A 57,671-nucleotide genomic window follows, 5' to 3' on the forward strand; every position below is an offset into this window, starting at 1 on the left:
AATACAGAGACATCCCAACAACACTCCAAACCATCATTTCCATTGGTAACCTTCGTCTGCGAATAGTCGTAATTCCTGTATCTTCCAAACACTGGGAAATGAGTTCTGGAGAAAGCAGATCAGATAAACCCGAAAGTTGCTCTGCAGAGAATTGATGAACTTGGTTAAGAGCCTGTCTTAAAAACATAAAAAAAATCCGAGTGCATTGAATACACTCGGATTTTGACACTTTGAATGGATCGTTCAACCGATCATTTAGTTGTTAACTGATCGGCATTATCCCAATAGGGAGCATTTTTTTTGACTGGTTAAATAGGGAGTTACTTCAGTTTTTCTAAATCAGCCTCTATTTCGGCAATCTTGCTTGATACGACTTTTTCTAGGTGGCGAAGGTCGGAAAGGATCTTCTGTTTAACATCGACTTCTGTCGCTTCAATTGGCTTGGTAAGACGATTCAGTTCATCAATAACCAGTGTCAGGTTGCGATTGATTTCAGTGACTTGCTTGTAGTTTTGACTACTACTGTCAGTACGGACGTTTTTGACTTGCCTTGGATATTTGAACTTAACACTTTTCGCAAAGAGCTCGCCCTTCTGCTTACGAAAATAGATTTTTAACACATCTTTATGCGCTTCTTGGCGTAGGGAGTAACGCTCTATTTGTTTAGGATCTTGAATGCCTAAACCAATGAGGTTTGGATACATAGATGACCTCTTAGGTTGTGTGTTTCTTCTACAACTGTAGCAGGCAATGATTAGGGTAGATAGTTGATTAAAGTGCGGTTTACAGAGAAATGTGGAGGAGATCGCCTAAATGGCGATCTCCTTTGTGTGAAGTTACTGGTGAGTGAACTTTAACCAGTTACATGGGCTGGCTACACTGCCTTAACTAGTGATTTGCTCTGAAATGTTCTCTTGGAGCTTTTGCTTCAAAATCGCTTGCTCTTCATCAGTAAGACGTGAGCCATTCTCGCCGGTTAAGATAAATAAATCTTCTGCTCGCTCACCGATGGTGGTGATTTTTGCCCCGTGAAGGCTCAGATTTAACTGGGCAAAGGTCGCACCGACTTTAGCCAGCAAGCCCGGAGCATCGAGCGCCACAAGCTCCATTAAGGTACGCTTCTTACCTTTAGTTGGTAAAAAGTCGACTTTGGTTTTTACGTTAAAGTGTTTGAGGTTTCTTGGTGCGCGGCGCGTTTTGATCTTGGTTGGTCTACCATCCTCTAGCACATGGATGAGATGTTTGATGACCGCCGAATGACGGCTGCATTCAATGGCATCACCATGCTGATCAAGCACCATAAAAGTATCAAGCACAAAACCATCTTTACTGGTCATGATTTGTGCGTCATGGACGTTAAAGTTACGTCTATCGAGCTCTGCGACTACGGTCGCAAACAGAGCTGGTTGGTCTTTGCTGTAGACAAAGACTTCTGTACCACCTCGAGTGGCGTTTTTACTCATCAAAACTAACGGTTTGGATGGATCTTCAAGCTTGAGGATATGTTCGCTGTGCCATGCGATCTGCTTATGCGTATGACGCAGGAAGTAATCCGCCTTAAAGCGCTGCCATAGAACTTCTATTTCACGGGCAACAAAATTCTGTTTGCGAAGTAGGGCGGAAGCCAACTGCTGATTGTGACGAATACGATCCCGCACATCGACAGGGTTTTCCAACCCTCGGCGCAACACGCGTTGAGTAGAGTAGAAAAGCTCCGCCAATAAGGTGCGCTTCCAACTGTTCCAAAGTTCAGGGTTGGTAGCGCTGATATCAGCGACAGTTAAGCAAAGTAAATACTCGAGGTATTCTTCATCGCGGACTTTTTTAGCGAATTCTATGATGACATCGGGATCGTAAATGTCGCGGCGCTGAGCGGTCACTGACATCAGCAAGTGATTTTGTACCAGCCAAGAAACGAGCTTTGCTTCTGGTTTTGATAAGCCGTGCTGCATGCAGAAGTCATACGCTTCTACTGCGCCAATCTCAGAGTGGTCACCGCCGCGTCCTTTGCCGATATCATGGAAAATCGCCGCTAATATCAGCTGCTCTTTCTTGTGCATCCTTGGGTAGATTTCACAGCAGATAGGATGTTTGCTATAGCTCTCTTCAAGGCTATAGGTATGGATATGATTGAGAAGACGTACACTGTGCTCATCGACGGTGTAAACGTGGAACAGGTCAAATTGCATCTGGCCAACGATTTGGCTCCACTGTGGAAGGTAAGCCGCCAGCACGCCAAGCTTGTGCATCAATCGAAATGCGCGGTGAAGGGCGTTCGGATGGCGAACCAAGTCCATAAACTTTTCCCTTGCTTCAGGGATAGTGTGTAAGAACTTATTCAATCTGCGTCTTGCGGTGCGCAGCTGCCTTAGCGTTGCGGGGCTGACACCTTCAATACTGGAGTCGTTGGCGATATGTATAAACATATCGAGTATGGTCTCTGGGCGTGCTTGAAATAGCGCGGGCTTTCTGGCCTCAATCAGCTTGCCTCGACGTTGAAAGTCGTCATCGAGGATCTCGGCTTGCTGGATCTGACCTTTGTTTACGATGGCTTGATCGAACAGTTTGAGGAGCATCTTGTTGAGCTCAGCAACCCGTCTTAACGTGCGGTAGAACTCTTTCATCATGGTCTCTACAGCGACGTTGCCTTCACCGACAAACCCTAAGTTTTCTGCCACTTGTGCTTGGTGGGCGAACATCAGACGGTTGTCGTAACGTCTAAGCTCAATATGCAGAGCAAAACGCACTCGCCATAGGAAGTTCTGACACTCGACTAGCTCGCGGTACTCAGCATCAGTGAGAAAACCGAAGCGGCTCATCTCATAGAGCGACGTAGCACCAAAGTGGCTGCGTGCCACCCAGCTTAGTGTGTGGATGTCACGTAGGCCGCCGGGAGTGGACTTAATGTCGGGCTCAAGGTTGTACGTTGTGTCGTGATATTTAGCGTGACGTGCGCGCTGCTCTTCGATTTTTGCGTTATAGAACGTTTCTGAAGGCCAAAAGTTGTCGGAATCTATTTGTGCTTTTAATTGAGAAAAGGTGTCTTCGCTGCCGCACAGAAGTCTGGCTTCTTGTAAGTTGGTGGCAACGGTTAAATCGGATTGACCGATTTCAATGCATTCATCGACGGTGCGCACTGCATGACCGACTTCTAGTTTGAGATCCCAGAGTAAGGTGATGAACTCGCTGATAGTACTTTCTAAAGAGGTGGGTATCTTTTTACGTGATACCAGTAAAATATCGATATCAGAAAGCGGGTGAAGCTCACCACGACCATAACCCCCGACCGCCACTAGTGACAGATAGGTTTGGTTAGACAGTTCAGAGGCTGACCAAAGGCGACGTAATAGCTGGTCGATGTAGTCCGAACGGCCGAGCACCAGGTCGGTTATTGGGTGGTGATTGAGGAACTCTTGTTTTTGATGTTCGGCAAAGGTTTCGAGTTGAGCTTTGAGCTCTTGAATATTGAGTTGCTCATCACTGAGCGATGTTGGGCTTTGAAAAGTCATATGTGCAATCCGTGCAAGCAAAAAAATGTCACTAACAAGGGTTATACCAAAATAGGCCGGATAAAAAAATATCCCCAGCGAATGGGGATATTTTTACCAACGTGATAAGCGAAGCTTATAGGTTGTTCATGTGGCGAGGAATGCTTTCATCGCTACGCAGCGTGAGTACTTCACAACCTGTCTTAGTTACGACAATAGTGTGCTCCCACTGTGCGGAGTTTTTGCCATCGCCTGTGTACACCGTCCAGTCGTCTTCTGCGTCAATGCTGCAACCAAACTTACCAGCATTGATCATTGGCTCGATAGTAAACACCATGCCTTCTTTTAGAACGCGGCGGTCGTTATTCTTGTAGTGAACCACTTGTGGTTCTTCATGGAACTCAGAGCCGATACCGTGGCCACAGAAATCTTTAACAATAGAGAACTTGTTGCGCGGGTTCTTTTTGTTGTTCGCTTTAATAAACTTCTCAATTTCAGTACCGATATCGCCAACTGTTGAGCCCGGTTTAACGGTTTTCATGCCAAGGTATAGCGCTTCTTGTGCAACCATAGCTAGACGCTTGTCTGCAGGAGACACGTCACCTACTAGGAACATTTTAGATGTGTCACCGTGGTAGCCTTCAGGGCGAGTATCCAGCGATGCGTTTTCATCGTTAGGGATAATCACCGTCACGTCGACGTTTACAATGTCGCCGTTTTTAAGAACGGCTGGCTTGAGTTTACCTGTCGTGCCCATCTCGTCTTGTTGTGCCGGGATGCCGTGACAAACGATGTGGTTGATAGATGTACAGATCGATTTTGGATAACCGTGGTAATCGAGTGGCGCAGAATACGCCCCTTTTTCACGAGTATATTCAGCACAAATTCTATCTAGCTCCTCAGTCGTGACTCCCTCTTTTACATGAGGTTCGATCATTTCTAAAAGCTCTGCTGCAAGCTTACCTGCGATTCGCATTCTTTCGATTTCAGCTTCAGTTTTGATTTTGATAGACATCTGTGTTCTCTGTGTTTTAAATTGACGCGTTATTCTATCAGTGGCGAGATTAAGCGCAACAAGAATAACTCTCACTTCCCTGTTGATACGTAACTCAGTGTAGTTTGGGTTTGCTAAGAGTTCATCTATTGAATCGCTGTCACTTTGTACATTTATTGCGATTTTTCTGGAAATAGACCCCTTAAATATGGTATAAAGCGCGCCGATGACAGGACTTATTCTCTTCACTCTCTGCAGGATAGTGGCGAGTTGGGTTGTGCATCAACATACTTTAATTTAAATCCACACACATTTCGTCACATGTTCCGGGGTGCTTGAGTAATCATTCATACCAAGTCGGAACCATGGGAAATGTGGAGGCCTAACCCCATAGAGGAATTTAAAATGGCAACTGTATCAATGCGCGATATGCTAAAAGCTGGTGTTCACTTCGGTCACCAGACTCGTTACTGGAACCCAAAAATGAAGCCATTCATCTTTGGTGCTCGTAACCGCGTACACATCATCAACCTAGAAAAAACTGTACCAATGTTCAACGATGCACTAGCTGAGCTAGCTAAAATCGGTGAGAAGAAAGGTAAAGTTCTTTTCGTTGGTACTAAGCGCGCTGCATCTGAAGCTGTTAAAGAAGCTGCAATCAACGCTGACCAGTTCTACGTGAACAACCGTTGGTTGGGCGGTATGCTAACGAACTACAAAACTGTTCGTCAGTCTATCAAGCGTCTAAAAGATTTCGAAGCACAAGCTCAAGACGGTACTTTCGAGAAACTAACTAAGAAAGAAGCTCTAATGCGCACTCGCGAAATGGAGAAGCTAGAGAAGTCTCTTGGTGGTATCAAGAACATGGGCGGCCTACCAGACGCTCTATTCGTAATCGACGCTGATCACGAGCACATCGCTGTTAAAGAAGCAAACAACCTAGGTATCCCAGTTTACGCTGTTGTTGATACTAACTCTAACCCAGACGGCGTTGATTTCGTTATCCCAGGTAACGACGATGCTATCCGTGCAGTACAGCTTTACCTAAACGCTGCTGCAGACGCGGTTAAAGAAGGTCGCAACCAAGACGTTGCTGCTGTAGCTGATAAAGACGGTTTCGTAGAAGAAGCTGAATAATAGCGGCTCAAGCCTAACTTAGTTTTGTCGACATGACTGTCGTCATATAGACTGAGTTATAGTTAGCATCAGGGGCCGAATGTGTGCCCCTGATTTTTACCTTAATTGGAATCAACTGAGGATTTAAGAATGGCAACTGTAACTGCTGCTCTTGTAAAAGAACTTCGCGAGCGCACTGGCGCTGGCATGATGGAATGTAAAAAAGCACTTGTTGAAGCAAATGCTGATATCGAACTAGCAATTGAAAACATGCGTAAAAGCGGTGCTGCTAAGGCTGCTAAAAAAGCAGGTAACGTTGCTGCTGAAGGTACTATTATCATTAAAGAAGACGCTGGCGTTGCTGCTCTTCTTGAAGTTAACTGCCAAACAGACTTCGTTGCTAAAGATTCGAGCTTCCTAGCATTTGCTAACGAAGTTGCTGATGCTGCACTAGCTGAGAAGCTTAACGTTGCTGAGCTTCAAGCTAAGTTTGAAGAAGCGCGTATCGCTCTAGTTGCTAAAATCGGTGAGAACATCAGCATCCGTCGTGTTGAGTTCATCGAAGGCGCTAAAGTTGGTTCTTACCGTCACGGCGACCGCATCGGTGTTGTTGTTGCTGGTGAAGCAGACGAAGAAACGATCAAGCACGTTGCTATGCACGTTGCTGCTTCTAAGCCTGAGTTCGTTAACCCAGAAGACGTACCAGCTGACGTAGTAGAGAAAGAAAAAGCAGTTCAAGTTGAAATCGCTATGAACGAAGGCAAACCTGCTGAAATCGCAGAGAAAATGGTTGTTGGCCGTATGAAGAAATTCACGGGCGAAATCTCTCTAACAGGTCAAGCTTTCATCATGGAACCTAAGAAAACTGTTGGCGAAATCTTGAAAGAGAAAGGCGCTACAGTATCTAACTTCGTTCGTCTAGAAGTTGGTGAGGGTATCGAGAAAGCAGCTGAAATGAGCTTTGCTGAAGAAGTTGCGGCGGTACAGAAAGGTTAATCCTTTCATGTTTTGCTGAATTCAAGACCGTAGCCAAGGCTGCGGTCTTTTTACGACTAGGCTAGTCGTTATTTTTTAGCCGTCATGAGTTGGGATTTAATCCGAGTCTCTACCCATGACCGTTAATCGATAACTCTTTGGAAGGTATACTCCATGACAACGAACCCAAAACCTGCTTATCAACGTATTCTGTTAAAACTTAGTGGCGAGGCTCTACAAGGCGAAGAAGGCTTTGGTATTGATCCTAAAGTCCTAGACCGTATGGCTCAGGAAGTAAAAGAGCTAGTAGAACTGGGTGTTCAAGTTGGTGTCGTAATTGGTGGTGGTAACCTATTCCGTGGTGCAGGTCTTGCGGAAGCAGGTATGAACCGTGTTGTTGGTGATCACATGGGTATGCTAGCGACTGTGATGAATGGTCTAGCAATGCGTGATGCTCTACACCGTGCTTACGTAAATGCGCGCGTAATGTCTGCTATCCCACTTAAAGGTGTATGTGACGATTACAACTGGGCTGATGCGATTCGCGAACTTCGTCAAGGTCGCGTTGTTATCTTCTCAGCAGGTACAGGTAACCCATTCTTCACAACTGACTCTGCTGCGTGTCTACGTGGCATCGAAATCGAAGCTGACGTTGTTCTTAAAGCAACCAAAGTAGATGGTGTATTTACTGCCGATCCAGTGGCTAACCCAGATGCAGTATTATGTGATAAGCTTTCTTACAACTCAGTTTTAGACAAAGAACTGAAAGTAATGGACTTGGCTGCATTCACATTGGCACGTGATCACAAGATGCCAATTCGTGTATTCAACATGAACAAGCCAGGTGCACTTCGCCGAGTTGTGATGGGTGAAGCAGAAGGCACGCTTATCAGCGACGCAGAATAAGAGTACACTCTTAACCAGAATTATCGAAGGACATAGCCTGAAAGCATAGTGGCTTTCAGGTTACTATTATTTAAGGTGATATTGTGATTAACGAAATCCAACAAGACGCTCAAGAGCGCATGGCAAAAAGTGTAGAAGCACTAAAAAACAACCTAACTAAAATCCGTACAGGTCGTGCACACCCAAGCCTTCTTCAAGGTCTATCTGTTGAGTACTACGGTGCGCCAACGCCTCTGAACCAAGTTGCTAACGTTATTGCTGAAGATGCACGTACTCTAGCAATCACGGTATTCGACAAAGAGCTAGCGCCTAAAGTTGAAAAAGCGATCATGATGTCTGACCTAGGTCTAAACCCAATGTCAGCGGGTACGGTTATCCGTGTTCCACTTCCACCACTTACAGAAGAGCGTCGTAAAGACCTCGTTAAGATTGTTCGTGGCGAAGCAGAAGGTGGCCGCGTTGCTATCCGTAACATCCGTCGTGATGCTAACGGCGAACTAAAAGCGCTACTTAAAGACAAAGAGATCTCTGAAGACGAAGATCGTAAAGCGCAGGACGAAATCCAGAAGATCACTGACGCAGCCGTTAAGAACGTTGACGAGTTGCTAGCAGCGAAAGAAAAAGAGTTGATGGAAGTCTAATTTTTCATCGATTGACTCTTGTGAAGACGCTGTGCTGACAGCACAGCGTTTTTTTATGCTACTCTGTTCGTCCCAATTATAACTACACTCTTTTATGCAGAACTCAGACACCTTCAACGAAGCCCTTCCTAAACATATCGCGATTATCATGGATGGCAACGGCCGTTGGGCAAAGTCCAAAGGCAAGCCTCGCGTATTCGGGCACAAAAAAGGCGTTTCCGCGGTTCGTAAAACGATTTCAGCGGCGGCTAAGCTAAATATTCAAGCCGTGACCTTGTTTGCGTTTAGCAGCGAGAATTGGCGTCGTCCTGAGGACGAAGTTGGCTTATTGATGGAACTCTTTATCACCGTTCTATCAAGTGAAATTAAAAAACTCCATAAGAACAATCTAAGGCTGCGCATTATCGGCGATAAGTCGCGCTTTAACGACAGACTGCAACGCAAAATCGCGGAAGCGGAAGCGCTGACCGAAAACAACACCGGTACGGTGGTCAATGTTGCAGCAAACTATGGCGGCAAGTGGGATATCTTGCAGGCGACAAAAACCTTGGCCGCGATGGTCGAGAAAGGCGAGTTGAATGCATCGGATATTACCGAAGACATGATCAGCCAAAATGTCACCATGTCAGACTTGCCAGACGTTGACCTACTTATCCGCACCAGTGGTGAGTGTCGCATCAGCAACTTCATGCTTTGGCAGATGGCCTATGCTGAAATGTACTTTATGGATGAGTACTGGCCAGAGTTTAACGAAGATACTCTCGTTAAAGCGATTACCTGGTTTATTAACCGCGAGCGACGCTTCGGGTGTACCGGAGAACAAGTCAAAGCGTTAATGGAAGCCAATTAAGGACGATTTGATTTGAAACAACGAATTATTACCGCCCTGATCCTAGCACCGCTGGTGGTCTGGGGGATCTTTTCTTTGCCACTTTTGTGGTTTTTAGGCCTTGTTTCCGCAATTACTATGATTGGCGTTTGGGAATGGGCACAGTTTACTAAAACTCCGTCTCGCTTACTTGCGATGTTGCCGACAGCAGGTGCACTGGTTGCCTCATTGGCTTTGGTTCCGTTTGATGTAGTGTCTCTCAATGGTGTTGCTCCTGCGCACATCGCGATTCTCGGTGTCGGGTTTGGTTGGTGGTTGCTCGCAAGTGGACTCGCGATGACATACCCTAGGTCTTCGGTACTTTGGGAGCGTTCTAACTTTCTTCGGCATCTGTTTGGCATTTTGACGCTCGTTCCATTCTTGTGGAGTATCGTTATTCTTCGCGGTCAGCACTATAACCTTGATCCTTACTATGGCTCTAAGCTAGTGCTCTTTGTGTGCCTGATTGTTTGGGCAGCCGACAGTGGTGCTTACTTTGCTGGTAAAAGCATGGGTAAGCGCAAAATGGCGCCAAATGTTAGTCCTAACAAAACCATTGAAGGTTTATTGGGAGGCATTGCGGCGGCGCTTATTGTGGCTTGGGGTAGCTCAACGATCTTTGATATCCAATTTGCCAGCTTCACCAGTATGGCTATCATTACTTTAGCGACAGTAGTGATTTCCGTATTAGGTGATTTGGTAGAAAGTATGTTTAAGCGTGTTTCGAAAATTAAAGACAGCAGTAACATCATACCTGGCCATGGAGGGGTGCTTGATCGCGTTGATAGTCTGACAGCAGCTTTCCCAGTCTTTGCCCTCCTATATCTCGTGTTTTAATGTTCTAAAGAGAGAGTGAATTCGTCACTCTCTCTTTGGTTTAACAGTGGTTGTAATTCGCATGCAAAATCTCACCATTTTAGGTGCTACTGGCTCTATTGGCGCTAGCACTTTAAAAGTTGTCTCGGAAAACCCATCAGCTTTCAATATCTACGCGCTCGTTGGCGGCAGAAATGTCACCAAAATGGCAGAGCTTTGTGCTGCATGGCAGCCTGAGTATGCGGTGTTGAGCGAAGAAGCGGATGCTAAGCAGCTCAAATCACTGCTTGTACCTGGTGCACGCACACAAGTGCTTTTTGGCGAGCAAGCCATGTGTGATGTTTCCAGCGCGAGTGAAGTGGATATGGTGATGGCTGCGATTGTTGGTGCTGCGGGTCTGATGCCAACACTTGCTGCGGTTAAAGCCGGTAAGCGTGTGCTGCTCGCCAACAAAGAAGCGTTGGTGATGTCAGGGCAATTGTTTATCGATGCTGTGCGAGAGCATGGAGCGTCATTACTGCCTGTTGACAGTGAACACAATGCGATCTTCCAATGTTTGCCAGCCCATATTCAAACTAATCTTGGCCATTGCCAGCTCAGTGACGCTGGGGTCAATCATATCCTTCTTACTGGTTCGGGTGGTCCTTTCCGCTACACTGATGTGGTCGAGTTGCCAAATAAAACCCCAGCTGAAGCCATTGCGCACCCCAACTGGTCTATGGGGCCTAAAATTTCCGTCGACTCAGCGACGATGATGAACAAGGGTCTTGAGTTTATTGAAGCACGTTGGCTGTTCAACACGTCCAAAGATCAACTGAAAGTGATAATCCACCCGCAGTCTGTTATTCACTCTATGGTTCAATACAGTGATGGTTCGGTATTAGCGCAGATGGGGGAGCCTGATATGGCCACACCAATTGCTTACTCTATGTCATATCCAGATCGTATTTCAGCCGGCGTTAAGCCGCTAGACTTCACTAAGGTCGGTGAGCTGACATTCCTTGAGCCAGACTATTCTCGTTATCCATGCTTGGCGTTGGCGATGGAGGCATGTTTCGAAGGTCAGCATGCGACAACGGCTATTAACGCTGCCAATGAAGTTGCGGTGGAAGCATTCTTAGCAGGAAGCATTCGATTTACCGATATAAGCTCAATAAATGAACGTGTTATGTCGAAAGTCTGCGCATCAAATGAATTTAAACAATTGGATAACTTGGAAACTATTCTTGAGCTAGATAGAATGGCTCGCAGTTATGCACGTGAGATAGCGCGCTCGTTTTAATTGAAACCTGTTTATCCTAGAACGGTATAATTTAAAGACCGGTTTTAGTAAGAGACCCTGTTATGACTGAACTTTTGTGGAATCTGGCGTCCTTTATCGTCGCACTTGGCATTTTAGTTGCCGTGCACGAATATGGGCACTTCTGGGTGGCGCGCCGCTGTGGCGTGTATGTCGAGAAGTTCTCGATTGGTTTCGGTAAGTCAATCTGGTCTAAAGTGGGCAAAGATGGCACGGAATACAGCATTTCTCTTATTCCTCTCGGTGGTTATGTCAAGATGCTCGACAGCCGCGTGGATGAAGTCTCTGAAGTAGATCACAAGTATGCTTTTGATAAAAAGCCTCTATGGAAAAGAACCGCTATTGTAGGGGCGGGGCCAGCATTTAACTTCTTTTTTGCGGTTTTCGCTTATTGGTTAGTGTTCCTTATTGGTGTGCCAGCGGTGAAGCCAGTCGTTGGTCAAGTCACGCCAAGCTCGATTGCTGCGCAAGCTGGCATTGAGTCTGGCATGCAAATATTATCGGTTGATGGTAAGCAGACTCTCGATTGGGAATCGGTCAATCTCGGCTTGGTGTCACATATTGGTGATAACCAGATGACGATCACAGTGTCATCAGACAACCAAATAGGAATGGACAAAAAGTTAACACTTGATCTGCAATCGTGGAACTTTAACCCAGAAACAGAGTCTGCTATGGGGACGCTTGGTTTTACGCCGTTCACCCCTGAGATCAAGATGACCCTTGTCAATGTGAGTGCGGATGGCGCTGGCGCGACTGCAGGCTTGCAAGCAGGAGATACCATTACGGCGGTTGATGGTGCACAGGTAAGCGAATGGCAGCAGGTGGTCGTGGCAATTCAGGGAAGCGCAAACACGCCATTGCCTTTGACGGTTGAAAGACAAGGCGAAGCCATTGATTTGACCTTGGTGCCAGGTTCAAGAGAGCTGGCAGACGGTTCACAGATTGGTTTTGCAGGCATCGCTCCAGATGTAGGGGAGTGGCCGGAAAGCTATCGCTTTGATCTACAATACGGTCCTATTGAAGCGGTGGGTAAAGCCGTCGTTAAGACCGGACAAATTATAGAGCTCACCATCACTATGCTGAAGAAGCTTATTGTCGGTGATGTGGGGCTAAACAATCTGAGTGGACCTATCTCAATTGCCAAAGGCGCAGGTACCACAGCAGATTATGGACTGGTTTATTTCTTAGGTTTTTTGGCGCTAATTAGTGTCAACCTAGGGATCATCAATTTAGTGCCGCTACCAATGTTAGATGGTGGGCATTTGATGTTTTTTGCCATTGAGGCAGTGATTAGACGACCAGTACCAGAAAAAGTACAAGAAATAGGGTATCGAGTGGGAGGCGCGATTATCTTCTCATTGATGCTCATCGCGATTTTTAACGATTTTACACGCCTTTGATATCAGAATTCGGGCAGCAGTATTAGCAAGGAATAATTAGAGCAGGTATGGCGATTAAGCATATTCTATTCGCATCTCTACTGGCGACGAGCGTGTCGGCGAATGGGGCTGAGGATTTTGTTGTACAGGACATTCGTATTGAGGGTTTACAGAGGGTTGCACTGGGTGCGGCGCTACTAAAAATGCCTGTGCGTATTGGTGATTCTATCGATGGCAAAGACATTTCAGAAATCATCAATGCTCTCTACCAGTCCGGTAACTTTGAAGACATTAAAGTATTGCGCGACAATGACGCGCTGGTCGTTCGCGTTAAAGAGCGACCGACGGTAGCTAGCATCTCGTTCTCTGGCAACAAAGCCATCAAAGAAGAACAGTTGCAACAAAACTTGGATGCATCGGGTGTGGTTGTCGGTGAGGCTTTGGATCGTACGACCCTGAGCAACATAGAGAAAGGTCTAGAAGACTTTTACTACAGTGTGGGTAAATACAACGCAAAAGTTCAAGCGGTCGTGACACCTCTGCCACGTAACCGTGCGGACTTGAAGTTTGTGTTTACTGAAGGTGTCTCTGCTAAGATCAAACAGATCAACTTCATTGGTAACACGGTATTCCCAGACGAAGAGCTATTGTCTCGATTCAACTTGAATGTGGATGTGGCTTGGTGGAACTTCTTGTCTGACGATAAGTATCAGAAACAGGTACTGGCCGGCGATATCGAAGCGCTCAAGTCTTACTATCTTGATCGCGGTTATCTGAAATTCAAAGTCGATACAACACAAGTATCTATTTCACCAGATAAAAAAGGCGTATACATCACGCTGGGTATCGATGAAGGCGAAGCGTATCGAATTAAAGATGTGAACTTCCGTGGCCAGTTGATCGGTAAGCAAGCCGAGTTTGAGGGTATGGTACCGTTTGCTGACGGTGACACTTACAACGGCTCAAGCGTGACGGCACTGGAAGAGAACATTAAGCGTGTGCTTGGTGAGTCTGGTTATGCGTATCCACAAGTAAGAACCATTCCAGAGTTCAATGATGAGACCAATGAAGTATCGTTGGTGATCAACGTTGAAGCGGGCAACCGAATCTACGTACGAGATATCCGATTCACAGGTAATAACTCAACTAAAGATGAAGTATTGCGCCGTGAAATGCGTCAGATGGAGTCTAGCTGGTTGAACTCGAAATCGATTGAAACGGGTAAAAACCGCCTGAATCGATTAGGTTTCTTTGAAACCGTTGACGTCCAAACGGTACGAGTCCCAGGTTCTGAAGACCAAGTTGATTTGGTTTACGATGTCAAAGAAGCAAACTCAGGCAGCGTGAACTTTGGTGTTGGCTATGGTACAGAATCGGGTATCAGCTTCCAGGTTGGTTTGCAGCAGGATAACTTTGCTGGTACCGGTGATCGAGTTGGTATCAGTGCGATGACCAACAAATACCAGAAGAACATTACTCTTGATTACCGCGACCCATACTGGAACCTCGATGGAGTAAGTTTGGGTGGTCAGATCTTCTACAACGAATTTGAAGCATCGAAAGCAGGTATTATTGACTATACCGACCAAAGCTACGGCGGTACGTTGACTTGGGGTTTCCCGGTTGATGAACTTAACTACTTAGAGTTTGGTGGTGGCTACACTCATAGCCGTCTTGGTAATATTAAAGAGTACGTGCAGATTGAGAAATTCCTACAAGCACAAGAGAAGAACCGCGACGCTGAAGGTAACTTGATTACCGACGATTTCCACCTGACAGCAGCTTGGACACGTAACAATCTAAACCGTGGTCGTTTCCCTACAGCGGGCAACCATCAAAAACTTTACGGAAAAGTGACCGTACCTGGTTCGGATGTTCAATACTTCAAGGCACAATATGATGTCAGACAGTATTTTCCGATTACCCAAAGCCACAGCTTTACGTTATTGTTGAAAGGTCGTCTAGGCTACGGCAATGGCTATGGTCAAACGAACGGCAATGACAACTTGCTACCGTTCTACGAAAACTTCTATGTGGGTGGTTTCTCTACTCTACGTGGTTTCCGTCAGAACTCGGTAGGCCCTAAAGCGGTCTATAACGATCCAAATGGCGGTGGTTGTGGTAACGTTGGCGGTAACAACCCATGTTACTCTGCAACCGAGCAGTCAGTGGGTGGTAACGCCGTTGCATTGGCCAGTCTTGAGTTGATTGTACCAACACCGTTTGCGTCGGATGAATTCCGTAACCAGATCCGTACGAGTCTGTTTTTTGATGCAGCAAGTCTTTGGGATACTGAGTTTAGCTACCTAGCACCGGATCCAAATATGCCAGGCAAGCAATACTATTATGATTACTCCGATCCATCGAACTATCGTGCATCGGTTGGTGTGGCAGTTCAGTGGATGTCTCCGATGGGACCTCTGGTGTTTTCACTAGCGACTCCAGTTAAGAAGTTTGAAGGTGATAAAACAGAAGCGTTCACCTTCACGATTGGTAACACATTCTAATTCTGTGGCATTCACTCCCACAGCGTAAGCAACTACAAGTTTTTTAAACAGAGGAATCGACCTTGAAAAATATGATGAAAGCGGCTGGTCTTGGCCTAGTTATCCTTACCTCTTCAATGTTTGCTACAGCAGCAGAAGCGGCTCAGAAAATTGGCTACGTGAACACGCTACAAGTTTTCCAAGCGCTTCCACAACGTGAAGCAACGCTTCAAAAGCTACAAAACGAGTTCAAAGACAAAGCGGCTGAGCTACAAGCAATCCAAGCGGAAGCTACCAAGAAAATGGAAAAGCTACAGCGTGATGGTGAGCTTCTAGGTTCTGAAGAAGTAGAAAAACTGCGTATCGAAATTGGTCAGCTTGATAGCAAGTACAAGATCAAAGGCCAAGCTCTAGAGAAAGATAGCCAACGTCGCGAAGCTGAAGAAAAGCAAAAGCTATTCAAAACTATCCAAGAAGCTGTTGAAAAAGTCGCAGAGAAAGAAGGCTACGACATGATCATCGACATTCAAGCGGTAGGCTACGCGAAAGAAGAGTTTAATATCTCAAGCAAAGTTATCGACTCTCTTAAGTAATTAGTTAGCTAGTAGGAATAACATGACAGCATTGACGTTAGCACAGCTTGCTGAAATCACAGGTGGTGAATTACATGGTGAAGGGGATGTTCAGATCCACACCGTTGCCCCTATGGATCGAGCCTGCGAAGGCGAAATTACGTTTTTAACCAACGTTAAGTACGCAAAGCATCTTGGCGAATGCCGCGCATCGGCGATTATGGTAAAAGCTTCAGAACTAGAACATTGCAAAACCAATGCTCTTGTTGTTGCAGACCCGTATGTTGCTTACGCAAAAGTCGCTCAAGCGCTTGATAGTACGCCAAGCCCAGCTTCTGAAGGCATTGCAGCTAGCGCTGTAGTGTCCCCAGACGCCGTCTTGGGTAACAACGTTGCTATTGGCGCGAATGCTGTTGTAGAAGCGGGTGCAGAGCTTGGTGACAATGTGGTTATCGGTGCAGGTTGTTTCATTGGTAAAGGTGCAAAACTTGGTGCCAATACCAAGCTTTGGGCTAACGTTGCCATCTATCATGATGTCGTGATGGGGTCGGATTGCCTAGTGCAATCAAGTACCGTTATTGGCTCTGATGGTTTTGGTTATGCCAACGAAAAAGGTGAGTGGATTAAGATCCCTCAGCTTGGCACGGTGAGAATCGGTAATCGCGTTGAAATCGGTGCTTGTACTACGATTGACCGCGGCGCTCTGGATGACACTATTATCGAAGATAACGTGATCATCGATAACCAGATACAGATTGCCCATAATGTGCACATCGGATATGGCACAGCGATGGCGGGTGGTACTATTGTTGCTGGTAGTACTAAGATTGGCAAATATTGCCAAATCGGCGGAGCAAGTGTGGTTAATGGTCACATTGAGATCGCCGATGGTGTTATCGTCACGGGTATGGGCATGGTTATGCGCAGCTTGCCAGAAAAGGGCATCTATTCGTCCGGTATTCCTCTTCAGACTAACAAAGAGTGGCGAAAGACTGCGACTCGCGTTCATCGCATCGATGAGATGAACAAGCGCCTAAAAGCGGTGGAAAAACTGCTCGAGCAGCAAGAGGATTAATTCTCTTACTCAGCTCAATGAAAAAGGCTCGCTTAAGGCGAGTCTTTTTATGTGCGTGAACTTAGTTCAGGTTGAGCTTTGCTCCCTGACTGACACTGCGAGGCATTTGGGTATATAATGCCTCTAGATTAGCAAAGAATTGATATAGGATTTTTACTTTGAGCACCGATACTAAAACTATGAACATCACTGAGATCCAGGAACTACTGCCACATCGCTACCCGTTTCTGCTTATCGACCGTGTGACCGATTATCAAGAAGAAAAGTATCTGACCGCTATCAAGAACGTTTCTGTGAATGAGCCGCAATTTACGGGTCATTTCCCACAGTTGCCAGTATTCCCAGGCGTATTGATCCTAGAAGCAATGGCACAAGCGACAGGCCTATTGGCATTTAAATCGTTTGGTGCACCGAAGGATAATGAACTGTACTACTTCGCAAGTGTTGATAAGGCGAAATTCCGTAAGCCTGTTGTACCAGGTGATCAGCTTGTTATTGAAGTTGAATTTGTAAAAGAGCGTCGCGGTATTGCTGCCTTCAACGGTGTAGCAAAAGTTGACGGTGAAATCGTTTGTTCAGCTGAACTGAAATGTGCTCGTAGAGAGTTTTAATATGATTCATGAGTCTGCCACTATTCACCCTAGTGCCGTTATTGAAGGTAACGTCACTATCGGTGCTAATACCACTGTAGGGCCATTTACCTACATTTCGGGTGACGTCACCATTGGTGAAAACAACGAAATCATGTCGCATGTTGTGATCAAAGGTCACACAACGATTGGTAATGATAATCGTGTATTCCCTCAAGCGATTATTGGCGAAGAGAACCAAGATAAAAAGTATGGCGGTGAAGATACGCGAGTTATCGTCGGTGATCGCAACGTCATTCGTGAGAGTGTACAAATCCATCGCGGGACCACTCAAGACAAAACACAGACCGTGGTTGGTAATGACAACCTGTTGTGTGTGAATGCTCACATTGCCCATGATGTGATTGTTGGTAATCACACTCACATTGGTAACAACGCCATCCTTGGCGGCCACGTGACTGTGGGTGATTACGCTGGAGTCATGGCCTTGTCTGCGATTCACCCGTTCTGTACGGTTGGCGCTTACGCTTATGTGGGCGGCTGCTCTGCGGTTGTTCAAGACGTACCTCCTTACGTACTGGCTCAGGGTAACCACGCCACGCCATTTGGTCTTAACCTAGTAGGCCTTAAGCGTAACGGTTTTGAGAAGCCAGAGCTGCGTGCGCTACAAAAAGCGTACAAAGAGATCTATCGTTCAGGAAAGACACTTGCAGAAGTGAAGCCAGTACTTGAAGAAATGGCGCAAGAATGGAGCTCTGTGGGTCGCTTTGTTGAGATCTTGGAAGCCTCTGAGCGTGGCATTATTCGCTAGATCCGCGCACGACTAAGCTGAAAAGATCGCCAGTCTGACTGGCGGTCTTTTTCTGTTTTAAGAAAACCATAAATTTAAGCAAGTAGGGAACACCAATGGAACGACCATTACGCATCGGCATTGTCGCTGGCGAACTCTCGGGGGATACGCTTGGTGAGGGCTTCATCAAGGCGCTCAAAGTGCGCTACCCTGATGCTGAGTTTGTTGGCGTTGGTGGTCCAAAGATGATTGCCGAGGGTTGTCAGTCTCTGTTCGATATGGAAGAGCTCGCCGTTATGGGGCTGGTTGAAGTATTGGGTCGACTGAGGCGCTTGCTGCACGTCAAAGCTGAGTTGGTGAAATACTTTACCGAAAATCCTGTGGATGTGTTTGTCGGCATTGATGCGCCGGATTTCAACTTAAGGCTTGAGCTAGACCTAAAAAAAGCGGGCACCAAAACCGTCCATTACGTGAGCCCTTCCGTGTGGGCTTGGCGTCAAAAACGTATTCATGGCATCGCTGAAGCGACCAATTTGGTACTGGCGTTTCTACCATTCGAAAAAGCCTTCTACGACAAATTCAATGTGCCGTGCGAGTTTGTAGGACATACGCTCGCTGATGCGATCCCCTTGGAGTCAGACAAAGCCGCTGCGCAGCAGTTGTTAGGGCTAGATCAAGATAAGAAATGGCTTGCGGTACTGCCAGGCAGTCGTGGTAACGAGCTGAAGATGCTCTCCCAGCCATTTATTGAAACATGTAAGAAGCTCAATAACGACGACCCGAGTTTAGGGTTTGTGGTCGCAGCTGTGAATGATAAGCGCAAGCAGCAGTTTATCGAAGCATGGCAGCATTATGCGCCAGAGCTAGACTTTCATATTGTGCAAGATACAGCACGCAACGTGATCACAGCATCCGATGCCGTGCTTTTGGCCTCAGGCACTGTAGCGTTAGAATGTATGCTACTTAAAAGGCCTATGGTTGTCGGGTACAAGATGAATGCTATCACGGCATTTTTGGCAAAGCGTTTGGTGAAGACGAAATACGTTTCGTTGCCAAATATTTTGGCCGATGATGAGATAGTCAAAGAGTTCCTCTTAGATGCGTGTACCCCAGAAAACTTACATGCCGAGCTGACGCGCCTGCTCAATGGTGAAAATCACGATATGATTGAAAAGTTCACCGAAATGCATCATTGGATCCGTAAAGGTGCCGATAAACAGGCCGCAGACGCCGTACTAAAATTGATAGATAGATTATGACCAAGAAAAAAACGCCTATAGAACTGCCTTCTTTTGAATACCCGCAAGGCTATACCGCTATTGCAGGTGTGGATGAAGTGGGTCGCGGACCATTGGTTGGAGACGTCGTCACTGCAGCGGTTATCCTAGAACCGAATAATCCGATTGAAGGCCTTAACGACTCGAAAAAACTGTCTGAGAAAAAACGCCTCGCGCTGTATCCTGAAATTAAAGAAAAGGCGCTCGCGTGGGCGGTAGGGCGTTGTTCTCCTGAAGAAATTGATGAGCTCAATATCCTACAAGCGACCATGGTGGCGATGCAGCGCGCGGTTGCAGGGCTTAAGGTTCAGCCTGATATGGTGTTGATTGACGGAAACCGAACGCCAGAGCTTCCAATGGATGCACAAGCCGTGGTCAAAGGTGACCTTCGTGTTGCTGAGATTAGTGCCGCTTCCATTATTGCTAAAGTGGTTCGCGATCAAGAAATGGACGAACTTGATGCTCAGCACCCTGAGTTTGGGTTCGCTAAGCACAAAGGCTATCCAACTAAAGCGCATTTTGAGGCCATTGAGCAGCACGGCGTCATTGCCCAGCATCGTAAAAGCTTCAAACCAGTAAAGCGCGCCCTAGGTATTGAAGACTAGGTATTTAAGAGTAAAACAAATTAAGCACTAATGGCTCTGTGTAGCCGTTAGGATGTCATGACGATTTAGGATTCATTATGTCAGACCCCAAGTTTATACACTTACGTGTTCACAGTGACTTCTCAATGGTGGACGGCCTGTCTAAGGTACCACCACTTGTGAAGAAGGTGGCTGAGTTGGGCATGCCAGCGATGGCATTGACCGATTTCACCAACCTATGTGGCCTAGTAAAGTTCTATGGCAATGCTCACTCAGCAGGCATTAAGCCGCTGATTGGGGCTGACTTTTCGGTGCAATCGGATGAGTTTGGCGAAGAGCTAACTCGCCTCACAGTGCTTGCTTCTGACAACACAGGTTACAACAACCTAACGTTACTGATCTCCAAGGCATATCTTAGGGGTCATGTTCAACATCAACCTGTTATTGATAAGGCTTGGCTAGCTGAGCTGTCGGAAGGCCTGATCATCCTTTCAGGCGCAAAAGACGGTGAGGTGGGCAGAGCATTACTCAAAGGTAATCAAAGCTTAGCCAAACAGTGTGCGGCTTTTTATCAAACGCATTTTCCTGACCGCTTTTACCTTGAGCTTATTCGCACCGGACGTGCCGATGAAGAGAGCTATCTGCATTTTGCCGTCGACTTGGCGGAAGAGTTAGAACTTCCAGTCGTAGCGACCAACGAAGTGGTGTTCGTTGATAAAGAGCTGTTCGATGCCCATGAGATCCGCGTGGCCATTCATGATGGCTATACGCTCGATGATCCTAGACGTCCTAAGCGTTACAGTGAACAGCAATACCTGCGCAGTGAAGAGGAAATGTGCCAGCTATTTGCCGATATTCCAGAAGCGTTGCAAAACTCAGTGGAAATCGCTAAGCGCTGTAACGTGACTGTCAGACTAGGTGAGTACTTCCTACCTGCTTTCCCAACAGAAGGTATGAAAGAGACCGACTTCCTGGTGATGAAGTCGAGAGAAGGCCTAGAAGAGCGTTTGGAGTTCCTATTCCCTGATGAGCAAGTACGACTTGAGCGCAGACCTGAGTACGACGAGCGATTACAGATTGAACTCGATGTTATCAACCAGATGGGCTTCCCTGGCTACTTCTTGATCGTAATGGAGTTCATCCAGTGGTCAAAAGACAATGAAATACCTGTAGGTCCTGGGCGTGGTTCGGGTGCGGGTTCGCTGGTGGCATACGCGCTTAAAATCACTGACCTTGATCCTCTTGAATACGACTTGCTTTTCGAGCGCTTTCTGAACCCTGAACGTGTCTCCATGCCCGACTTCGATGTCGACTTCTGTATGGATAAACGTGACCAAGTGATTGATCACGTGGCAGAAATGTATGGCCGAGACGCGGTATCGCAGATCATTACCTTTGGTACCATGGCGGCGAAAGCGGTAATTCGAGACGTAGGTCGTGTACTTGGGCATCCGTTTGGCTTTGTGGATCGTATTTCCAAACTGATCCCTGCTGACCCGGGCATGACGCTGCAAAAAGCGTTTGACGTCGAGCCTGCGCTGCCTCAATTGTATGACGCTGATGAAGAGGTTCGCGACCTCATCGACATGTGTCGCATCCTTGAAGGTTGTACTCGTAACGCCGGTAAACACGCTGGTGGTGTTGTTATATCGCCAACTACTATCACCGATTTTGCGCCGATCTATGCGGACTCTGAAGGTCATTTCCCTGTCACGCAGTTTGATAAAAACGACGTAGAAACGGCCGGCCTAGTTAAATTCGACTTCTTAGGTCTAAGAACCCTAACCATTATCGACTGGGCGTTAGGGCTGATTAACCCACGTCTGGAAAAAGAGGGCAAAGAGCCGGTTCGTATCGAATCGATTCCTCTTGATGATCAGCCGTCATTCCAGCTACTGCAAAATTCAGAAACCACGGCGGTATTCCAGTTGGAATCACGTGGTATGAAAGAGCTTATCAAACGTCTTCAGCCAGACTGTTTTGAAGATATCATCGCATTGGTAGCACTGTTCCGTCCTGGACCATTGCAATCCGGCATGGTAGATAACTTTATCGACCGTAAGCACGGGCGAGAAGCGGTTTCCTATCCAGATGAGACGTGGCAACACGAAACACTGAAAGAAACGCTAGAGCCAACTTATGGCATCATTCTTTACCAAGAGCAGGTCATGCAAATCGCCCAGATCCTAGCGGGTTATACGCTAGGTGGTGCAGACATGCTGCGTCGTGCGATGGGTAAGAAAAAGCCAGAAGAGATGGCCAAGCAGCGTGCTGTATTCGAAGAAGGTGCCATTAACAATGGCGTCGATGGCGAATTGGCGATGAAGATCTTCGACTTGGTAGAAAAGTTCGCAGGTTATGGCTTTAACAAATCGCACTCAGCCGCTTATGCATTGGTGTCGTACCAAACACTGTGGCTAAAGAAACACTACCCAGCAGAGTTTATGGCGGCGGTTATGACCGCAGATATGGATAACACCGAGAAAGTCGTCGGCCTTGTCGATGAATGTTTCCGCATGAAACTCAAGGTGTTACCGCCAGATATTAACGCCGGTTTATTCCGATTTAATGTTAACGATGAAGGTGCCATTGTTTATGGTATCGGCGCAATCAAAGGGGTGGGTGAAGGCCCAATTGATGCCATCATTGAAGCAAGAAACAAAGATGGTTACTTCCGCGACCTGTTCGATTTCTGTGCCCGAATCGACCTGAAAAAGGTCAATAAGCGCGTCATTGAGAAGTTGATCATGGCTGGTGCACTAGATAAGCTCGGACCTCATCGAGCGGCGTTAATGGCGTCGCTTAATGACGCAGTGAAGGCGGCGAGTCAACATCACCAAGCTGAAGCGTTTGGACAAGGTGATATGTTCGGCGTATTGACGGATGCGCCTGAGGAAGTGGAACACAAGTACACCCAAGTACCAGCGTGGCCAGAGAAGGTATGGCTTGAAGGTGAGCGCGAAACCTTGGGGCTTTATTTGACCGGGCACCCAATAAACGCCTATCTGAAGGAACTTACTAAATACACCAGTTGTCGATTAAAGGATGCCACTCCGACACGTCGTGATCAGTCATTGACCGTGGCTGGCCTTGTCATTGCCGCTCGTGTCATGACCACAAAGCGCGGTACGCGTATCGGTATCATGACACTCGATGATCGCAGTGGTCGTATGGAAGTGATGTTGTTCTCAGATGCACTAGATAAATATGCTGAATTGTTAGAAAAAGATAAAATAGTGGTCGTTTCTGGACAGGTCAGCTTTGATGACTTCAATGGTGGGCTTAAAATGTCCGCCCGCGAAGTTTTAGATCTTGGTAGCGCTCGAGAGAAATTTACTCGAGGGTTGTCCATTTCGTTGCTAGAGCAACAGATCGATGAGCGTTTTTACCAACGCTTCACAGAAATATTAACGCCTCACAAAGATGGCACAGTACCTGTTAATATTTACTACCAACGTGCAGATGCAAGAGCGAAGCTCACGTTAGGAACACAGTGGCGAGTAACGCCCAACGATGCGTTACTGGAAGAATTACAGCAGTTACTTGGTAAAGACCAGGTAGAACTCGAATTTAACTAATTGAGCTTGGGCACACATCGGTGCCTGAGCGGAATCGAAAAGGATTCATAGATGAGCTTGAACTTTCTTGAATTTGAAAAGCCAATTGCCGAACTAGAAGCAAAAATTGAAGCCCTGCGTGACGTGTCTCGTCATGGTGGTGACAGTGCAATTGACTTAGATAAAGAAATTGAACAACTAGAGAAGAAAAGCTTAGAGCTTAAAAAGAAAATCTTTAGTGACCTTGGTGCATGGCAGGTTGCGCAGCTTGCTCGCCACCCACAACGCCCGTATACGTTGGACTATGTAGAGCACGTATTTACTGAGTTTGATGAGCTGGCGGGTGACCGTGCATTTGCTGACGACAAAGCGATTGTTGGCGGTATGGCTCGTCTTGAAGGCCGTCCTGTGATGATCATTGGTCATCAAAAAGGCCGTGAGACTAAAGAGAAAGTTAAGCGTAACTTCGGTATGCCTAAACCAGAAGGCTACCGTAAAGCACTGCGTTTGATGCGTATGGCTGAGCGTTTTAACATGCCAATTATCACCTTTATCGACACTGCGGGTGCCTACCCAGGTGTTGGCGCAGAAGAGCGCGGTCAATCTGAAGCGATTGCGATGAACCTGAAAGTGATGGCAGGCCTGAAAGTGCCGGTTATTTGTAACGTTGTTGGTGAAGGCGGCTCTGGTGGCGCATTGGCTATTGGTGTGGGTGATTACGTGAACATGCTTCAATATTCTACCTACTCAGTAATTTCACCTGAAGGCTGTGCCTCTATTCTATGGCGCGATTCAGACAAAGCCCCACAAGCTGCAGAAGCGATGGGCTTGATTGCTCCGCGTCTTAAAGAGCTAGAGCTTATCGATGAAATCATTGAAGAGCCACTTGGCGGCGCGCATCGTGATACGATTCAAATGGCAGCGAACATGAAGGCAACGCTACTTCGTCAGCTAGAAGAGCTAGAGCAGCTTGAAGAAGACAACTTACTAGAGCGTCGTTATCAACGTTTGATGAGTTACGGCTACTGCTAAGCCGATTTGGTTTATATAATAAGGCGAGCATGATGCTCGCCTTATTTTTTGTCTTTTGGGAAATTGTCTATGTCATTAGCGCAGCACTTTATTGATACCCTGCGGTGCCACCTGCCAGATGGCGGTCGTGTTGTTATCGGATTCAGTGGCGGGGTGGATTCCCGCGTTTTGCTGCATCTAGCGGCGCTTTATCGCGCTCAGCATCCTGATCTAGAGTTGCTTGCTGTGCATGTTCATCATGGTTTGAGCCAGTACGCGGATCAATGGCTAGAACAGTGTGAATTATGGGCTAAAGCAGAGCAAATCCCCTTCGTCGCAGAGTATGTATCTCTTGACCTAGAGAGCGGCGACAGCATTGAGCAATTGGCACGTGATGCTCGTTACCAAGTCCTAGCATCCCACGTTAATACGGACGATGTTTTACTGACCGGCCAGCACCTTGACGATCAAACTGAAACTTTTCTTCTGGCTCTTAAGCGAGGTAGCGGGCCCAAGGGGCTATCCTCAATGGCTCTGTCAGCCCCTTTTGCGTCAGGGAAGCTTTTGAGGCCACTTCTTGATGTGTCCCGAAGCGACATCGAGCATTTTGCACATACTCAGCAGTTAACTTGGCTTGAAGATGACAGTAACCAAGATACCCGCTTTGACCGCAATTTCTTGCGCCACAAAGTGGTGCCTGTCATTAATAAGCGCTGGCCTAGCTTTAACAAAGCGGTTCGTCGCAGTGCTCGATTGTGTGCGAAGCAAGAGCAGCTTTTGGCGGAGTTACTTAAGCCCGAGCTAGAGGCTTGTTTAAATTCGTTTCAAGGGGTTGAGATAGATACCTTAAGTCGCAGCTCTCCACTGAAACGAGATCAACTACTGCGCATGTGGCTTGAAGCGCAAACGTCAGCGCTGCCAAGCGAGATTCAATTGCAGCAGCTTTGGAATGATGTCGCCTTGGCTAAACCCGATGCAAATCCAAATTTGGTTCTGGCCTCAGGTAGCATTCGCCGATTCAAATCCCACCTTTACTGGGTAGCACCACAGGAAGATGTCACTCAGTGGAGCAAGTCACTAACGATTGAAACTCCCGTGCTATTGCCCGATAGGTTAGGCGAGCTAACGTTAGGTAACAGTAGTGAAAAAAACAGCTTGATGACGCTGAACCGCGCAGCTCTGACAGAGCCGATGGTGGTCATGTTTGAACCAGAAGGTTTGTCTGCGCATCCTCATGGCAGAGCGGGGTCACGTAAGCTCAAGAAGCTATTTCAAGAGTATCAAATCCCAAGTTGGCAACGCCGCCGAACACCTATTCTGATGATGGGTGACAAAGTGGTTGCCGTGGCTAACTTATTTGTAGACAAGGACTTTTACGGCTCAGATTGTGAACTCGTATGGGACAAGTGACCCTTTTTCATGTCACAATCGTAACTATAATAAACGCTAGGAAGCGGTACAAACCAGAGTAGTGTGGGCTGGTTCCGAGCAAATATGGACGTATCACAAGGAAAAGCAATGAAAAAGTTGATGATTAGCGCATTGGTAGCAGCGGGTTTGATGAGCGGTGCAGCAGTCGCAGGCGATGTTGCAGCGGGTAAAGCAAAAGCAGCAGTGTGTGCCGCGTGTCATGGCGCAGATGGCATCGCAGTGATCCCTGGGTATCCAAACCTTAAAGGTCAAAACGAGCAGTATTTGGTTACCTCTATTAATGCATACAAAAGCAAGCAGCGTAACGGTGGCCTAGCGGCAGTAATGCAAGCACAGGCATCAATGCTTAGCGACGAAGACATTGCTAACCTAGCGGCATACTACGCAAGCCTTAAATAGAGTGTTCTGAATGACACCTAGATGGTTCTAGCATGATGTAAGCGTAACAAAACAACGTGTTGCAAATAACTTTGATAAAAAGCTCGAAGCTGGCCTTCGAGCTTTTTGTTTTCGTTGATTGTTATCGCGACCTACCAGATAATGTCGTTAACAAAAGTGATGTAAGGGAAGAACATGAAAAAGATTGAAGCGATTATCAAACCATTCAAGCTTGATGATGTGCGTGAAGCATTGGCAGAAGTTGGCATCACAGGGATGACGGTTTCTGAAGTGAAAGGTTTTGGTCGTCAAAAAGGCCACACTGAGTTGTATCGCGGTGCAGAATACATGGTTGATTTCTTGCCAAAAGTGAAGCTAGAAATCGTGGTGGCTAGCGATGTTGCGGATCAATGCGTAGAAACCATTATTGAAACGGCACAAACGGGTAAAATTGGTGATGGCAAGATTTTTATCACTGACATCGAGCGTGTTGTTCGTATTCGTACCGGCGAAGAAGACGAAGACGCGATCTAAACCGCGAGTAGCACTAACATTAAAAGGAGTAGGCAACTACTCCTTTTTTACTTTTGGGGTGAGCGATGAAGTTGAAGTGGATTTTAGTTGGCGTATTAGCCGCAGTTTTTATGGCGGTAGGCGGCTTTCAGGTCGTGTTTACTGTGTCTGACACTCCCGAGATCACAACTGTTCGCGGCAATCAGGTTGATACTGAATTAAAGTGTTATCACAATCCAACGCCTCAGGCGCTCGATGATGAGGGACGACTCAATGTATTGGTTTGGAATGTTTACAAACAAAACAGGGAGAACCTTCTCTCCGAGCTAACAGAGCGCTCTCAAGACAGGCAGTTGGTACTACTTCAAGAGGCAAGCCTGGATGATCAGTTCCTCGATTGGCTTCAGCGTTCTGATTGGGGCAGTAACCAAGTCAGCGCCTTCAAAGCTTTTGATGTTTCAAGTGGTGTTCTGAATTTGAGTCGAACCATGCCAAAGGTCGCGTGTGCAAACCTTCAGGTTGAGCCATGGTTACAACTGCCTAAATCGGGTCTCTACGCGGAATATGCGCTCTCTAATGGGCAGACCCTGATTGCGCTGAACCTTCATTCAGTGAACTTTACCATTGGCACACAAGAGTACAAGCAGCAGCTCGAGTCATTTAAGCAAGTTCTTGAGTCTCACTCAGGGCCACTGCTCATTGCTGGCGACTTTAACAGCTGGAGCGAGTCGCGAATGGCAGTACTTAAACAAGCACTCAAAGACTATCAGATCCAAGAGGTCAAATTTACTCCGGATCATCGAAAACGTTTTGTCACCGGACTCCCTCTCGACCATATATTTTATCGAGGCATGACGTTGGAGACGATGAGCACGCCAGAGAGTGATGCATCAGATCATAATCCAATGCTGGCGGAGTTCGTTTTGGCTCAGTAACCGCCAGCGTTCGGTTACATACTGCTTTGCGGCCAGTCATCAGGGACGACAAACCAGAATTGGCCGCTTTTGGCTTGGCAATGGATAAAGTGCTTGGGTAGCGCCGACACTGAATCGTACTCTGCGCGTCGCGGATTTCCTGTTGCCCAAAGCGGTTTTTCTAATCGGTATATCGGTTCATCGATAAGATGAAATTGAGATTGGTAGCACCAATGGCCAGTAACGCGCTGTGGATTGATATCAAGTTCTAAGCAGCGAGTTGGCGTCTTTTCTGGGTCAAACGGGTTGATATACAACCGCCCTTGCATCAATAGGTGTTGAGAAGGGCTGGCAATATTAGGGAACTGAGCTTTGAACGCAGGGGTATCAGACATCTTTAGTTGATGCTCGAGCATGCGGCTCAATTTTTTGTCTAGTCTATCCTTTGCATTCGGTCCATACCAAAGCCCATCTTTTAGCAAATAGAACTTAATCGCTACCTCCCAGTGCTCGAGTTGTTGCTGGTCTGGTTTTTTAATAAGAAAGTCGATAGCACCCAAGGTACGACCATCTTGCTGCAGTTGTATCTCTTCAGCAAAGACGCTGTGGCTGTTACTTTGCTCAAATAAACGTCGGCACAGCTCCTGATAAAGAAACCCAAGCCTAGGGTTGCCTTGGTACTCAGAATCGTCCTGAGAGTTTGATTGAGGGGATACCTTAGGGAAACCCCCAGCCACGCTCGAATGTCCCGTGACGAGGCTCTGGCTTTCGTTTATCCAGGTAATAAAGTCCCTGATGGTTTGCATAGCGTATTCTTTACGTTTTCCTTTCGACATTGCTAGAGTAAATTGCTATAACCACGGAAATCAAGAATTTGCTCAGGAAGTGCCATGAATAACCTAAAGCTTGAAGCTATCCTCAATGAAAAACTCTCACCGCAACTGATTAAAGATTACAGCCCAAATGGGCTTCAAGTTGAAGGTGCGACTGATATCAAAAAAGTGATTACCGGAGTCACGGCATCACAAGCGCTTATTGATTACGCAGTAAGTGTCGGAGCGGATGCCATATTAGTTCACCATGGCTATTTCTGGAAAGGAGAGCCAGAGCCAATTCGTGGCATGAAGGGCAAGCGTATTCGCACTCTCATTAAAAACGATGTGAACTTGTTTGGTTATCACCTGCCGCTTGATATCCACCCTGAGCTAGGTAACAACGCTAAATTAGCACAGTTGCTTGATATTGAGGTCATCGATGGCCTAGAAGGTCACCCACAGTCTGTTGCTATGTTTGGTAAACTGGCAAAACCTATCTCTGGTGCTGAGTTTGCGACTAAGATTGCAAAAGCCCTAAATCGTGAACCTCTGCACATCGCACCAGAGTTGGCTGACAAGCCGATTGAAACGGTAGGTTGGTGTACCGGTGGTGGACAGGATTACATTGAACTAGCAGCGTCAAAGGGGTTAGATGCCTTCATTTCAGGGGAGATTTCTGAGCGTACGACGTACACTGCACGTGAAATGGGTATCCACTACTTTGCGGCCGGTCATCATGCGACTGAGCGCTACGGCATCAAAGCGCTGGGTGAGTGGCTGGCAAGCGAACATGGTTTGGACGTTGAGTTTAAAGATATCGACAATCCGGTATAAAACCACCAATGAAATAAAAAGAGCAGCCTAGGCTGCTCTTTTGAGTTGTGATGTTGTGTTTATCGTTATTCGCGCTCGTGAAGCGGTTTGAAGTCACGCATTGATTCACCAGTGTAAAGCTGACGTGGGCGACCGATGCGGTTGTCTGGATCGCTGTGCATTTCGTTCCAGTGAGCAATCCAACCAACAGTGCGAGACATAGCAAAGATAACGGTGAACATAGACACTGGGATACCAATCGCTTTAAGGATGATACCTGAGTAGAAGTCTACGTTTGGATACAGTTTCTTCTCAACGAAATACTCGTCTGATAGCGCAATGCGCTCAAGCTCCATCGCAACATCCAGTAGTGGATCTTGAATGTTAAGCTCTTTCAGTACATCGTGACATGCTTCACGCATAACTGTTGCGCGTGGGTCGTAGTTCTTGTAAACACGGTGACCAAAGCCCATTAGGCGGAATGGATCATCTTTGTCCTTCGCTCGTTCGATGAACTCAGGGATCTTGTCTACAGAGCCAATCTCTTCAAGCATACGCAAACACGCTTCGTTAGCACCGCCGTGTGCAGGCCCCCATAGAGACGCGATACCCGCTGCAATACATGCAAATGGGTTAGCGCCAGATGAACCTGCTAGACGTACCGTTGACGTTGACGCATTTTGCTCGTGGTCTGCGTGTAGTGTAAAGATCTTGTCCATTGCACGCGCAACGATAGGGTTTACTTCGTACTCTTCGCAAGGGTTTGCGAACATCATGTGTAGGAAGTTCTCCGCATACGTTAGGTCGTTGCGTGGGTAGATGAATGGTTGACCGATAGAATACTTGTAGCACATAGCTGCAAGGGTTGGCATCTTAGAAATTAGGCGGTAAGCCGCAATTTCACGGTGTGAGTCATTGTTGATATCGAGGGAATCATGATAGAAGGCTGCAAGTGCACCAACTACACCACACATAACGGCCATTGGGTGAGCGTCGCGACGGAAACCGTGGAAGAAACTCGCGATTTGCTCGTGAACCATAGTGTGACGAGTAACAATTTGCTTGAACTCTTCATATTCTTCACGTGATGGGGCTTCGCCAACAAGAAGGATGTAGCATACTTCTAGGTAGTCTGCATTGTTAGCTAACTGATCGATAGGGAAGCCACGGTGCAGTAAAACACCTTTGCCGCCGTCGATATAAGTGATTTGAGATTCACAGGATGCAGTGGCAAGAAAACCTGGGTCAAATGTAAAGTAACCATTCGCTCCAAGCTTACGAACATCGACTACTTCTGGTCCGATAGAACCTTCCATAATCGGCAGCTCGATTGGCGCTTGACCTTCAATATGAAGGGTCGCTTTCTTATCTGCCATAACAATCTCCTTTGTTTATTATTTAATCCGTCCAGGATGTTTGTGTGCCAATTTTTTACTTTGGTTCGGAAGCAAAGTCAATTTTTATACGATGATGTGTGCACTTGTTATGATTTTTTATAGAAAAATGGTTAAAAATCTGTTCTGTGTAGCATATTTTGTTACATCAATTGTATTAGAATGTTGCCAACCGTATAGTTGCGGTGAAATTGTTGGTCCTAGCCTTTAAAAATCGAGTATACAAACCGAAGTGAGGTGGTTTTGGATTCTCATTTGTTAACATTGTTGCAACAATTATCTCCCTTGTAACACGAGATTTCTGTTAAGTTTATGTTAACTTTTGAGGCTTACAGACCAAAATTTATTCATAACAATAAATGCTCAATGGAGCTGAGTGAGCAAGCCCGTGAAAGAAAGAAAGTCCAGACCTGTTAATCTTGATTTACAGACAATTCGCTTTCCGATCACTGCAATCGCATCCATCTTGCACCGAGTGTCAGGTGTGATCACGTTTGTGTCGATCGGTATTCTCCTTTGGTTACTAGCCAAGTCACTCTCGTCCCCTATGGGGTTTGCCGAGGCAGTCGATATCGTCGACGGTTTCTTCGTCAAGCTTATTCTTTGGGGCATTTTGACTGCTCTTGCGTACCACATTGTTGGTGGTATTCGTCATCTAATCATGGATCTAGGTTACTTTGAAGAGCTCGAATCGGGCGCGAAAAGTGCCAAGGTATCCTTTATCGTGACAGGCGTTCTGTCGCTATTGGCGGGAGTTTTGGTATGGTAAACAACGTTTCATCATTCGGTCGTAACGGTGTCCACGATTATCTTCTGATTCGTGCGAGCGCCATTATTATGACCTTGTACACTATCTATCTTGTGAGCTTCTGCGCGTTTGCAGGAGACATTTCCTACGTATCGTGGACCAACTTCTTCGGTGGCACCTTCACTAAGGTGTTTACTATGCTGGCATTGGCATCTCTGCTTATCCATGCCTGGATTGGTCTATGGCAAGTTCTTACAGACTATATCAAGCCGACCATGTTACGTGGTGCGCTGCAACTGACGGTTATTGCAGTGCTGCTTGGTTATTTCTTCTCTGGTTTCTTTATTCTGTGGGGTGCGTAAGTGTCTATTCCAGTTCGTGAGTTTGATGCCGTAGTAATCGGCGCTGGTGGTGCAGGCATGCGCGCTGCACTACAAATTTCAGAGCAAGGCCTATCTTGTGCGTTGCTATCAAAAGTATTTCCTACTCGTTCCCACACCGTATCTGCCCAGGGTGGTATTACGGTTGCGTTGGGTAACTCTCATAAAGATGATTGGCAGTGGCACATGTATGACACGGTCAAGGGCTCTGACTACATCGGTGACCAAGACGCTATCGAGTACATGTGTAAGAATGGTCCTAAGTCGGTCATTGAATTAGAGAAAATGGGTCTACCTTTCTCTCGTTTTGAAAACGGTTCTATCTACCAGCGTCCATTTGGTGGACAGTCTAAAGAGTTTGGTGGGGAGCAGGCTGCACGTACTGCGGCAGCTGCAGACCGTACAGGCCACGCACTGCTGCATACTCTTTATCAGCAAAACATCAAGCACAAAACAACCATATTCTCGGAGTGGTATGCGCTCGATATGGTTAAGAACCAAGATGGCGCGGTTATGGGTTGTACTGCGCTTTGCATGGAAACGGGCGAGATTTGCTACTTCAAATCAAAAGCAACCATCTTAGCTACTGGTGGTGCGGGTCGTATCTACGCTTCAACCACCAACGCTCATATCAACACGGGTGATGGTGTTGGTATGGCGCTGCGTGCTGGCGTACCGATGCAAGATATGGAAATGTGGCAGTTCCACCCAACGGGTATTGCTGGCGCAGGTGTACTCGTTACCGAAGGTTGTCGTGGTGAAGGTGGTTACCTTCTCAATAAAGATGGCGAGCGATTTATGGAGCGTTACGCACCAAACGCAAAAGACCTTGCTGGTCGCGACGTGGTTGCACGTTCGATGATGATCGAAATTCGTGAAGGTCGTGGCTGTGACGGCCCTTGGGGACCACACATTAAGCTTAAAATGGATCACCTGGGTAAAGACGTCCTTGAGTCTCGTCTACCAGGTATCTGTGAGCTGTCTCGTACGTTTGCACACGTTGATCCAGTGAAAGAGCCAATCCCAGTTATTCCAACCTGTCACTACATGATGGGTGGTGTACCGACTCAGGTGTCTGGTCAAGCGATTAAACAAGACGCGTCTGGTAACGATCATGAAGTTCAAGGTCTATTCGCTTGTGGTGAAATCGCTTCTGTATCTGTACACGGCGCGAACCGTCTTGGTGGTAACTCGCTGCTTGACCTAGTGGTGTTTGGTCGTGCAACTGGTCTTCACCTTGGTGAGACGCTGGCTGCGCAAACTGAAGCTCGCCCAGCGACGGAGTCAGACATTGAAGCATCACTGGCTCGCACGATGCGCTGGGAGAACAGTGCATCGGGTGAAGACCCAGCTCAAATCCGTAAAGATCTGCAAACTTGTATGCAAAACAGCTTCTCGGTATTCCGAGAGGGTGATGCGATGGCAACCGGTCTAGAAGAGCTTAAAGTGATTCGTGACCGCTTGAAAGAAGCGCATCTTGCAGACAAGTCGAAAGAGTTCAACACCCAGCGTGTGGAGTGTCTAGAGCTTGATAACTTGATGGAGACTGCATTCTCGACTGCAGTCGCTGCAAACTACCGTACCGAGAGTCGCGGCGCTCATGCTCGCTTTGATTACCCAGAGCGTGATGACGAGAATTGGCTATGCCACTCAATCTACAACCCTGAAACTGAGCAGATGTCGAAGCGTGATGTCAACATGATGCCTGTTCACCGTGAAGCTTTCCCACCGAAAGCACGTACGTACTAAAGGGAGGACACTACTATGAACCTTAATTTCTCTCTTTACCGTTACAATCCGGATGCAGATAACAAACCATACATGAAAGACTACACCTTAGAGGTGGACGAAGGGTCGGACATGATGGTGCTTGATGCTCTGATACTATTGAAAGAGCAAGACCCAACGATTGCGTTCCGTCGCTCTTGCCGGGAAGGGGTATGTGGCTCCGATGGCTTGAACATGAACGGCAAAAATGGCCTTGCTTGTATCACACCGCTATCTGCGCTTGAGGGTGGCAAGATTGTCATTCGACCATTACCGGGACTTCCGGTGGTTCGAGACTTGATTGTCGACATGACTCAGTTTTATGATAACTACGCGAAAGTTAAACCATTTCTTATTTCTGAAGGAAATGTGCCGCCGTCGCGAGAAAATCTGCAAATGCCAGAAGAACGTGCTCACCTTGATGGACTGTATGAGTGCATCATGTGTGCGTGTTGTACGACGTCTTGTCCATCTTTCTGGTGGAATCCAGACAAGTTTATTGGACCTGCAGGTCTTCTCGCTGCGTACCGCTGGCTGATTGACAGTCGAGATACTGCAACGGATGAACGCTTATCAAATCTTGATGATGCGTTTAGTGTTTTCCGTTGTCACGGCATCATGAACTGTGTCAGTGTATGTCCTAAGGGACTTAACCCAACGAAAGCCATTGGTCACATCAAATCAATGCTTGTGAATCGTTCGGTGTAACAACAAATAAAAATTGCCGACTCGACGTCCCGGAGGGTCGGCTTCTTATAGCTCGGCGTAGACCGAAGCATACGTGAAAACTACTGGTTAAGGGAAAATATGCACAATGGTGTGATGAAGGCATGGCTCGAGTCTTCACACTTGGCAGGCGCCAATGCAACGTACGTAGAAGATCTCTACGAACTGTATCTAAGTGATCCCGAACAGGTAAGTGAGGAGTGGAGACGTGTATTTGATGGGTTGCCTGTGCAGCCTGATGTGGTTGAACAGCCGCATTCACGTGTCCGTGATTACTTCCGACGACTCGCTCAAGAAACAAAGCATTCAAGTGCTCAAGTAAGTGACCCCGAGGTCGATGCTAAACAAGTAAAAGTTCTACAGCTTATCAATGCGTACCGCTTTCGCGGACATCAAGCTGCAAATCTAGACCCTCTAGGTTTATGGAAGCGCCCAACGGTTGATGAATTGGAACCTGCGTTCCATTCGTTGACGGAAGATGATTTAGACGAAACGTTCAATGTCGGCTCTTTTGCTATTGGCCAAGAAAGCATGACGCTTCGCGATCTTCACAAAGCACTTCAAAAAACCTACTGCGGCTCAATCGGTGCAGAATACATGCACATGACAAACACCGCTCAAAAACGTTGGATCCAACAGCGTTTAGAGTCAGTGGTTGGCCAACCCTCTTTCGATTCCGAACACAAACACACTTTCCTAGAAGAGCTAACTGCGGCTGAAGGTCTTGAGCGTTATCTTGGCGCAAAATTCCCAGGTGCGAAACGTTTCTCGCTAGAAGGTGGTGATGCCCTCATTCCAATGACCAAAGAACTGATTCGTCATGCCGGTAGCCAAGGTATGCGCGAGGTGGTAATTGGTATGGCGCACCGTGGTCGCTTGAACATGCTGGTCAACGTCTTGGGTAAAAAGCCTCAAGACTTGTTCGATGAGTTTGCGGGTAAGCATGATGAAACATGGGGTACGGGTGATGTGAAGTACCACCAAGGTTTCTCTGCTGACTTTGCAACTCCGGGTGGTGATGTGCATTTAGCCTTAGCATTTAACCCATCTCACCTTGAGATTGTAAATCCAGTAGTTATCGGCTCGGTTCGTGCTCGTCAAGATCGCTTAGGCGACAAAGACGGTAGCATGGTACTGCCAATTACCATTCACGGTGACTCAGCGATTGCGGGTCAAGGTGTTGTGCAAGAGACTTTCAACATGTCTCAGGCGCGCGGCTTTAAAGTGGGTGGTACGATTCGAATCGTGGTCAACAACCAAGTTGGTTTTACTACCTCTAACCCACGCGATACCCGTTCAACCATGTACTGTACTGACATCGCTAAGATGGTACAGGCTCCGATTTTCCACGTGAATGCTGACGACCCAGAAGCGGTCGCGCTTGTTACGCAAATTGCACTCGATTTCCGTAACGAGTTTGGTAAAGATGTGGTGATTGATCTGGTCTGTTATCGCCGTCATGGTCACAACGAAGCGGATGAGCCCAATGCGACTCAGCCGTTGATGTACCAGAAAATCAAAAAACACCCAACGCCTCGCAAACTGTATGCGGATGTCTTGATTGAGCGTGACGAAAGCGATATTGAAACCGCTACGCAGATGATCAATGAGTATCGTGACGCGTTAGACCGCGGTGAAGTGGTGTGTAAAGAGTGGCGCCCAATGGCATTGCACTCAGTAGACTGGTCTCCATACCTCGGTCGCGATTGGGATGAAGAGTGGGGTGGCCAGGTTGGTACAGAGCGTCTTGTAGGCCTCGGTAACAAACTTGGACAGTACCCAGACAGTCATAAACTTCAAAGTCGTGTAAACAAGCTGTACAACGATCGTGCTTCGATGATGACCGGCGAGAAAATGATCGATTGGGGCATGGCAGAAACGCTGGCTTACGCAACCCTTCTTGATGACGGTAAGCGTATCCGTATCTCGGGACAGGACTCTGGCCGTGGTACTTTCTTCCACCGTCACTCAGTACTGCACAACCAAGAAGATGCGAGTACCTATATTCCGCTTTGTAACCTTCACGACAAACAAGGTCCATTCCAGGTCTTTGATTCGGTGTTGTCAGAAGAAGCGGTACTGGCATTTGAATATGGCTATGCGACCGCAGAGCCTAGTGGTTTGACTTTGTGGGAAGCGCAGTTCGGTGACTTTGCTAACGGTGCTCAAGTTGTTATCGACCAATTCATCTCTTCTGGTGAGCAAAAATGGGGCCGTCTATGTGGTCTAACGATGCTGTTGCCACATGGCTATGAAGGTCAAGGCCCAGAGCACTCTTCAGCGCGCTTAGAGCGTTACCTGCAGCTTTGTGCTGAACAAAATATGCAAGTGGTGATTCCATCGACGCCTGCTCAGGTTTATCACATGATTCGTCGTCAGGTAGTTCGCCCAATGCGTCGTCCATTGATTGTGATGTCACCTAAATCACTGTTAAGACATCCACTGTGTGTGTCTAGCATTGAAGACTTGGCAGAAGGCACATTTGAGCCGGCGATTGGTGAGATTGATGATATCAAGCCAGAAAACGTCAAACGTGTTGTGTTCTGTTCAGGTAAGGTTTATTTCGACCTGCTCGAACAGCGTCGCAACAACGAGCAAGATGACGTAGCTATTGTGCGTATTGAACAGTTGTACCCATTCCCACTGGATGATGTAAGAACCAAGATAGCCGCCTACACCAATGCTCAAGATTTCGTTTGGTGTCAGGAAGAGCCTCAAAACCAAGGCGCTTGGTATTCAAGTCAACATAATTTCCGCGCAGCTATCCCTGCGGGTGCTGACTTGAAATATGCGGGTCGACCAGCATCTGCATCTCCGGCCGTTGGTTATATGTCGGTACACTTGAAACAACAGAAAGCGTTAATTTCTGACGCGTTGACCCTAGATTAAGAACTAGAAGAAAAAAGGAAGAAACAGATATGACTATTGAAATTCTGGTTCCAGACTTACCTGAATCAGTTGCAGACGCGACCGTCGCAACGTGGCACAAGAAACCAGGCGAAGCGGTAGCGCGTGATGAAGTTATCGTTGATATCGAAACCGATAAAGTTGTTCTTGAAGTCCCGGCGCCAGAGGCCGGCGTTCTTGAAGAGATTGTCGAAGAAGAAGGTGCGACAGTACTGTCTAAGCAGTTGATTGCTAAGATTAAGCCAGGAGCTGTTGCTGGTGAACCGACTACGGATACCACGGAATCTACAGAAGCATCACCAGACAAGCGCCACAAAGCTGCGCTAACGGAAGAGTCGAACGACGCTCTTAGCCCAGCGGTTCGCCGTTTGCTGGCTGAGAACGATCTTCAGGCATCAGACGTGAAAGGCACTGGCGTTGGCGGTCGAATCACTCGTGAAGACATCGAAGCGCACCTAGCAGCAGCGAAAGCAGCACCACAAGTAGAAGCACAGGCGCCTGTTGCTCCAGTATCGGCTCGCAGCCAGAAACGTGTGCCAATGACTCGTCTACGTAAGCGTGTTGCTGAGCGTCTACTTGAAGCGAAGAACAGCACAGCGATGCTAACGACGTTTAACGAAGTGAACATGAAACCAATCATGGATCTTCGTAAGCAATACAAAGACCAGTTCGAAGAGCGTCATGGTATTCGCCTTGGTTTCATGTCTTTCTATGTGAAAGCAGTAACCGAAGCGCTAAAACGCTACCCAGAAGTGAACGCGTCTATCGATGGCGATGAAATCGTTTATCACAACTACTTTGATATCAGCATGGCGGTATCTACGCCGCGTGGCCTTGTGACACCAGTACTAAAAGACTGTGACTCTCTAGGTTTTGCTGACGTCGAGAAAGGCATTAAAGAGCTGGCGATCAAAGGTCGTGACGGCAAGCTAACCGTTGAAGAGCTGACAGGTGGTAACTTCACCATCACTAATGGCGGTGTGTTTGGTTCATTGATGTCTACGCCAATCATTAACCCACCACAAGCGGCTATTTTGGGTATGCATAAAATCCAAGAGCGTCCAATGGCGGTTGATGGCAAAGTAGAAATCCTACCTATGATGTACCTAGCGCTATCTTATGACCACCGTTTGATCGATGGTCGTGAGTCAGTAGGTTTCTTGGTAACTATCAAGGAACTACTGGAAGATCCAGCACGCTTGCTACTTGATGTGTAACCAAGCGTTGTTTTTTGTTTTGGATGTATAGACGTCCAAAATAAATGGAGCTAGACTAGCTCAACGTCTAGCTCCTTAGTAAGCCCACAAGAGGCGACTCTAACGAGTACTCCTACAGACGTACCGACATTCGGTATATGGAAATAAAAAATCCCTCAGGGATATAACAAATGGAATCGCACAATGAATTTGCATGAATATCAAGCCAAACAGCTGTTTGCAGAATTCGGATTGCCTGTACCAGAAGGCTACGCATGTGACACCCCACAGGAAGCGTTCGAAGCTGCTGGTCGTATCAGTACTGAAAAGAAAGTAGTTAAATGTCAGGTTCACGCTGGTGGCCGCGGTAAAGCGGGCGGCGTGGAACTTCACGACACCAAAGACGGTGTTAAAGAATTTGCTCAGAAGTGGCTAGGTAAAAATCTAGTGACTTACCAAACAGATGCGAATGGTCAACCAGTGACTAAAATCCTAGTTGAGGAAGCATCTAACATCGCTAATGAGCTGTACCTTGGTGCAGTGGTTGACCGCGCAACACGTCGTATCGTGTTTATGGCATCAACAGAAGGCGGTGTTGAAATTGAAAAAGTTGCGGAAGAGACACCGGAACTGATTCATAAAGCGGCGATCGATCCGCTCGTTGGCCCACAGGCTTACCAAGGCCGTGAGCTTGCGTTCAAACTTGGTCTTGAAGGCGACCAAATCAAGCAGTTTGTAAAAATCTTTATGGGTCTAGGCAATATGTTTGCTCAGTACGACCTTGCACTGCTAGAGATTAACCCATTGGTTATCACAGGCGAAGGCAACCTTCTATGTCTTGATGGCAAGATCAACATCGATTCAAATGCACTTTACCGTCAGCCTAAACTTCGTGAAATGCACGATCCTTCGCAAGAAGATGAGCGTGAAGCGCACGCGGCTCAGTGGGAGCTTAACTATGTAGCACTTGATGGTAGCATCGGCTGTATGGTCAACGGTGCAGGCCTTGCAATGGGTACCATGGACATCGTAAACCTACACGGCGGTCAACCTGCTAACTTCCTAGATGTAGGTGGCGGCGCGACCAAAGAGCGTGTGACAGAAGCGTTTAAGATCATCCTATCTGACAGCAACGTGAAAGCGGTTCTGGTTAACATCTTCGGCGGAATCGTACGTTGTGACCTAATCGCAGACGGCATCATTGGTGCAGTTGAAGAAGTGGGTGTTGAAGTTCCAGTAGTGGTTCGTCTAGAAGGTAACAATGCACCTCTAGGCTCACAAAAACTCGCGGAAAGTGGTCTAAATATCATTGCTGCAAGCTCGCTAACAGAAGCAGCGGAAAAAGTAGTTGCTGCAGCGGAGGGCAAATAATGTCTGTACTAATTAATAAAGATACAAAAGTTATCTGCCAAGGCTTCACTGGTGGTCAAGGTACGTTCCACTCAGAGCAAGCGATCGCTTACGGCACACAAATGGTCGGTGGTGTTTCTCCTGGTAAAGGTGGTCAAACGCACCTAGGTTTACCGGTATTCAACACTGTACGCGAAGCTGTTGAAGTGACGGGTGCAACAGCGTCAGTTATCTATGTACCAGCGCCTTTCTGTAAAGATGCAATCTTGGAAGCGATTGATGCGGGTATCAAACTTATTGTGACTATCACAGAAGGCATTCCAACGCTTGATCTTCTAGACGTGAAAGTGCGCCTAGACGAAGCGGGTGTTGTGATGATTGGTCCAAACTGTCCAGGCGTTATCACTCCTGATGAGTGTAAGATTGGTATCATGCCAGGTCATATCCACAAGAAAGGTAAAGTGGGTATCGTATCTCGCTCTGGTACGCTTACGTATGAAGCGGTTAAGCAGACAACAGACGAAGGTTTTGGTCAGTCGACGTGTGTCGGTATTGGTGGTGACCCAATCCCAGGTTCAAACTTCATCGATATCCTGAAGCTGTTCGAACAAGATCCAGAGACGGAAGCTATCGTTATGATCGGTGAGATCGGCGGTACAGCGGAAGAAGAAGCGGCGGCGTTTATCAAAGAAAACGTCACTAAGCCAGTTGTCTCTTACATTGCAGGTGTTACAGCGCCTCCAGGTAAGCGTATGGGTCACGCTGGTGCGATTATCTCTGGCGGTAAAGGTACAGCGGAAGACAAGTTCGCTGCGCTTGAAGCTGCAGGTGTTAAGACGGTTAAGAGCCTTGCTGATATCGGTAAAGGTCTAAGAGAAATTACCGGTTGGTAATGACTCACATTAGCTCTAGGTTTTAAATAGAGTTAAAAACAAAATTAAAAAAGCTCCGGTCTTACGATCGGAGCTTTTTGTTTGTGCTTATGAAGTTTTTAGGCTTAGTCTCTTGAGGGAACAAGCTGGGCCAGTAAGAAAAAGCCAGCAGCGCTAATGACCACCGATGGTCCCGCTGGTGTGTCATAAAACCAAGAGAGGCTGAGTCCGCAGAATACTGACACGATACCAATCGCTGAGGCTGTGAAGGCCATTTGCTCTGGAGTAGCCGTGAACTTACGAGCCGTGGCCGCCGGAATGATAAGTAATGACGTCATAATCAGCGCGCCGACAAACTTCATGCCGATGGCGATGACCAGACCGACCATCAGCATGATGACCAAACGCATAAGGTCGACATTCACGCCTTCTACAGCCGCTAGGTCTTCATTTACCGTCGTTGAGAGTAGTGGTCGCCAAAACACGAACAGCAAAGCGCCGATCAGAGTCACACCAGCATAGATGTAAATCAGATCGGTTGGAGAGACGGCGAGCAAATCACCAAACAAATAGCTCATTAAGTCAACTCGGACGTTATCGAGGAAACTGACGGCAACCAAACCTAATGACAGTGCACTATGCGCCAGGATGCCGAGCAGTGTGTCTGTGGCCACGAGCTGCTGCTTTTGTAGCGTGACCAGAATGACAGCCAATGCCATACAACAGATGACGAGAGCTAGGTATAGGTTGATATCAAACAAGAAGCCGAGCGCAAGCCCCATTAACGAAGCATGGGCGAGCGTATCACCAAAATAGGCCATTCTGCGCCAAACAACGAATGAGCCAAGTGGGCCAGCAATCAGAGCGATTCCAATGCCCGCGATAATGGATGGAAGCAAAAACTCAATCATGATGCGAGTGCCCATGTTTATGGTGTGAACATTGTGAAGCACTGCCTTCTACAGGGTCGCCTGCTAAATCATGATGGTGATGCACGTGCTGATGTTGATAGAAAGCCAGTGTTTCTTGAGTCGCACTGCCAAACAACGCTACATAAGATGGATGACGGCTTACCGTTTGTGGCGTACCTTGACAGCAAATATGATGGTGAAGACAAATCACATTGTCTGATTTGGCCATGACGAGATGCAAGTCGTGGGATACCATAAATACCGCACAGTTGAATCGATGTCTAAGTGTATCGATAAGTTCATACAGATCGATTTGGCCTTGAACATCCACCCCTTGTGCTGGCTCGTCGAGTACCAGAATATCAGGGCGATGTAGTAGAGCACGTGCTAGGAGTATTCGTTGGGTTTCCCCGCCGGATAATTGATGCATGTTACTCGAGATTAGATGCTCTGCACCGACAAGTTTCAGCGCGTCTAATCGCTCTTGAACACTGTATTTTCCTGCAAGTGCAAGAAAGCGCTCAACGTTTAGGGGCAAGGAATCGTTAAGTTTAAGTTTTTGCGGTACATAGCCAATTTTGAGCTTGCTAGCGCGGCGAATCGTGCCTTTATAGCGCTTCTGTAACCCAAGAATGACTTTGACTAAGGTTGATTTACCAGCACCATTAGGACCGATGAGGGTTAAAATTTCCCCTCGGCTAATGGTTAAGCTAATGTTATCTAGAACCTTTCGTTTACTGAACTCGACAGAGACTTGGTCGAGTGTAATCAGTTCGGACATGAATAGAACTCATTTGCAATTACGTCTTGTTATAATGTAACATTCTGAGCTATTGCAAGCCAGAAGGATTTTAAGCCCTATGTATCGTTACATTCCAGTTGTAGCACTTACTTCACTGCTTTCGTTTCAAGCACAAGCACTGCAAGTGCTAAATAGTATAAAGCCTTTTGAGATGATCTCCCATGAGTTGATCATCGAAGGGCAGTCTACCTCGTCGATTCTCAACGCGAACGCATCACCTCACGACTACGCACTTAAGCCCTCGGACGTAAAGAAAATTCGCAGTAGCGACATCGTGGTGTGGTTTGGACACGATCTAGAAAGCTTTTTAGCCAAGTCTGTCGAAGGCAATCCGAACTCACTCGAAATACAAGATCTGGATGGAGTGTCATTGAGGGAGTTTGGTGAGGATGGGGATGAGCATGGTCACGAAGGTCATGACCACGGTAGTTTTGACTCTCATGTTTGGCTTGGTCCAGAGCAAAGTCGTCAAGTTGCGCGTGCTATATCAGCCAAGCTTCAAGCGATTGATCCAGACAATCAAGCTGCGTACCAAGACAAGCTGGCCGCTTTCGAGCGCACCTTAGATAGAACCATTGAAGAGATCCACGTTAAGCTTGAGCCAATACAAGACCAAGGCTATTACGTGTTCCATGACGCTTATGGCTACTATGAAGAATTCTTTAAGATGAACAACCTTGGCCACTTTACTGTCAGCCCAGAACGTAAACCAGGTGCGAAAACGTTAATTTCCATTAAAACCACATTACGTGAACAACAAGTAAAATGTGTTTTTGCCGAACCACAATTCACACCAGCCGTAGTGAACTCGGTGATCCGAGGTACTGGCACAAAAGTTGGACAACTTGATCCACTAGGTAGTGATATTCCGGTTGAAGATGGTAGCTACTTTGTATTCCTAAAGTCGATGGCAAATAGCTTTAGTAGCTGTCTAGCACAGTAGCTATCAGCTAAGCAAAACTCGGTATGAACAACAAGATTTATATGTGTTCAACTGAGTTTTGCCTGTGATCGATGAGCCATTTAGATGGATCTTGTTACCTTTTTTCTTTCATAACCCACACAAATCCAGTAAATTTACGATATTTATCGATGCAAATTAACTGGGCTCCTTTTGATACTCTCTGCTTCCTTATCACGCTGTTTAGTTTTTGCTGTTGGCCATAAAGCGACCAGCATGTGCTCACGCGTGCGTAAGATACTGAGTTGTGTCCCGTTATTATTCGCGTTATCGCTGCTGCTCGCTCCACAAATGAGCGTTAGTAAACCACTGCCGCCAGTATTCTATCCGCTGTCACTGCAAGCTAATGGCCAGTTTCTAGCGGCTAAGCAATTGTTTCCTGGTGTGGAAGGTGGACTCTGGTCTATCGATGTACACAATCGTGTCCGTTTTTATGACGGTACCCGATTTATTGAGCTCGATAACTTGGCGTTTGACAACAACGACGTGACTTTTTTTCGAGGACAGTTTTGGTATGCCAAAGCAAATAAACTGTTTTCTCGGCAGCCACTTGGTCAGGTCAATCAAGTCTTTACCACTAAATTAACTGAGCATATTCAATCACTGGGTCATGGTGGGGAATATGTCTGGTTCTCAACCGATAATCAGGTTTACCTTGGCAATGAACATCCATCTAGGTTTGAAATTATCTCAATGGATGAGTTTGAGCGTTTCTACGGTGGAGTTGGGGTGAACATTACGGCTGCGATAGAAACTCGCGGCGCGTGGTACATCGGTACCAATGTTGGCTTATATCGATGGCAATATGGTGAGTTAGATTATGTCGGCAACGTCCATCGGGGAGCCGTCTCTACATTGTTGCTTGAACCAGAATCGAATCGCTTGGTGATTGGGTATCATTCTGGCGTCGAGGTTTTCCCTCTCGATGAGCCAATGCAGCGTACTTTCTTCCCGCTTGGTCAACACGTCCTATCATTGGAAAGCACAGCCAGCCATTTTTGGGTTGGTACAGAGCAAGGCTTATACTGGCTTGAGCGAGATACCCTTGATCTTGAGCAGGTTGAGTTCAACCCTCACGACGAGTTTGGTCTAGCTGGCGACAAGATCTATGCCTTAGTCGCTGATGGCACTTTGGGAATGTGGATTGCCACCAACAATGGTGTTCGCTACTTCTCAGAATACGGCAAGTTGTTTGAGCGCATCTCGGTGTCAATTGACGAAAACCTCAATCGCCTTGAACCTAAACTCGAAGTCATGGAAAACCCACTTGGAGGGTACTGGGTTATCACCAGTAGCGCACTCTATGTCGTCGATGAAGAGGGTGAGTCCGCGATGATTTACTGGGGTAAGGTCTCATCGTTGGCACAGCGTGAACAGCATCTGTGGATAGCGACGAAGAGGGGGTTAATGCACCTTGATCTCGATGCTTATCAAATTACAGCTTTGAGACAAAAGATAGATAATATGCCCGCGCAAGTGGAGCATATTTCGCTTGGCAGCGGCGATACGCTTTGGCTCAATGATGGCCTACGCTTACTCAGCTTTAATGTTGAAACCGAGCGAGTCAATGATTATGGTGATGACTGGATAGTAAGTGAACACTTACCTGCGAAGGTTACTGAAATTTATGCATTGAGCGATAGTAAGGCGCTCGTTGGAACTGACCACGGCCTGTATATCATAGATGAAGGGCTTAGTCGTTATATCGGCGCTAGCGCACCATTTGGTAGCGTCACAGAGTTAGTAGCGGATGAACACCGAATTTGGGCCGCCAGCAGCTATGGCGCTTTTTTGTACGAAGATCAGAAACAGACCTTTACAAGACTAGAACTGTTCCAAGATAGCACCCGCCCTGTGTGTGTAACTCAAAGCGATGGGATTTTCTGGTTGGTCAGCTCTGCCGGTCTTACTGCTTATACAGGAACAGGAGAGATCGTCAGGCACTTGGGTGCTCCATATGGAGTGATTAGCAATGAGTTCATCAATGGTAGCTGCGCTTATAGTGAGCAGAGTGGTTCCATTGTGATTGGCTCGCGTTACGGCATTGTAGAGTTCGATCCGAAACGCATTCTCGATAACCCAGTACCGACACCTAGTGTATTAATATCTCAAGTGTCGGTGAGTAACACTGCTCGCCACCTTGGGGACGTTCAAGACGCCATTCCTAATGTTGGATATGGGGATTCGGTGGCGATTCAATTCAGCTTATGGCCATCAGCGCAAGGACACAGTCTTGTTTATCGAACCGGTGATGGTGACTGGCAAGATATGCAGGGTTTTCAACTTAATATTGATAAACCATCGCCGGGGCTACACAGCATAGAAGTAGCTGTGAAAGGGAATACGAGTTCTGAGTCGAGTGTTCAGTTTAGTTACCAGGTCAGCACCCCATGGTTTATGACGGGGATGTTTTACCTGTTAATGGCGCTGAGCAGCCTAGTCTTAGTCGGGGCGGTGATTTATTGGCGTTCTCGACGCATTCGCTTTATGAACCGCGCCCTTAAAACACAGGTCGCATTAAAGACTGAGCAGTTACAACATCAAAGTCGTGTGTTAGTCGGTAATAACCAGCAGTTGCGTAAAGCGTTTAAAATTCGTCAGCAACTGATTCAAGAGCTGGTAGAACAAGCAGCACAGCACAGTGCCAACTTTAAACTTGAATCCTTATCTAGCTTAAATTCAACGTCTGCTAGTAATTTTGATGGTTTAGATAATGTCAAAGCCATCTTTGATGAGCAAAGCTCCTATCCGTTGGTATGTTCAGTATCGAGTGTGCTCAATTTTACCGTCGATGCGTGGCGAAAAGAGCTCGATAGTTACGGGATCAAAGTAGAATTAAAGATGCTGGCAAGCAGTGACAACGTGGTGTTGGATACCTGCAATCTAGACATCATCTTCAACTCAATTGTTGCCAATGCACTGCGTAGAATGGTGCGTGGACAAGTGATCAACATTACCGTGGATGATGATGGTAGTAAGTTGAATGTGACGTTTGAGGACAATGGATTGCCGTTGCCGAACTTTAACTCGCAAAGCGCTACTGGGGCATTCGATGTGAAAGAAAGTCAGCTCGATTTTAGCCCTTCGAGCCTGCCATCCCATATTCATCGCTCTGGTGGTGAGCTTCAGCCGGTTGAGCGTGGAAACACAAACCGCCTAACCCTGCGTTGGATGCTATCGATTCAGCAGTTGCCCGCTAACTTGTCTTCACATTCAACTAAGTCGTCTTTGGAAACCGAAAGACCATTGATGAGCCTAGTGACTGAAAAAGAGATGCATGAAGTTAAGCCGGATAAGCATGAACAATGGAAACGGCAAGTTACTCAGCTGGTGGCCGAGCAGTATCATGATGCTGAATTTAGCACCGCCTCAGCAGCCAAAGCGTTGTTCATCTCCGAGAGAAGCTTCCAAAGGCGCTTCAAATCTCAATTTGAGCGAACCTTTACAGACTATCTGACCGATGTCCGCATGGAGAAAGCTTGCGAGATGCTTCTGCAAGGCGAAAAAGTCTCTGAAGTGGCTTTTGCTTGTGGTTTCAACGATCCGTCCTATTTCTCTCAACGTTTCAAAGTCTATTTTGGTGTCCCACCATCTAAGTTTGCCATGATGGACATGACCGAAGGCGACTAGTCGCCAATTCTAAAGATCAAAGTATCGATAGAATGCCTGTTGCTTCAAACGTTCGAGAGGCAAGGTGCTGAGTTTAAAGCGAAGCTTCTCTCCTGGTCTTAGCTGCGCTGCTTTAGCTAAATCACGAAAGGCAATCACGCCTAGTTTCTGATAGCCACCTAGGGTTTGGTGATCGCTAAGCATAATAATGGGGTTACCATCTGGCGGTATTTGCACCGAGCCGGATAGGATCCCCTCAGAGATTAATGAAGGTAGAGTTTGAGTGAGTCGAGCGGTTTCACTGTCGCTGGATTTTAGCCTTATCCCCATTCGGTTGCTCTGCGCAGACACGGTATAGATTTGGCTTAGTAGCAATTCTCTAAGTGCTTTATCAAAGTGCTGGAACTGAAAACAAGGGAGTAAGTGCAAGGTTCTTACTCCGGCATAGCTTGGGATCGCACTTCTGGGGATAGGTTGCGGATTTTTGTGCTGAAGATCGTTTAGGTGACCAGGCAAGTTAGAGTTGACGGCTAAGCTGTCGCCGCAAGCGAGAGGTTGTCCAGAGTTTAAACCTCCTACGCCGTCGCGCTCCACTGTCGAACTACTGCCTAGGAAAGGCTCTATCGCAAAGCCGCCTGATACGGATAGGTAGCTTCGACAGCCGCTGCGAGGCACTTTCAGATGCAGCTCTTGTCCCTTTTTTAAGCCAAAAGGGCGCCAACTTTGAACGTGCTTGGCGACAATGCGTTGTGGCGAATGGACTTCCGCGAGACAATCTGCGCCAGTGAGTACCAAGGTTAAGTCTTGGTTGGCACGAAACTTAATCCGGCCTAGAACGATCTCTAGACTGGTCGCCGTCATTGGATTACCCAGTAACTTTTGTCCCCAACAGTGCGCATGCCAATCGGCGGCGCCGCCTTGTGTTAGTCCATAATGAGAGGCATTAGGACGACCCAAATCTTGCGTAGTGACGTGGTGTCCGGCGTTGATCACGACAAGTGCGCTCATTGCTACCCTCCTAAGCTTAAGAATGTGCGGTGGTCAATCGGCTCGAACCGCACTTTGTCACCAATGTTTAGTAACGATTGTTCTGGCGAGATCTTGTCAAATAAAGTTAGCGGGCAGTTACCTATGATTTGCCAGCCTCCAGGGGTATCACTGGGGTAAACAGCCGTTTGGTTGTTGGCAATACCGACACTGCCTTTGCGTACTCGAGTTCGTGGCGTTTGATGCCTTGGCATGTGCAGTGCTTTAGGCAGCTCTGCAAGAAAGGCAAAACCAGGGGTAAAACCAATCGCACAAACGGTATAGGTTGAGCTGCTATGCAGTGTTATGACCTCGTCGACGCTAAGAGAGCAATGCCGAGCAAGTGACTCCAAATCAGGGGCTACCTTGGGAGCGTAATAAGTCGGAAGGGTTTTTATATCCACACTGCTTGGCGGCGGCTTGTCAGCAAGATTAAGGTTTTGAATATAGTGGGTAAGTGCCTCTGCTGAACAATATATAGGGTGAAACTCAATCAAGAGGCTCGTGTAGGAGGGGGTGCAGTTGACCAGTGCTCCGGCAAAGGCTTGTTTTATCATGGCTGTGTACTGCCCAATGATAAAAGGTAAATCAAGGTCTATCTTGTGACCAAACTCAAGCAGAATGGCCGATTCACCCACAGGGGATATTAGAGGCTTGTTCACTGTTTACCTCCACCTACTGCTATGGCGCTATCGATTCGGATACGCAGCGCCTTTGCCACATCAATTGACGCTTGGTTGTCACCGTGAACGCATAGGGTGTCAATGGTAAGAGTTACCGATTTTCCATCGAGGGTTTTAATTGGCGCACGGGCAATAAACGCATCGGCTTGAGTTAAAATCTGATCCTGCTGATGCAGGACAGCGTTGTCCATGCTTCTCGGTGCCAGCTGGCCTGAGTTTAGGTAACTGCGGTCAGCAAAACCTTCAAAGATGACTGAAACTCCCTTGCCTGCCGCTAGCGCTTGATACTGTTGATGCTCTCTGGTTGCCAAGATCATTAGAGGTAAACTGAGCGATTGTGCTGCAGACAATAGGGCATTATAAATCTCAGGCGAGGACATCATATCGTTATAGAGCGCGCCATGAGGTTTAATGTAAGTTACTTTCCCTCCTTGATGCTCGGCTATCGCTTTAAGCGCCCCTACCTGATAAAGGACTAATTGGGTAACCGTGTTGCTCTCCATTGCCATAGAACGACGGCCAAATCCTTGTAAGTCGGGATAGCCTGGATGTGCGCCAATGGTGACCTTGTGTTTCAGACACAATGCGACGGTTTTGGACATGTGTTCAGGATCTGACGCGTGGAAGCCACAAGCGATATTTGCCATATCCAGCAGTGGGATGAGCGTTGCATCACTGCCCATGTTCCAATGGCCAAAACTTTCACCAACATCCCCATTTAACGTCAACATAAAACCACTTCCTTTTCTGTATTGAACAGCACCAGCCGGTTACTTAGGAATAAATTATGTCGTTAGGGGGAGCGATTTACAATTTGTGAAAAGAGGATTTGTGAGCCGAAAAGTTGTCAGTAAAGAATTTATGGAAAGAGTGATTAGAGCAGGGAAATAATAAGCAGAAAATATACTGGGCAGTTTGTCGCAGGCAAAAAAAATCGCGGCATAGCCGGGGGACCATACCGCGGGTGTCAATGACACCTTCGCTTGCTGCCGGAGTGATATGGTCGCCCACATCACCTCTGGAATTTCGATTAACAGGAGCAGGTTGCTCTGTTGGAATTAACTATAAGTAATTCGACTTAATTTCCTTATAAAAATAACGGCAACTTACCATGAAGATCGCGCCATTTTATAGATAGTGTAATAAGTTGTTGTATTTTAATGTTTTTATATTTATTCAGATTCCATTTATGTCATTGTTTTGTCACCAAGATAGCGTTTTGGTCGACGTTTTGACGTAATTGACGGACATATTTTGACAAATAATACGTTTGCAATCCGGTTTAAATTGACATAGCGCAATGCGGAAAATAAGGTTACGCCTTTAGAATTACTGTTAATGTTAATATTTCTCATTACCAATCATAGTTTGGGTGAATAAGATGAAGCTTGCTGATTTGAACATCGGAAGCAGTGGAAAGATCACTGCGTTGACAGGACTATCGAATGATGTCCGTAAAAAATTGATGGTAATGGGGTTATTGCCGAATACAGAAGTAACAGTGATTCGACGTGCCCCAATGGGCGATCCATTGCAAATTGAAGTGCGTGGTGTTTCGCTGGCTGTTCGCCAAGCTATTGCACAATCAATCGAAGTGGAGCCTGCATAATGAACTACACCATTCTTACTGTAGGTAATCCCAACAGCGGTAAAACAACCTTGTTCAATGGGTTAACCGGTGCCAAACAGCAAGTGGGTAACTGGGCGGGTGTGACCGTTGAAAAGAAAACGGGTCAATACAGTCATGCTGGTGATCATTTCGAGTTGACTGACTTGCCAGGAATTTACGCGCTTGATAGCGGTAACGATGGCAACAGTATCGATGAATCCATAGCATCGCGAGCCGTTCTTACTCACCCAGCAGATCTGATTATCAATGTGGTCGATGCAACGAGTCTAGAGCGCAGCCTTTATATGACCCTTCAGCTTCGCGAGCTTGGCCGTCCTATGGTGGTTGTGCTCAACAAGATGGATGCGCTAAAAAGAGAGCGTATTAAGCTAGACATTGCAGGGCTTGAGAAAGCGCTTGGCTGTCCTGTGATGACACTATCAGCCACTGACAAAGATCAGGTTCGTGCGCTAAAAGAGCGTTTGCATAAAACTGTCGTTCAAGGGCTGACCCTCGACGCACTGAGCATCAATTATGGCGCGGAGATGGAGCAGGCGATTGCTCAAGTAGAACCTATCTTTGCTTCAGAATCAGTAAGCCCACGTGCGCTGGCTATTCGCGGCCTAGAAAATGACGTAATGGTGCTTAATGCACTATCGTCAGAGCAAAGAGATGAAATCGTGCTAGCGGGCAATCAAACTGGTGTGGATATTGACCTGCAAGTTGCTGACACCAAATATACCTATCTACATGAGCAGTGTAAGAAACTGCGTCGCAGTGAAGGTAAGCTGAGCCGTAGCTTCACGGAAAAAGTCGATGGCTTTATTCTGAATAAGTATGTTGGCGTTCCTTTTTTCTTCGTGGTCATGTATCTCATGTTCATGTTCTCTATCAACATAGGTAGTGCTTTCATCGATTTCTTTGATATCGGTGTCGGTGCCCTGCTGGTTGATGGTGGACACTACCTTCTTGATGACCATTTACCGGTTTGGTTAGTGACGCTTATTGCTGATGGCGTTGGCGGCGGTATCCAAACGGTAGCGACTTTCATTCCTGTGATCGCTGCACTGTATTTATTCCTAGCGGTACTAGAGAGTTCTGGCTACATGTCACGCGCTGCGTTTGTGCTTGATAAGGTGATGCAAAAAATCGGCCTTCCGGGTAAAGCGTTTGTACCGCTTGTACTTGGCTTCGGTTGTAACGTGCCTTCTATCATGGCGACACGTACGCTAGACCAAGAGCGTGAGCGTAAACTCGCCGCATCTATGGCGCCGTTTATGTCATGTGGCGCTAGACTTCCGGTTTACGCGCTGTTTGCTGCGGCGTTTTTCCCAGACAGTGGCCAAAATGTGGTATTCGCGCTTTACCTACTCGGTATTGTTGCGGCTGTTTTCACAGGTTTAGTGCTTAAGCACACCATCTACCCAGGTTCGAGTGATAGTCTAGTGATGGAGATGCCTGACTATGAATTGCCGACATTCCAAAACGTGATGATCAAAACATGGCAAAAGCTAAAGCGCTTTGTATTGGGCGCAGGTAAAACCATTGTTTTGGTAGTGACAATCCTAAGTTTCCTAAACTCAGTAGGTACTGATGGCTCATTTGGTAACGAAGACAGCGAAAACTCCGTTCTATCGAAAGCGGCTCAAGTGGTGACACCAGTGTTTGCCCCTATGGGTGTGCAGCAAGATAACTGGCCTGCAACTGTTGGTATTATTACCGGTATTTTTGCGAAAGAAGCAGTGGTTGGTACGCTAAATAGTCTTTACACCTCAAGCGAAGGTGAAGAGGGTGAGTACGATCTATTTGCTAGCTTGCAGGAAGCCGTCGAGTCTATTCCAGCAAACCTGGCAGACCTTAGCTACTCAGATCCGCTAGGTGTCGATGTCGGTGACCTGTCGGATTCATCTGCAGTGGCAGAAGATCAAGAAGTTGATAGCTCTATCTTTGGTAACTTAAAAGGCTATTTTGTTACGAGCAATGCCGCGTTTGCTTACCTCATCTTCATCTTGCTGTACACGCCATGTGTGGCAGCGATGGGTGCCTACGTTAAAGAGTTTGGTCAAAAGTACGCACGCTTTATAGCGGTATGGACTATGGGGCTAGCTTACGGTGGCGCGACGCTATACTACCAAGTGACTCACTTCGCTCTGCATCCAATGACCAGCGCAGCGTGGATTGTCGCTATCTTGGCCATTTGTGCCATCGTCTGGAAGCTGCTTAAAAGCCAAGGCAAGAAGCAGACCGAGCTGGAGATCCAAGTGGTATGATTCTGTCCCAGCTGAAAGCACACATTGAAGAAGACCCAGGCGTAAGTCGTCAGGATTTGGCAAAGCAGTTTGCTCTTAGTGAGGATGGTGTGGATGCGATGCTTGCGGTCTGGATTCGAAAAGGAAAGCTTTCAAGGACGGAAGACTGTGATAAGAAAGGACAGGTGGTTCGTGTAAGGTATCATGTGAATCAGGCAGATGGCCTCTCTTTGAGCGTAACCATGTAGTCTCAAAAACAATGTAATAGCAAAAAGCTCCGACACTGTCGGAGCTTTTTATTGGGCGAGACTTACGTACACCTGAACCGTTATGCTTTTGCGAATAGTTCACTATTCAAAAGTTGTGCTTGGATGCGTTCAGCCAAACTTAGCTGTTCGTCATCGCTGCGATACTCACCTTTTGCATTCCCCCAAAGCGGCCCTGGCCACGCCAAGTCATTTTTGTACCTTACAATATGGTGAACATGCAGTTGCGGCACCATATTTCCCAGTGCGCCGAAATTGAGCTTGTCTGGAGTAAACAGTGTCTCCAATGCTAGGTTTACCACTTCCGACTCAATTAAGAATTGTTGCTGCTCTTGCATTGGTAGGTGGTGCAGTTCGGTTAGATCGGCTTTTTTCGGGACAAGGATAACCCAAGGCACGGAGTCGTCGCGGTGCAGTAGTGCCAAACTCAATGGAAACTCACCAAGTAGGGTAGTGTCTTTTTTTAGTTGTGGGTGCAGTTCAAAGCTCATTGCGGTTGCTCACATCAAAAGGGATACAAAAAAGGCGAGTTGCTTACGCATCTCGCCTTCTATTATGAACTGTAATTCAACAAATTACATTCTTTCTAGTGTCTCGATACCCAGTAGATCAAGACCTTGTTTGATAGTCTTAGCAGTCAGTGCAGCAAGACGTAGACGGCTTTGCTTCACAGCTTCGTCTTCTGCAACTAGGATTGGGCACGCTTCGTAGAAGCTAGAGAATTGCCCTGCTAGTTCGAACAGGTAGCTACACATGATGTGAGGCTGACCTTCACGAGCCACTGACTCAACCGCTTCTTCAAATTGTAGAAGCTTAGCTACCAGTGCTTTCTCTTTTTCTTCAGTGATCTTGATGTCGCCAGTAAGCGCATCCATAGAGACACCAGCTTTAGCAAATACAGACGCAACACGCGTGTAAGCGTACTGCATGTATGGTGCGGTGTTACCTTCGAACGCAAGCATGTTGTCCCAGTCGAACACGTAGTCTGTGGTACGGTGCTTAGAAAGGTCTGCGTATTTAACCGCTGCCATTGCAACCGTGTTCGCAATGTTTGCTTTCTCTTCGCTAGCAAGTTCAGGGTTCTTCGATTCGATAAGCGCGTTTGCACGCTCGATAGCTTCATCTAGAAGATCCGCAAGACGAACAGTGCCGCCAGCACGTGTCTTGAATGGACGACCATCTTTACCCAGCATCATGCCAAATGCATGGTGCTCAAGTGTCGTTGATTCTGGCACATAGCCTGCTTTGCGAACGATAGTCCACGCTTGCTGTAAGTGCTGGTGCTGACGTGAATCGATGAAGTAAAGTACGCGATCCGCGCCTAGTTGCTCGTAACGGTACTTAGCACATGCGATATCAGTAGTGGTGTATAGGAAGCCGCCATCGCGTTTTTGGATGATAACGCCCATTGGCTCACCATCTTTGTTTTTGTATTCATCAAGGAATACTACTTGTGCGCCGTCATCTTCAACCGCTAGGCCTTTTTCTTGAAGATCTTTTACGATAGCTGGAAGCATGTCGTTGTACATACTCTCGCCCATAACGTCTTCGCGAGTCAGAGAAACGTTTAGACGGTCGTAGTTGCGCTGGTTTTGAATCATAGTGATATCAACCAGTTTCTTCCACATCTCTGCGCAGAACTCATCACCGCTTTGCAGCTTAACTACGTAGTTACGAGCGCGTACTGCGAATTCTTCGTCTTCATCGTAAAGCTTTTTCGATTCACGGTAGAAGGCTTCTAGGTCAGAAAGCTCCATTGAAACTTCACCAGACTCTTTTTGAACGCGCTCTAGGTTTGCGATAAGCATACCGAACTGAGTACCCCAGTCACCGATGTGGTTAGCACGAACAACCTTGTGGCCAAGGAACTCTAGAGTGCGAACAACTGCATCACCGATGATGGTTGAACGAAGGTGACCAACGTGCATTTCTTTAGCAACGTTTGGAGCCGAGTAGTCAGCAACGATAGTTTGTTGCTCTTGTGTCGCAACACCTAGACGAGCATCTGCAAGCGCTTCGTCAGCTTGCTTAGCTAGAAACTCTTCGCTTAGAAAGATGTTGATAAAACCAGGACCTGCAATTTCAGTTTTGCTAGCAATTCCATCTAGGTCCAAAACGTCCAGAACTTTTTGCGCGAATTCTCGTGGATTAGTGCCCAACTTCTTAGCAACGCCCATTACACCGTTTGCTTGGTAGTCACCAAACTGTGGTTTTGCAGATTGGCGAACAGCCGCAGGACTGCCTGCAGGTGCGCCAGCGGCTTCGAGAGCCTGAGATACTTTGTCGTTGATCAGTGCTTGGATATTCACACGCATTTCCTTCAAAACTTGGCTTCAATTCTTGGAATTGGATTTAATCTAGTAAATTGGCGCACATAATAGCAACTTTAGCGCCGCTCACCTAGGGGGAAAGTTTGTATTTTTTCTGATTCTAGCTCAATCCTGCTACTATTTAGCGTTTGATGACCAAAGTGAGCACAAAAAAATGCAACAAACCCTGATAGAAAAAGGTCTAGTGCCTTCTGTGATGTTGAATAAAATCGATGATTTTCTAGATAATATTCAGGCTTTATGCAGCCTATTAGCTATCGATTTATCTGCTTATCAAGCCGATCACATTGCGCTACGTATCAACGATGGTGAGTTGGCAAAAGCTGCGCATCACGCATGGCTCGACTACGGCAAAGTGATCTCTGAGGCGCAAATTAATGGCCGCCCGATTATTGTATTGGAATTCGACAACCCTATTACAAGTCATGGCTGGTCGATCGAGTGTTTGGAGTTGCCGTACCCTGCCATTGGCAAAACACATCCAGTTGAAGATTGGGAGCATGTTGAGTTTGTGGTGCCATCTGAGGCGCAGACAGCAGACGCATTTTTGCAAGACTTGTATGCGAAGTTTCCTGAATTTGGAAGCCAGCTAGAGAAGGCAAAAGCGCAAGGTGTGAAAGTGAAATTATCGAGCCCGAAAGGCGAAGGGGAGCGATTGGCTAACCCAACAGTTGCACTTAAATTCAATGGTATATGTATCAAGCTACATCCACACAGCTTGAAAAACATCGTGGCTTCTGAGCAAGAGTAATGACTTTTCTGAGCCTTACACTACGCTGATAAATCATGACATGATTGGTTGAAGTTTAAACACATCTGTGACGGCCTGATACCGATGAGCACGCATTAGCAAGCTACACTGAATAGAGTATTCAGTGGTGAAGGAAGCGACGCGTGCTGCAAAGGAAACTTATTCGTTCATTTTTATTAGGTTCAGCATGGCTATTGCTACTTAGCTTAACTAGCAATAGCCATGCTGAGGCGTTTGATTTTGATAATGCCCCCTGTGAGCGCAGCGCCGCTCGAACGGTTTCCAATGATCATCTAGAACTCAATCTTAATTTCTGTAATCAGCTAATACGCCATAATGGCAAAAAGAGTAAGTGGACGGATGAACGCATTGCCCCTTACCTGTCTGCAGCGAATCGCTGGCTAGAGGTGATCGTTGCTGTGGATGATCTCGAGCAGCACACTCTAGACATTAATTTTCATGTAGTCCCAATGGATAACGCCAATGGGATGGCCGGGCCCGAGGCGGAGATTGACGTCAATTGGCGGTTAATTCCCACCGAAGGTTCGGTGTTTATTGGTAGCCATACGTATCAGCCGGGGTTTGATCCTGTTGAGTTCAACGCCAATATTCTGCACGAAATGGGACATGTATTTGGCATTGGTGCCTATTCCATGGACTACACGCGCCGAGACAGCCAGCTTGGAAACCTGTTTATGGTGCGTGATAGTCAAGCCGTCAAACGTTTCAATGAGCAGTATAAAGCCAGTTTCCGTGAACTTCCTATCAGCGATGATGGAGGACATCTCTATGATTCTAAAGGCAGTGAGGACGAAAAACGTTACGATAAGAATGGGCAGCCTGTGCCGAACATGAGTCAAGAACTCATGGCCAACGGCACCCTAATTGGGCCTGTGACTTTGGGGATGCTGGACGACTTAGGCTATCAGGTGGACTATTCCAAAGGCGACTCTTACTAGCAGTGGACAAAAAAAAGCCGCTCTCATTTTATTGAGGGCGGCTTTTTTGAATCATGACAAGGTAACTCGTTATAAGATAACCGTCTTGTTGCCGTAGACGAACACGTGATCGTTAATCACTTTGTTTAGCGCTTTCGACAATACGTTTTTCTCAACGTCACGACCTGCTTGCGCCATATCGGCTGCACTAAAGTTGTGATCTACTGGGATCACGTCCTGCTTGATGATTGGTCCTTCGTCTAGATCGTTTGTCACAAAGTGTGCCGTTGCACCAATGATTTTAACGCCGCGGTCATAGGCTTGCTGATAAGGTTTCGCGCCGATAAAGGCTGGCAAGAAACTGTGGTGAATATTGATGATCTTATGGTGATACTTTTCAACAAAGGTCGGAGTAAGTACACGCATGTATTTGGCAAGCACTAGATAGTCAGCATCGTATTGATCGATGGCTTCGAGCATTTTCGCTTCATGCTCTTCGCGGCTAAGACCTTCGTGAGAGACGCAGTGGTATGGGATATCAAACTTCTCTGTTAAGCCTTGAAGAATGTCATAGTTACCAATGACAGCGGCAATGTCGACATCTAAGCTGCCATCAAAGTTCTTCATTAAGATATCACCAAGGCAATGTGCTTCTTTGGTGACGAGAATAACGACGCGTTTACGAGATGAATCAACAAGCTTGCGCTTGGTGCCTTCTGGAAGCGCGTGGTCTAGGTCAGCAAGGAAGGTCTCATCGTTGAAGTAGCCCTCAAGCTCAGTGCGCATAAAGAAATGGCCACTGGTATTATCCACAAACTCATTGTTGTGAATAATATTGAGCTGGTGCTTGTAACAGATGTTGGTGATCTTTGAGATCAGGCCAGGTGCATCACTGCAATGCGTG

At 46.9% G+C, this 57,671-nt stretch carries 51 protein-coding genes (1 of these 51 running past the window's edge); 37 read left to right on the plus strand and 14 right to left on the minus strand.

Annotated elements, in window-relative coordinates; all coding sequences use genetic code 11:
- The 4 genes from L4C42_RS17725 to map form a co-directional block, all read right to left on the minus strand.
- Window positions 1-187 (minus strand): transposase domain-containing protein (locus L4C42_RS17725; protein WP_429761505.1); only part of this gene is annotated, 187 nt, incomplete at its 3' end.
- Between the two features lie 133 nt (window positions 188-320).
- Entirely contained in the window at window positions 321-704 is a 384-nt protein-coding gene (locus tag L4C42_RS17730; protein WP_353497999.1) for a DUF3461 family protein, read from the minus strand.
- Between the two features lie 180 nt (window positions 705-884).
- Window positions 885-3,509, minus strand: a complete 2,625-nt coding sequence (gene glnD / locus L4C42_RS17735; RefSeq protein WP_429761507.1) for a bifunctional uridylyltransferase/uridylyl-removing protein GlnD — start codon at window positions 3,507-3,509, stop codon at window positions 885-887.
- 115 nt (window positions 3,510-3,624) lie between these two features.
- Window positions 3,625-4,503, minus strand: coding sequence for a type I methionyl aminopeptidase (gene map / locus L4C42_RS17740; protein WP_353498001.1), 879 nt, complete (start codon window positions 4,501-4,503; stop codon window positions 3,625-3,627).
- A gap of 384 nt (window positions 4,504-4,887) precedes the next feature.
- On the opposite strand from map, the gene rpsB reads away from it, so the two are divergent.
- The 21 genes from rpsB to L4C42_RS17845 all read left to right on the plus strand — a co-directional run bounded on the left by rpsB (window position 4,888) and on the right by L4C42_RS17845 (window position 27,685).
- Window positions 4,888-5,619, plus strand: coding sequence for a 30S ribosomal protein S2 (gene rpsB / locus L4C42_RS17745; RefSeq protein WP_353498002.1), 732 nt, complete (start codon window positions 4,888-4,890; stop codon window positions 5,617-5,619).
- Window positions 5,620-5,748: 129 nt separating this feature from the next.
- A complete protein-coding gene (gene tsf / locus L4C42_RS17750) occupies window positions 5,749-6,594 on the plus strand; it encodes a translation elongation factor Ts (protein ID WP_353498003.1) in 846 nt (281 codons plus the stop codon).
- A 153-nt stretch (window positions 6,595-6,747) separates the two neighbouring features.
- Window positions 6,748-7,479 (plus strand): UMP kinase, encoded by a 732-nt coding sequence (pyrH, locus tag L4C42_RS17755; protein ID WP_353498004.1) that lies wholly within the window; start codon window positions 6,748-6,750, stop codon window positions 7,477-7,479.
- Window positions 7,480-7,562: 83 nt separating this feature from the next.
- Window positions 7,563-8,120: a ribosome recycling factor gene (gene frr / locus L4C42_RS17760; RefSeq protein ID WP_042476355.1), complete on the plus strand. Its 558-nt coding sequence runs from the start codon at window positions 7,563-7,565 to the stop codon at window positions 8,118-8,120.
- A 94-nt stretch (window positions 8,121-8,214) separates the two neighbouring features.
- Window positions 8,215-8,970, plus strand: coding sequence for an undecaprenyl pyrophosphate synthase (gene uppS / locus L4C42_RS17765; RefSeq protein ID WP_353498005.1), 756 nt, complete (start codon window positions 8,215-8,217; stop codon window positions 8,968-8,970).
- Window positions 8,971-8,982: 12 nt separating this feature from the next.
- Window positions 8,983-9,825 carry a phosphatidate cytidylyltransferase gene (locus tag L4C42_RS17770; protein WP_353498006.1) on the plus strand — a complete coding sequence of 281 codons (843 nt, stop codon included), beginning with the start codon at window positions 8,983-8,985 and terminating at the stop codon, window positions 9,823-9,825.
- Between the two features lie 61 nt (window positions 9,826-9,886).
- On the plus strand, window positions 9,887-11,086 hold the full coding sequence (gene ispC / locus L4C42_RS17775; protein ID WP_353498007.1) for a 1-deoxy-D-xylulose-5-phosphate reductoisomerase: 1,200 nt from the start codon (window positions 9,887-9,889) through the stop codon (window positions 11,084-11,086).
- Between the two features lie 62 nt (window positions 11,087-11,148).
- Window positions 11,149-12,507, plus strand: a complete 1,359-nt coding sequence (gene rseP, locus L4C42_RS17780; protein ID WP_418641699.1) for a sigma E protease regulator RseP — start codon at window positions 11,149-11,151, stop codon at window positions 12,505-12,507.
- 47 nt (window positions 12,508-12,554) lie between these two features.
- On the plus strand, window positions 12,555-14,993 hold the full coding sequence (gene bamA / locus L4C42_RS17785; RefSeq protein ID WP_353498008.1) for an outer membrane protein assembly factor BamA: 2,439 nt from the start codon (window positions 12,555-12,557) through the stop codon (window positions 14,991-14,993).
- A gap of 71 nt (window positions 14,994-15,064) precedes the next feature.
- Window positions 15,065-15,565, plus strand: coding sequence for an OmpH family outer membrane protein (locus tag L4C42_RS17790; RefSeq protein ID WP_042500989.1), 501 nt, complete (start codon window positions 15,065-15,067; stop codon window positions 15,563-15,565).
- Window positions 15,566-15,587: 22 nt separating this feature from the next.
- Complete coding sequence (lpxD, locus tag L4C42_RS17795; RefSeq protein ID WP_353498009.1) at window positions 15,588-16,619, plus strand: UDP-3-O-(3-hydroxymyristoyl)glucosamine N-acyltransferase; 1,032 nt, start codon at window positions 15,588-15,590, stop codon at window positions 16,617-16,619.
- A gap of 179 nt (window positions 16,620-16,798) precedes the next feature.
- On the plus strand, window positions 16,799-17,230 hold the full coding sequence (gene fabZ, locus L4C42_RS17800) for a 3-hydroxyacyl-ACP dehydratase FabZ (RefSeq protein WP_418642295.1): 432 nt from the start codon (window positions 16,799-16,801) through the stop codon (window positions 17,228-17,230).
- 1 nt (window position 17,231) lies between these two features.
- Window positions 17,232-18,020 carry an acyl-ACP--UDP-N-acetylglucosamine O-acyltransferase gene (lpxA, locus tag L4C42_RS17805; RefSeq protein ID WP_353498010.1) on the plus strand — a complete coding sequence of 263 codons (789 nt, stop codon included), beginning with the start codon at window positions 17,232-17,234 and terminating at the stop codon, window positions 18,018-18,020.
- A 95-nt stretch (window positions 18,021-18,115) separates the two neighbouring features.
- Window positions 18,116-19,258 (plus strand): lipid-A-disaccharide synthase, encoded by a 1,143-nt coding sequence (gene lpxB / locus L4C42_RS17810; protein WP_353498011.1) that lies wholly within the window; start codon window positions 18,116-18,118, stop codon window positions 19,256-19,258.
- Entirely contained in the window at window positions 19,255-19,881 is a 627-nt protein-coding gene (rnhB, locus tag L4C42_RS17815; RefSeq protein ID WP_353498012.1) for a ribonuclease HII, read from the plus strand. The genes lpxB and rnhB overlap by 4 nt, the downstream gene beginning before the upstream one ends.
- Window positions 19,882-19,958: 77 nt before the next feature.
- Window positions 19,959-23,438 (plus strand): DNA polymerase III subunit alpha, encoded by a 3,480-nt coding sequence (dnaE, locus tag L4C42_RS17820; RefSeq protein ID WP_418641698.1) that lies wholly within the window; start codon window positions 19,959-19,961, stop codon window positions 23,436-23,438.
- 51 nt (window positions 23,439-23,489) lie between these two features.
- Entirely contained in the window at window positions 23,490-24,449 is a 960-nt protein-coding gene (gene accA / locus L4C42_RS17825) for an acetyl-CoA carboxylase carboxyl transferase subunit alpha (protein ID WP_353498014.1), read from the plus strand.
- A gap of 69 nt (window positions 24,450-24,518) precedes the next feature.
- Complete coding sequence (gene tilS, locus L4C42_RS17830) at window positions 24,519-25,838, plus strand: tRNA lysidine(34) synthetase TilS (RefSeq protein ID WP_353498015.1); 1,320 nt, start codon at window positions 24,519-24,521, stop codon at window positions 25,836-25,838.
- Between the two features lie 108 nt (window positions 25,839-25,946).
- Entirely contained in the window at window positions 25,947-26,258 is a 312-nt protein-coding gene (locus L4C42_RS17835; protein WP_353498016.1) for a c-type cytochrome, read from the plus strand.
- 174 nt (window positions 26,259-26,432) lie between these two features.
- A complete protein-coding gene (gene glnB / locus L4C42_RS17840; protein WP_042500895.1) occupies window positions 26,433-26,771 on the plus strand; it encodes a nitrogen regulatory protein P-II in 339 nt (112 codons plus the stop codon).
- 65 nt (window positions 26,772-26,836) lie between these two features.
- Window positions 26,837-27,685 (plus strand): endonuclease/exonuclease/phosphatase family protein, encoded by an 849-nt coding sequence (locus tag L4C42_RS17845; RefSeq protein WP_353498017.1) that lies wholly within the window; start codon window positions 26,837-26,839, stop codon window positions 27,683-27,685.
- A 14-nt stretch (window positions 27,686-27,699) separates the two neighbouring features.
- On the opposite strand, the gene L4C42_RS17850 is transcribed toward L4C42_RS17845, so the two are convergent.
- Window positions 27,700-28,470, minus strand: coding sequence for a DUF1853 family protein (locus L4C42_RS17850; protein ID WP_418641697.1), 771 nt, complete (start codon window positions 28,468-28,470; stop codon window positions 27,700-27,702).
- A gap of 84 nt (window positions 28,471-28,554) precedes the next feature.
- Between L4C42_RS17850 and L4C42_RS17855 the strand changes: the two genes are divergently transcribed.
- Window positions 28,555-29,313, plus strand: coding sequence for a Nif3-like dinuclear metal center hexameric protein (locus L4C42_RS17855; protein WP_429761515.1), 759 nt, complete (start codon window positions 28,555-28,557; stop codon window positions 29,311-29,313).
- Window positions 29,314-29,378: 65 nt separating this feature from the next.
- Here L4C42_RS17855 and L4C42_RS17860 read toward each other — a convergent pair whose 3' ends face one another.
- Window positions 29,379-30,668 carry a citrate synthase gene (locus tag L4C42_RS17860; RefSeq protein WP_353498020.1) on the minus strand — a complete coding sequence of 430 codons (1,290 nt, stop codon included), beginning with the start codon at window positions 30,666-30,668 and terminating at the stop codon, window positions 29,379-29,381.
- Window positions 30,669-31,062: 394 nt separating this feature from the next.
- Between L4C42_RS17860 and sdhC the strand changes: the two genes are divergently transcribed.
- The 8 genes from sdhC (at window position 31,063) to sucD (ending at window position 40,653) form a co-directional block, all read left to right on the plus strand.
- Window positions 31,063-31,455 carry a succinate dehydrogenase cytochrome b556 subunit gene (sdhC, locus tag L4C42_RS17865; protein ID WP_112480477.1) on the plus strand — a complete coding sequence of 131 codons (393 nt, stop codon included), beginning with the start codon at window positions 31,063-31,065 and terminating at the stop codon, window positions 31,453-31,455.
- Window positions 31,449-31,796, plus strand: a complete 348-nt coding sequence (gene sdhD, locus L4C42_RS17870; RefSeq protein ID WP_353498021.1) for a succinate dehydrogenase, hydrophobic membrane anchor protein — start codon at window positions 31,449-31,451, stop codon at window positions 31,794-31,796. The genes sdhC and sdhD overlap by 7 nt, the downstream gene beginning before the upstream one ends.
- Window positions 31,797-33,563 carry a succinate dehydrogenase flavoprotein subunit gene (gene sdhA / locus L4C42_RS17875; RefSeq protein ID WP_353498022.1) on the plus strand — a complete coding sequence of 589 codons (1,767 nt, stop codon included), beginning with the start codon at window positions 31,797-31,799 and terminating at the stop codon, window positions 33,561-33,563. It begins immediately after the preceding gene.
- 15 nt (window positions 33,564-33,578) lie between these two features.
- The gene (locus tag L4C42_RS17880; RefSeq protein ID WP_353498023.1) at window positions 33,579-34,289 is read left to right on the plus strand and encodes a succinate dehydrogenase iron-sulfur subunit; all 711 of its coding nucleotides are present in this window, start codon (window positions 33,579-33,581) and stop codon (window positions 34,287-34,289) included.
- Between the two features lie 99 nt (window positions 34,290-34,388).
- The gene (gene sucA / locus L4C42_RS17885; RefSeq protein ID WP_353498024.1) at window positions 34,389-37,196 is read left to right on the plus strand and encodes a 2-oxoglutarate dehydrogenase E1 component; all 2,808 of its coding nucleotides are present in this window, start codon (window positions 34,389-34,391) and stop codon (window positions 37,194-37,196) included.
- A gap of 29 nt (window positions 37,197-37,225) precedes the next feature.
- Window positions 37,226-38,431, plus strand: a complete 1,206-nt coding sequence (gene odhB / locus L4C42_RS17890) for a 2-oxoglutarate dehydrogenase complex dihydrolipoyllysine-residue succinyltransferase (RefSeq protein ID WP_429761519.1) — start codon at window positions 37,226-37,228, stop codon at window positions 38,429-38,431.
- 183 nt (window positions 38,432-38,614) lie between these two features.
- Window positions 38,615-39,781 carry an ADP-forming succinate--CoA ligase subunit beta gene (gene sucC / locus L4C42_RS17895; RefSeq protein WP_429761521.1) on the plus strand — a complete coding sequence of 389 codons (1,167 nt, stop codon included), beginning with the start codon at window positions 38,615-38,617 and terminating at the stop codon, window positions 39,779-39,781.
- Window positions 39,781-40,653: a succinate--CoA ligase subunit alpha gene (gene sucD / locus L4C42_RS17900; protein WP_042476406.1), complete on the plus strand. Its 873-nt coding sequence runs from the start codon at window positions 39,781-39,783 to the stop codon at window positions 40,651-40,653. Before sucC ends, sucD begins: the two co-directional genes overlap by 1 nt.
- A 104-nt stretch (window positions 40,654-40,757) precedes the next feature.
- Here sucD and znuB read toward each other — a convergent pair whose 3' ends face one another.
- Both znuB and znuC read right to left on the minus strand, forming a co-directional pair.
- The gene (gene znuB, locus L4C42_RS17905; protein ID WP_418641694.1) at window positions 40,758-41,543 is read right to left on the minus strand and encodes a zinc ABC transporter permease subunit ZnuB; all 786 of its coding nucleotides are present in this window, start codon (window positions 41,541-41,543) and stop codon (window positions 40,758-40,760) included.
- Complete coding sequence (gene znuC, locus L4C42_RS17910) at window positions 41,536-42,324, minus strand: zinc ABC transporter ATP-binding protein ZnuC (RefSeq protein WP_418641693.1); 789 nt, start codon at window positions 42,322-42,324, stop codon at window positions 41,536-41,538. Before znuC ends, znuB begins: the two co-directional genes overlap by 8 nt.
- 79 nt (window positions 42,325-42,403) lie before the next feature.
- Between znuC and znuA the strand changes: the two genes are divergently transcribed.
- Together znuA and L4C42_RS17920 are read left to right on the plus strand one after the other, a co-directional pair.
- Complete coding sequence (znuA, locus tag L4C42_RS17915; RefSeq protein WP_353498028.1) at window positions 42,404-43,288, plus strand: zinc ABC transporter substrate-binding protein ZnuA; 885 nt, start codon at window positions 42,404-42,406, stop codon at window positions 43,286-43,288.
- A 309-nt stretch (window positions 43,289-43,597) separates the two neighbouring features.
- Entirely contained in the window at window positions 43,598-46,936 is a 3,339-nt protein-coding gene (locus L4C42_RS17920; protein WP_353498029.1) for a helix-turn-helix domain-containing protein, read from the plus strand.
- A 9-nt stretch (window positions 46,937-46,945) separates the two neighbouring features.
- Here the strand turns inward: L4C42_RS17920 and L4C42_RS17925 are convergent, their stop codons facing one another.
- The 3 genes from L4C42_RS17925 to L4C42_RS17935 are packed head-to-tail and all read right to left on the minus strand — an operon-like array spanning window position 46,946 to window position 49,355.
- Window positions 46,946-47,923, minus strand: a complete 978-nt coding sequence (locus tag L4C42_RS17925; RefSeq protein ID WP_429761525.1) for a 5-oxoprolinase subunit C family protein — start codon at window positions 47,921-47,923, stop codon at window positions 46,946-46,948.
- A 2-nt stretch (window positions 47,924-47,925) separates the two neighbouring features.
- Entirely contained in the window at window positions 47,926-48,603 is a 678-nt protein-coding gene (gene pxpB / locus L4C42_RS17930) for a 5-oxoprolinase subunit PxpB (RefSeq protein WP_429761527.1), read from the minus strand.
- Window positions 48,600-49,355, minus strand: coding sequence for a 5-oxoprolinase subunit PxpA (locus tag L4C42_RS17935; RefSeq protein ID WP_429761529.1), 756 nt, complete (start codon window positions 49,353-49,355; stop codon window positions 48,600-48,602). The genes pxpB and L4C42_RS17935 overlap by 4 nt, the downstream gene beginning before the upstream one ends.
- 650 nt (window positions 49,356-50,005) lie before the next feature.
- On the opposite strand from L4C42_RS17935, the gene L4C42_RS17940 reads away from it, so the two are divergent.
- The 3 genes from L4C42_RS17940 to L4C42_RS17950 are packed head-to-tail and all read left to right on the plus strand — an operon-like array spanning window position 50,006 to window position 52,730.
- Entirely contained in the window at window positions 50,006-50,233 is a 228-nt protein-coding gene (locus tag L4C42_RS17940) for a FeoA family protein (protein WP_112480466.1), read from the plus strand.
- Window positions 50,233-52,503, plus strand: coding sequence for a Fe(2+) transporter permease subunit FeoB (feoB, locus tag L4C42_RS17945; RefSeq protein WP_429761531.1), 2,271 nt, complete (start codon window positions 50,233-50,235; stop codon window positions 52,501-52,503). Before L4C42_RS17940 ends, feoB begins: the two co-directional genes overlap by 1 nt.
- Window positions 52,500-52,730: a FeoC-like transcriptional regulator gene (locus tag L4C42_RS17950; RefSeq protein WP_353498034.1), complete on the plus strand. Its 231-nt coding sequence runs from the start codon at window positions 52,500-52,502 to the stop codon at window positions 52,728-52,730. The genes feoB and L4C42_RS17950 overlap by 4 nt, the downstream gene beginning before the upstream one ends.
- Before the next feature lie 80 nt (window positions 52,731-52,810).
- Here the strand turns inward: L4C42_RS17950 and L4C42_RS17955 are convergent, their stop codons facing one another.
- Window positions 52,811-53,239, minus strand: coding sequence for an HIT domain-containing protein (locus L4C42_RS17955; RefSeq protein ID WP_429761534.1), 429 nt, complete (start codon window positions 53,237-53,239; stop codon window positions 52,811-52,813).
- An 84-nt stretch (window positions 53,240-53,323) separates the two neighbouring features.
- Window positions 53,324-55,057, minus strand: a complete 1,734-nt coding sequence (gene argS, locus L4C42_RS17960; RefSeq protein WP_353498036.1) for an arginine--tRNA ligase — start codon at window positions 55,055-55,057, stop codon at window positions 53,324-53,326.
- Window positions 55,058-55,232: 175 nt separating this feature from the next.
- Between argS and L4C42_RS17965 the strand changes: the two genes are divergently transcribed.
- Entirely contained in the window at window positions 55,233-55,829 is a 597-nt protein-coding gene (locus L4C42_RS17965) for a VOC family protein (protein WP_353498037.1), read from the plus strand.
- Between the two features lie 143 nt (window positions 55,830-55,972).
- The gene (locus tag L4C42_RS17970) at window positions 55,973-56,788 is read left to right on the plus strand and encodes a hypothetical protein (protein ID WP_353498038.1); all 816 of its coding nucleotides are present in this window, start codon (window positions 55,973-55,975) and stop codon (window positions 56,786-56,788) included.
- A gap of 69 nt (window positions 56,789-56,857) precedes the next feature.
- Here L4C42_RS17970 and purU read toward each other — a convergent pair whose 3' ends face one another.
- On the minus strand, window positions 56,858-57,671 hold the 3' portion of the coding sequence (gene purU / locus L4C42_RS17975) for a formyltetrahydrofolate deformylase (RefSeq protein ID WP_042500926.1). It continues 20 nt past the right edge of the window; only the last 814 of its 834 coding nucleotides appear in the window; its start codon lies beyond the right edge, outside the window — the gene reads right to left on this strand; the stop codon is at window positions 56,858-56,860.

The sequence above is a fragment of the Vibrio wakamikoensis genome, from assembly GCF_050337275.1.
Lineage (GTDB): Bacteria > Pseudomonadota > Gammaproteobacteria > Enterobacterales > Vibrionaceae > Vibrio > Vibrio chaetopteri.

Excerpts from the sequence above, each read along its gene's own strand:
- rnhB (WP_353498012.1), top strand. The coding sequence starts at position 19,255 with ATGACCAAGAAAAAAACGCCTATAGAACTGCCTTCTTTTGAATACCCG.
- rpsB (WP_353498002.1), top strand. The coding sequence starts at position 4,888 with ATGGCAACTGTATCAATGCGCGATATGCTAAAAGCTGGTGTTCACTTC.
- L4C42_RS17790 (WP_042500989.1), top strand. The coding sequence starts at position 15,065 with ATGATGAAAGCGGCTGGTCTTGGCCTAGTTATCCTTACCTCTTCAATG.
- ispC (WP_353498007.1), top strand. The coding sequence starts at position 9,887 with ATGCAAAATCTCACCATTTTAGGTGCTACTGGCTCTATTGGCGCTAGC.
- znuB (WP_418641694.1), bottom strand. The coding sequence starts at position 41,543 with ATGATTGAGTTTTTGCTTCCATCCATTATCGCGGGCATTGGAATCGCT.
- lpxA (WP_353498010.1), top strand. The coding sequence starts at position 17,232 with ATGATTCATGAGTCTGCCACTATTCACCCTAGTGCCGTTATTGAAGGT.
- L4C42_RS17855 (WP_429761515.1), top strand. The coding sequence starts at position 28,555 with ATGAATAACCTAAAGCTTGAAGCTATCCTCAATGAAAAACTCTCACCG.
- L4C42_RS17925 (WP_429761525.1), bottom strand. The coding sequence starts at position 47,923 with ATGAGCGCACTTGTCGTGATCAACGCCGGACACCACGTCACTACGCAA.
- sucD (WP_042476406.1), top strand. The coding sequence starts at position 39,781 with ATGTCTGTACTAATTAATAAAGATACAAAAGTTATCTGCCAAGGCTTC.
- znuC (WP_418641693.1), bottom strand. The coding sequence starts at position 42,324 with ATGTCCGAACTGATTACACTCGACCAAGTCTCTGTCGAGTTCAGTAAA.
- L4C42_RS17940 (WP_112480466.1), top strand. The coding sequence starts at position 50,006 with ATGAAGCTTGCTGATTTGAACATCGGAAGCAGTGGAAAGATCACTGCG.
- sdhD (WP_353498021.1), top strand. The coding sequence starts at position 31,449 with ATGGTAAACAACGTTTCATCATTCGGTCGTAACGGTGTCCACGATTAT.
- tsf (WP_353498003.1), top strand. The coding sequence starts at position 5,749 with ATGGCAACTGTAACTGCTGCTCTTGTAAAAGAACTTCGCGAGCGCACT.
- L4C42_RS17935 (WP_429761529.1), bottom strand. The coding sequence starts at position 49,355 with ATGTTGACGTTAAATGGGGATGTTGGTGAAAGTTTTGGCCATTGGAAC.
- L4C42_RS17730 (WP_353497999.1), bottom strand. The coding sequence starts at position 704 with ATGTATCCAAACCTCATTGGTTTAGGCATTCAAGATCCTAAACAAATA.
- map (WP_353498001.1), bottom strand. The coding sequence starts at position 4,503 with ATGTCTATCAAAATCAAAACTGAAGCTGAAATCGAAAGAATGCGAATC.
- L4C42_RS17950 (WP_353498034.1), top strand. The coding sequence starts at position 52,500 with ATGATTCTGTCCCAGCTGAAAGCACACATTGAAGAAGACCCAGGCGTA.
- L4C42_RS17850 (WP_418641697.1), bottom strand. The coding sequence starts at position 28,470 with ATGCAAACCATCAGGGACTTTATTACCTGGATAAACGAAAGCCAGAGC.
- glnB (WP_042500895.1), top strand. The coding sequence starts at position 26,433 with ATGAAAAAGATTGAAGCGATTATCAAACCATTCAAGCTTGATGATGTG.
- rseP (WP_418641699.1), top strand. The coding sequence starts at position 11,149 with ATGACTGAACTTTTGTGGAATCTGGCGTCCTTTATCGTCGCACTTGGC.
- lpxB (WP_353498011.1), top strand. The coding sequence starts at position 18,116 with ATGGAACGACCATTACGCATCGGCATTGTCGCTGGCGAACTCTCGGGG.
- pyrH (WP_353498004.1), top strand. The coding sequence starts at position 6,748 with ATGACAACGAACCCAAAACCTGCTTATCAACGTATTCTGTTAAAACTT.
- tilS (WP_353498015.1), top strand. The coding sequence starts at position 24,519 with ATGTCATTAGCGCAGCACTTTATTGATACCCTGCGGTGCCACCTGCCA.
- L4C42_RS17965 (WP_353498037.1), top strand. The coding sequence starts at position 55,233 with ATGCAACAAACCCTGATAGAAAAAGGTCTAGTGCCTTCTGTGATGTTG.
- L4C42_RS17920 (WP_353498029.1), top strand. The coding sequence starts at position 43,598 with ATGAGCGTTAGTAAACCACTGCCGCCAGTATTCTATCCGCTGTCACTG.
- uppS (WP_353498005.1), top strand. The coding sequence starts at position 8,215 with ATGCAGAACTCAGACACCTTCAACGAAGCCCTTCCTAAACATATCGCG.
- bamA (WP_353498008.1), top strand. The coding sequence starts at position 12,555 with ATGGCGATTAAGCATATTCTATTCGCATCTCTACTGGCGACGAGCGTG.
- znuA (WP_353498028.1), top strand. The coding sequence starts at position 42,404 with ATGTATCGTTACATTCCAGTTGTAGCACTTACTTCACTGCTTTCGTTT.
- L4C42_RS17860 (WP_353498020.1), bottom strand. The coding sequence starts at position 30,668 with ATGGCAGATAAGAAAGCGACCCTTCATATTGAAGGTCAAGCGCCAATC.
- feoB (WP_429761531.1), top strand. The coding sequence starts at position 50,233 with ATGAACTACACCATTCTTACTGTAGGTAATCCCAACAGCGGTAAAACA.
- dnaE (WP_418641698.1), top strand. The coding sequence starts at position 19,959 with ATGTCAGACCCCAAGTTTATACACTTACGTGTTCACAGTGACTTCTCA.
- L4C42_RS17845 (WP_353498017.1), top strand. The coding sequence starts at position 26,837 with ATGAAGTTGAAGTGGATTTTAGTTGGCGTATTAGCCGCAGTTTTTATG.
- fabZ (WP_418642295.1), top strand. The coding sequence starts at position 16,799 with ATGAACATCACTGAGATCCAGGAACTACTGCCACATCGCTACCCGTTT.
- lpxD (WP_353498009.1), top strand. The coding sequence starts at position 15,588 with ATGACAGCATTGACGTTAGCACAGCTTGCTGAAATCACAGGTGGTGAA.
- L4C42_RS17880 (WP_353498023.1), top strand. The coding sequence starts at position 33,579 with ATGAACCTTAATTTCTCTCTTTACCGTTACAATCCGGATGCAGATAAC.
- glnD (WP_429761507.1), bottom strand. The coding sequence starts at position 3,509 with ATGACTTTTCAAAGCCCAACATCGCTCAGTGATGAGCAACTCAATATT.
- L4C42_RS17955 (WP_429761534.1), bottom strand. The coding sequence starts at position 53,239 with ATGAGCTTTGAACTGCACCCACAACTAAAAAAAGACACTACCCTACTT.
- odhB (WP_429761519.1), top strand. The coding sequence starts at position 37,226 with ATGACTATTGAAATTCTGGTTCCAGACTTACCTGAATCAGTTGCAGAC.
- accA (WP_353498014.1), top strand. The coding sequence starts at position 23,490 with ATGAGCTTGAACTTTCTTGAATTTGAAAAGCCAATTGCCGAACTAGAA.
- sucA (WP_353498024.1), top strand. The coding sequence starts at position 34,389 with ATGCACAATGGTGTGATGAAGGCATGGCTCGAGTCTTCACACTTGGCA.
- sucC (WP_429761521.1), top strand. The coding sequence starts at position 38,615 with ATGAATTTGCATGAATATCAAGCCAAACAGCTGTTTGCAGAATTCGGA.
- L4C42_RS17835 (WP_353498016.1), top strand. The coding sequence starts at position 25,947 with ATGAAAAAGTTGATGATTAGCGCATTGGTAGCAGCGGGTTTGATGAGC.